Origin of the sequence: Microbaculum mangrovi, assembly GCF_051390635.1 — a bacterium.
Taxonomy (GTDB): domain Bacteria; phylum Pseudomonadota; class Alphaproteobacteria; order Rhizobiales; family Tepidamorphaceae; genus Microbaculum.
In genome coordinates this window covers 1-56057 of sequence record NZ_JBPODT010000003.1, presented here as the reverse complement: position 1 = coordinate 56057, position 56057 = coordinate 1, and the positions used below count along the sequence as shown (strand labels likewise).

53 protein-coding genes, 1 tRNA gene, 1 other RNA gene and 2 pseudogenes (1 of these 57 running past the window's edge) are annotated in these 56057 nt (G+C 64.5%); 17 read left to right on the top strand and 40 right to left on the bottom strand.

What is annotated here, in order from left to right:
- The 9 genes from ACSF9G_RS12985 to ACSF9G_RS12945 form a co-directional block, all read right to left on the bottom strand.
- On the bottom strand, positions 1–606 hold the 5' portion of the coding sequence (locus ACSF9G_RS12985; protein WP_436642258.1) for a 2-hydroxyacid dehydrogenase. 336 nt of this gene lie to the left of the window's left edge; 606 of the gene's 942 nt are visible here — the first part of the coding sequence; it begins with the start codon at positions 604–606; its stop codon lies off the left edge, out of view.
- 153 nt (positions 607–759) lie between these two features.
- Positions 760–2391: an ABC transporter ATP-binding protein gene (locus ACSF9G_RS12980; protein ID WP_436642256.1), complete on the bottom strand. Its 1632-nt coding sequence runs from the start codon at positions 2389–2391 to the stop codon at positions 760–762.
- Complete coding sequence (locus ACSF9G_RS12975; RefSeq protein ID WP_436642254.1) at positions 2388–2816, bottom strand: type II toxin-antitoxin system VapC family toxin; 429 nt, start codon at positions 2814–2816, stop codon at positions 2388–2390. Before ACSF9G_RS12975 ends, ACSF9G_RS12980 begins: the two co-directional genes overlap by 4 nt.
- 12 nt (positions 2817–2828) lie before the next feature.
- Entirely contained in the window at positions 2829–3053 is a 225-nt protein-coding gene (locus tag ACSF9G_RS12970; protein ID WP_436642252.1) for a hypothetical protein, read from the bottom strand.
- A 37-nt stretch (positions 3054–3090) separates the two neighbouring features.
- Positions 3091–4275 carry an ABC transporter permease gene (locus tag ACSF9G_RS12965; protein ID WP_436643247.1) on the bottom strand — a complete coding sequence of 395 codons (1185 nt, stop codon included), beginning with the start codon at positions 4273–4275 and terminating at the stop codon, positions 3091–3093.
- A 285-nt stretch (positions 4276–4560) separates the two neighbouring features.
- Positions 4561–5673 carry a microcin C ABC transporter permease YejB gene (locus tag ACSF9G_RS12960; RefSeq protein WP_436642250.1) on the bottom strand — a complete coding sequence of 371 codons (1113 nt, stop codon included), beginning with the start codon at positions 5671–5673 and terminating at the stop codon, positions 4561–4563.
- A gap of 3 nt (positions 5674–5676) precedes the next feature.
- Complete coding sequence (locus ACSF9G_RS12955) at positions 5677–7554, bottom strand: extracellular solute-binding protein (protein WP_436642248.1); 1878 nt, start codon at positions 7552–7554, stop codon at positions 5677–5679.
- 7 nt (positions 7555–7561) lie between these two features.
- Positions 7562–9415, bottom strand: coding sequence for an extracellular solute-binding protein (locus ACSF9G_RS12950; protein WP_436642246.1), 1854 nt, complete (start codon positions 9413–9415; stop codon positions 7562–7564).
- A 240-nt stretch (positions 9416–9655) separates the two neighbouring features.
- Entirely contained in the window at positions 9656–10210 is a 555-nt protein-coding gene (locus tag ACSF9G_RS12945) for a c-type cytochrome (protein ID WP_436642244.1), read from the bottom strand.
- Between the two features lie 166 nt (positions 10211–10376).
- Between ACSF9G_RS12945 and ACSF9G_RS12940 the strand changes: the two genes are divergently transcribed.
- Together ACSF9G_RS12940 and ACSF9G_RS12935 are read left to right on the top strand one after the other, a co-directional pair.
- Positions 10377–11105, top strand: a complete 729-nt coding sequence (locus ACSF9G_RS12940; RefSeq protein WP_436642242.1) for a 3-deoxy-manno-octulosonate cytidylyltransferase — start codon at positions 10377–10379, stop codon at positions 11103–11105.
- A 58-nt stretch (positions 11106–11163) separates the two neighbouring features.
- Positions 11164–12036: a prephenate dehydratase gene (locus tag ACSF9G_RS12935; RefSeq protein WP_436643246.1), complete on the top strand. Its 873-nt coding sequence runs from the start codon at positions 11164–11166 to the stop codon at positions 12034–12036.
- 217 nt (positions 12037–12253) lie between these two features.
- Here the strand turns inward: ACSF9G_RS12935 and nudC are convergent, their stop codons facing one another.
- Together nudC and ACSF9G_RS12925 are read right to left on the bottom strand one after the other, a co-directional pair.
- A complete protein-coding gene (gene nudC, locus ACSF9G_RS12930; RefSeq protein WP_436642240.1) occupies positions 12254–13201 on the bottom strand; it encodes an NAD(+) diphosphatase in 948 nt (315 codons plus the stop codon).
- 82 nt (positions 13202–13283) lie between these two features.
- The gene (locus ACSF9G_RS12925; RefSeq protein WP_436642238.1) at positions 13284–13700 is read right to left on the bottom strand and encodes an HIT family protein; all 417 of its coding nucleotides are present in this window, start codon (positions 13698–13700) and stop codon (positions 13284–13286) included.
- 166 nt (positions 13701–13866) lie between these two features.
- On the opposite strand from ACSF9G_RS12925, the gene ffs reads away from it, so the two are divergent.
- The 3 genes from ffs (at position 13867) to ACSF9G_RS12910 (ending at position 16219) form a co-directional block, all read left to right on the top strand.
- An RNA gene (gene ffs, locus ACSF9G_RS12920) (signal recognition particle sRNA small type) lies at positions 13867–13965 on the top strand.
- 70 nt (positions 13966–14035) lie between these two features.
- Positions 14036–15877: a DNA polymerase III subunit gamma/tau gene (locus ACSF9G_RS12915; RefSeq protein WP_436642236.1), complete on the top strand. Its 1842-nt coding sequence runs from the start codon at positions 14036–14038 to the stop codon at positions 15875–15877.
- Positions 15878–15892: 15 nt separating this feature from the next.
- The gene (locus tag ACSF9G_RS12910) at positions 15893–16219 is read left to right on the top strand and encodes a YbaB/EbfC family nucleoid-associated protein (RefSeq protein ID WP_436642234.1); all 327 of its coding nucleotides are present in this window, start codon (positions 15893–15895) and stop codon (positions 16217–16219) included.
- A gap of 19 nt (positions 16220–16238) precedes the next feature.
- Here the strand turns inward: ACSF9G_RS12910 and ACSF9G_RS12905 are convergent, their stop codons facing one another.
- The 3 genes from ACSF9G_RS12905 to ACSF9G_RS12895 are packed head-to-tail and all read right to left on the bottom strand — an operon-like array spanning position 16239 to position 19004.
- Positions 16239–17120 (bottom strand): SDR family oxidoreductase, encoded by an 882-nt coding sequence (locus ACSF9G_RS12905; protein WP_436642232.1) that lies wholly within the window; start codon positions 17118–17120, stop codon positions 16239–16241.
- 50 nt (positions 17121–17170) lie between these two features.
- A complete protein-coding gene (gene queG, locus ACSF9G_RS12900) occupies positions 17171–18331 on the bottom strand; it encodes a tRNA epoxyqueuosine(34) reductase QueG (protein ID WP_436642229.1) in 1161 nt (386 codons plus the stop codon).
- Complete coding sequence (locus ACSF9G_RS12895; RefSeq protein ID WP_436642227.1) at positions 18312–19004, bottom strand: glutathione S-transferase family protein; 693 nt, start codon at positions 19002–19004, stop codon at positions 18312–18314. Before ACSF9G_RS12895 ends, queG begins: the two co-directional genes overlap by 20 nt.
- A gap of 189 nt (positions 19005–19193) precedes the next feature.
- On the opposite strand from ACSF9G_RS12895, the gene ACSF9G_RS12890 reads away from it, so the two are divergent.
- The gene (locus ACSF9G_RS12890; protein WP_436642225.1) at positions 19194–20000 is read left to right on the top strand and encodes an undecaprenyl-diphosphate phosphatase; all 807 of its coding nucleotides are present in this window, start codon (positions 19194–19196) and stop codon (positions 19998–20000) included.
- 23 nt (positions 20001–20023) lie between these two features.
- Here ACSF9G_RS12890 and ACSF9G_RS12885 read toward each other — a convergent pair whose 3' ends face one another.
- Together ACSF9G_RS12885 and ACSF9G_RS12880 are read right to left on the bottom strand one after the other, a co-directional pair.
- Entirely contained in the window at positions 20024–21013 is a 990-nt protein-coding gene (locus ACSF9G_RS12885; protein ID WP_436642223.1) for a complex I NDUFA9 subunit family protein, read from the bottom strand.
- 131 nt (positions 21014–21144) lie between these two features.
- Positions 21145–21942: a tetratricopeptide repeat protein gene (locus ACSF9G_RS12880; protein ID WP_436642221.1), complete on the bottom strand. Its 798-nt coding sequence runs from the start codon at positions 21940–21942 to the stop codon at positions 21145–21147.
- 196 nt (positions 21943–22138) lie between these two features.
- Between ACSF9G_RS12880 and ACSF9G_RS12875 the strand changes: the two genes are divergently transcribed.
- Entirely contained in the window at positions 22139–23542 is a 1404-nt protein-coding gene (locus tag ACSF9G_RS12875) for a leucyl aminopeptidase family protein (protein ID WP_436642219.1), read from the top strand.
- 12 nt (positions 23543–23554) lie between these two features.
- Here ACSF9G_RS12875 and mbfA read toward each other — a convergent pair whose 3' ends face one another.
- Both mbfA and ACSF9G_RS12865 read right to left on the bottom strand, forming a co-directional pair.
- On the bottom strand, positions 23555–24526 hold the full coding sequence (mbfA, locus tag ACSF9G_RS12870; protein ID WP_436642217.1) for an iron exporter MbfA: 972 nt from the start codon (positions 24524–24526) through the stop codon (positions 23555–23557).
- 119 nt (positions 24527–24645) lie between these two features.
- On the bottom strand, positions 24646–25146 hold the full coding sequence (locus tag ACSF9G_RS12865; RefSeq protein ID WP_436642215.1) for a DUF995 domain-containing protein: 501 nt from the start codon (positions 25144–25146) through the stop codon (positions 24646–24648).
- A gap of 394 nt (positions 25147–25540) precedes the next feature.
- Here ACSF9G_RS12865 and ACSF9G_RS12860 point away from each other — a divergent pair, with 394 nt between their 5' ends.
- Entirely contained in the window at positions 25541–26647 is a 1107-nt protein-coding gene (locus ACSF9G_RS12860) for a TRAP transporter substrate-binding protein (protein ID WP_436642213.1), read from the top strand.
- Between the two features lie 75 nt (positions 26648–26722).
- On the opposite strand, the gene ACSF9G_RS12855 is transcribed toward ACSF9G_RS12860, so the two are convergent.
- The 4 genes from ACSF9G_RS12855 to ACSF9G_RS12840 all read right to left on the bottom strand — a co-directional run bounded on the left by ACSF9G_RS12855 (position 26723) and on the right by ACSF9G_RS12840 (position 28717).
- A complete protein-coding gene (locus ACSF9G_RS12855; protein WP_436642211.1) occupies positions 26723–27304 on the bottom strand; it encodes a MarR family winged helix-turn-helix transcriptional regulator in 582 nt (193 codons plus the stop codon).
- Positions 27305–27594: 290 nt separating this feature from the next.
- Positions 27595–27753 (bottom strand): hypothetical protein, encoded by a 159-nt coding sequence (locus ACSF9G_RS12850; protein ID WP_436642209.1) that lies wholly within the window; start codon positions 27751–27753, stop codon positions 27595–27597.
- A gap of 69 nt (positions 27754–27822) precedes the next feature.
- Positions 27823–28185 (bottom strand): SpoIIAA family protein, encoded by a 363-nt coding sequence (locus ACSF9G_RS12845; protein ID WP_436642207.1) that lies wholly within the window; start codon positions 28183–28185, stop codon positions 27823–27825.
- A gap of 106 nt (positions 28186–28291) precedes the next feature.
- Positions 28292–28717: a L,D-transpeptidase gene (locus ACSF9G_RS12840; RefSeq protein ID WP_436642205.1), complete on the bottom strand. Its 426-nt coding sequence runs from the start codon at positions 28715–28717 to the stop codon at positions 28292–28294.
- Positions 28718–28876: 159 nt separating this feature from the next.
- Between ACSF9G_RS12840 and ACSF9G_RS12835 the strand changes: the two genes are divergently transcribed.
- From ACSF9G_RS12835 to ACSF9G_RS12825, 3 genes are all read left to right on the top strand, one after another.
- Positions 28877–29830 carry a cation diffusion facilitator family transporter gene (locus ACSF9G_RS12835; RefSeq protein WP_436642203.1) on the top strand — a complete coding sequence of 318 codons (954 nt, stop codon included), beginning with the start codon at positions 28877–28879 and terminating at the stop codon, positions 29828–29830.
- A 93-nt stretch (positions 29831–29923) separates the two neighbouring features.
- Positions 29924–30880 (top strand): penicillin-insensitive murein endopeptidase, encoded by a 957-nt coding sequence (gene mepA / locus ACSF9G_RS12830; protein WP_436642200.1) that lies wholly within the window; start codon positions 29924–29926, stop codon positions 30878–30880.
- On the top strand, positions 30877–32088 hold the full coding sequence (locus ACSF9G_RS12825; protein WP_436642198.1) for an adenylate/guanylate cyclase domain-containing protein: 1212 nt from the start codon (positions 30877–30879) through the stop codon (positions 32086–32088). Before mepA ends, ACSF9G_RS12825 begins: the two co-directional genes overlap by 4 nt.
- Positions 32089–32134: 46 nt before the next feature.
- On the opposite strand, the gene msrA is transcribed toward ACSF9G_RS12825, so the two are convergent.
- Both msrA and ACSF9G_RS12815 read right to left on the bottom strand, forming a co-directional pair.
- Positions 32135–32791: a peptide-methionine (S)-S-oxide reductase MsrA gene (msrA, locus tag ACSF9G_RS12820; protein ID WP_436642196.1), complete on the bottom strand. Its 657-nt coding sequence runs from the start codon at positions 32789–32791 to the stop codon at positions 32135–32137.
- Between the two features lie 60 nt (positions 32792–32851).
- Positions 32852–33178, bottom strand: coding sequence for a hypothetical protein (locus ACSF9G_RS12815; RefSeq protein WP_436642194.1), 327 nt, complete (start codon positions 33176–33178; stop codon positions 32852–32854).
- A 135-nt stretch (positions 33179–33313) separates the two neighbouring features.
- On the opposite strand from ACSF9G_RS12815, the gene ACSF9G_RS12810 reads away from it, so the two are divergent.
- Positions 33314–33403 (top strand) — tRNA-Ser (locus ACSF9G_RS12810).
- Between the two features lie 592 nt (positions 33404–33995).
- On the top strand, positions 33996–35030 hold the full coding sequence (locus ACSF9G_RS12805) for a hypothetical protein (RefSeq protein ID WP_436642192.1): 1035 nt from the start codon (positions 33996–33998) through the stop codon (positions 35028–35030).
- Between the two features lie 353 nt (positions 35031–35383).
- Here the strand turns inward: ACSF9G_RS12805 and ACSF9G_RS12800 are convergent, their stop codons facing one another.
- The 7 genes from ACSF9G_RS12800 to ACSF9G_RS12770 form a co-directional block, all read right to left on the bottom strand.
- The gene (locus ACSF9G_RS12800; protein WP_436642190.1) at positions 35384–36745 is read right to left on the bottom strand and encodes a hypothetical protein; all 1362 of its coding nucleotides are present in this window, start codon (positions 36743–36745) and stop codon (positions 35384–35386) included.
- A gap of 1 nt (position 36746) precedes the next feature.
- Positions 36747–37289 carry an MPN domain-containing protein gene (locus ACSF9G_RS12795; protein WP_436642188.1) on the bottom strand — a complete coding sequence of 181 codons (543 nt, stop codon included), beginning with the start codon at positions 37287–37289 and terminating at the stop codon, positions 36747–36749.
- Entirely contained in the window at positions 37228–37689 is a 462-nt protein-coding gene (locus tag ACSF9G_RS12790) for a DUF7665 family protein (RefSeq protein ID WP_436642186.1), read from the bottom strand. The genes ACSF9G_RS12795 and ACSF9G_RS12790 overlap by 62 nt, the downstream gene beginning before the upstream one ends.
- Positions 37682–38143 (bottom strand): hypothetical protein, encoded by a 462-nt coding sequence (locus ACSF9G_RS12785; protein WP_436642184.1) that lies wholly within the window; start codon positions 38141–38143, stop codon positions 37682–37684. The genes ACSF9G_RS12790 and ACSF9G_RS12785 overlap by 8 nt, the downstream gene beginning before the upstream one ends.
- 88 nt (positions 38144–38231) lie before the next feature.
- Positions 38232–41570: a UvrD-helicase domain-containing protein gene (locus ACSF9G_RS12780; RefSeq protein WP_436642182.1), complete on the bottom strand. Its 3339-nt coding sequence runs from the start codon at positions 41568–41570 to the stop codon at positions 38232–38234.
- Positions 41567–42154: a hypothetical protein gene (locus tag ACSF9G_RS12775; protein WP_436642180.1), complete on the bottom strand. Its 588-nt coding sequence runs from the start codon at positions 42152–42154 to the stop codon at positions 41567–41569. The genes ACSF9G_RS12780 and ACSF9G_RS12775 overlap by 4 nt, the downstream gene beginning before the upstream one ends.
- Positions 42154–42864, bottom strand: a complete 711-nt coding sequence (locus ACSF9G_RS12770; protein ID WP_436642178.1) for a hypothetical protein — start codon at positions 42862–42864, stop codon at positions 42154–42156. The genes ACSF9G_RS12775 and ACSF9G_RS12770 overlap by 1 nt, the downstream gene beginning before the upstream one ends.
- A gap of 1092 nt (positions 42865–43956) precedes the next feature.
- On the opposite strand from ACSF9G_RS12770, the gene ACSF9G_RS12765 reads away from it, so the two are divergent.
- Together ACSF9G_RS12765 and ACSF9G_RS12760 are read left to right on the top strand one after the other, a co-directional pair.
- A complete protein-coding gene (locus ACSF9G_RS12765; protein ID WP_436642176.1) occupies positions 43957–44310 on the top strand; it encodes a hypothetical protein in 354 nt (117 codons plus the stop codon).
- On the top strand, positions 44307–44963 hold the full coding sequence (locus ACSF9G_RS12760; RefSeq protein WP_436642174.1) for a thermonuclease family protein: 657 nt from the start codon (positions 44307–44309) through the stop codon (positions 44961–44963). The genes ACSF9G_RS12765 and ACSF9G_RS12760 overlap by 4 nt, the downstream gene beginning before the upstream one ends.
- Before the next feature lie 48 nt (positions 44964–45011).
- Here the strand turns inward: ACSF9G_RS12760 and ACSF9G_RS12755 are convergent, their stop codons facing one another.
- The 4 genes from ACSF9G_RS12755 to ACSF9G_RS12740 all read right to left on the bottom strand — a co-directional run bounded on the left by ACSF9G_RS12755 (position 45012) and on the right by ACSF9G_RS12740 (position 48545).
- A complete protein-coding gene (locus tag ACSF9G_RS12755; protein WP_436642172.1) occupies positions 45012–46808 on the bottom strand; it encodes a recombinase family protein in 1797 nt (598 codons plus the stop codon).
- Entirely contained in the window at positions 46801–47373 is a 573-nt protein-coding gene (locus ACSF9G_RS12750; protein ID WP_436642170.1) for a DUF2924 domain-containing protein, read from the bottom strand. Before ACSF9G_RS12750 ends, ACSF9G_RS12755 begins: the two co-directional genes overlap by 8 nt.
- A 14-nt stretch (positions 47374–47387) precedes the next feature.
- Positions 47388–48014 (bottom strand): DUF3489 domain-containing protein, encoded by a 627-nt coding sequence (locus ACSF9G_RS12745; protein ID WP_436642168.1) that lies wholly within the window; start codon positions 48012–48014, stop codon positions 47388–47390.
- Positions 48015–48317: 303 nt separating this feature from the next.
- On the bottom strand, positions 48318–48545 hold the full coding sequence (locus ACSF9G_RS12740; protein WP_436642166.1) for a helix-turn-helix domain-containing protein: 228 nt from the start codon (positions 48543–48545) through the stop codon (positions 48318–48320).
- Between the two features lie 131 nt (positions 48546–48676).
- On the opposite strand from ACSF9G_RS12740, the gene ACSF9G_RS12735 reads away from it, so the two are divergent.
- Positions 48677–49177 carry a hypothetical protein gene (locus tag ACSF9G_RS12735; RefSeq protein WP_436642164.1) on the top strand — a complete coding sequence of 167 codons (501 nt, stop codon included), beginning with the start codon at positions 48677–48679 and terminating at the stop codon, positions 49175–49177.
- Positions 49178–49873: 696 nt separating this feature from the next.
- On the opposite strand, the gene ACSF9G_RS12730 is transcribed toward ACSF9G_RS12735, so the two are convergent.
- The 5 genes and pseudogenes from ACSF9G_RS12730 to ACSF9G_RS12710 all read right to left on the bottom strand — a co-directional run.
- The gene (locus tag ACSF9G_RS12730) at positions 49874–50698 is read right to left on the bottom strand and encodes an Nmad3 family putative nucleotide modification protein (RefSeq protein ID WP_436642162.1); all 825 of its coding nucleotides are present in this window, start codon (positions 50696–50698) and stop codon (positions 49874–49876) included.
- 448 nt (positions 50699–51146) lie between these two features.
- On the bottom strand, positions 51147–52595 hold the full coding sequence (gene terL, locus ACSF9G_RS12725) for a phage terminase large subunit (RefSeq protein ID WP_436642160.1): 1449 nt from the start codon (positions 52593–52595) through the stop codon (positions 51147–51149).
- Positions 52592–53116 (bottom strand): DUF5681 domain-containing protein, encoded by a 525-nt coding sequence (locus ACSF9G_RS12720; protein WP_436642158.1) that lies wholly within the window; start codon positions 53114–53116, stop codon positions 52592–52594. Before ACSF9G_RS12720 ends, terL begins: the two co-directional genes overlap by 4 nt.
- A 4-nt stretch (positions 53117–53120) precedes the next feature.
- A complete protein-coding gene (locus ACSF9G_RS12715) occupies positions 53121–54611 on the bottom strand; it encodes a site-specific DNA-methyltransferase (RefSeq protein WP_436642156.1) in 1491 nt (496 codons plus the stop codon).
- A gap of 863 nt (positions 54612–55474) precedes the next feature.
- Positions 55475–55858: pseudogene (locus ACSF9G_RS12710) on the bottom strand (integrase core domain-containing protein); the annotation flags it as partial.
- Here ACSF9G_RS12710 and ACSF9G_RS12705 point away from each other — a divergent pair.
- Positions 55856–56057 (top strand): annotated as a pseudogene (locus ACSF9G_RS12705) (IS3 family transposase); the annotation flags it as partial. The pseudogenes ACSF9G_RS12710 and ACSF9G_RS12705 sit on opposite strands and share 3 nt — an antisense overlap.

Below are 56057 nucleotides of genomic sequence, written 5' to 3'. Positions count from 1 at the left end.
CGCCTGCGTGTCGGGCGTCAGCGGCAGCAGCACGACGAGGATGTCGGTGCGGGCAAGGAACGGGCGCAGGCCGTCCTCGCCGTGGAAACAGGTCACGCCCGGCAGGTCCTTGGGCGTCCGGCTCCAGCCGGCGACGTCGAAGCCGAGCCCGATCAGCTTCTCCGCCGCATCCTGGCCGAGGACGCCGAGCCCCATGATGCCGACGCCGACCGCGTCGGCCGCCGGTTGAGGAACGCTGCCCCACAGCTTGTCGCGCTGATGGGCGTCGTGGACCCGCTGCCGGCGATGATGCATCAGCACCTGCAGCACCACCCATTCGGTCATGCGGCCGGTGAGGCTCGGGTCGACGATGCGGACCAGCGGCACGTCAGGCAGCTCCGGATCGTGCATCATCGCGTCGACGCCGGCGCCGAGCGAGAACATCACCTGGAGATCGGGCAGCTTCGCCAGCAGCCCCTGCGGCGGCTTCCAGCACACCGCGTAGCGCACGCCCTTGTAGTCTGTCGCATCCGGCCACAGGCGAATGTCGCGGCCGGGCGCGTTCTTGCTGAAGCGCGCGACCCAGCCGGCACTGTCCCAGTCCTGTATGGCGAGAAGGATCGACATCGTCTGCTTAGCCTCGTCTGCGGTCCGGGAGCGCGCCGCCCGACCGGCCTCCCGGTCGAGACCGTAAGGAGCAGAATCGGCGGCGCCGGTTATCCGATGGGACTCCTGACCGATCGATCCGCGTCAATCAACCCGCAGGGCCTATTACGCGGCCTATTGCGCGACCACGCCTTCCGGCGCCGCCTCGATGTCGAAGGCGGCGGCCATCAAAGCCTTGGTGTAGTCGGTCTCGGGGTGCTCGAAGATCTTCTTGGCCGTGCCGTGCTCGACCACCTTGCCGGCGCGCAGGACGATGACGTCGTTGGCGAGCGCGCGGACCACCTTGAGGTCATGGCTGATGAACATGTAGGCGAGGCCATGGCGCTTCTGCAGATCGCGCAGCAGGTCGACGATCTGCGCCTGCACGCTCATGTCGAGGGCGCTCGTGGGCTCGTCCAGCATGACGAATTTCGGCTCCAGCACCATGGCGCGGGCGACCGCGATGCGCTGTCGCTGGCCGCCGGAGAATTCGTGCGGATAGCGGTCCATGGTGGCCGGGTCGATGCCGACCTCGGCGAGCGCGTCGGCGACGCGGCGGCGGCGGTCCTCGTAGGACAGGCCGGGCTCGTGCACCTTCAGCCCCTCGCCGACGATCTCGGCGATCGACATGCGCGGGCTCAGCGAGCCGTAGGGGTCCTGGAACACGATCTGCATGCGATCGCGCAGGCCGCGCATCTCGCCGAAGGAGAAGCGGTCGATCTCGTTGCCGAGGCAGACGATCCGGCCTTCGCTCGAGATCATGCGAAGCAGCGCGAGCCCCAGCGTCGTCTTGCCGGACCCGGATTCGCCGACGACGCCGAGGGTCTGGCCCTCGCGCACCGTCACGTCGACGCCGTCGACCGCCTTGATGTGGCCGACGGTCTTGCGGAACAGGCCGCGCTTGACCGGGAACCACACCTTGATGTCGTCGCCCTTCATCACGACCGGGGCGGAGGGATCGGCGTGCGGCGGCTCGCCCTTCGGCTCGGCGGCGAGCAGGTGCCGGGTATAGTCGTGCTGCGGGTTCTCGTAGACGTCCCTGGTCACGCCCTGCTCGACGATCTGGCCCTGGGTCATGACGCAGACCCGGTCGGCGACCTTGCGCACGATGCCGAGGTCGTGGGTGATCAGCAGGATCGCCATGCCGTGCTTGTCCTGAAGCTCCTTGAGCAGCTTCAGGATCTGCGCCTGCACGGTGACGTCGAGAGCCGTCGTCGGCTCGTCGGCGATCAGCAGGTCGGGATCGTTGGCCAGCGCCATGGCGATCATCACGCGCTGGCGCTGCCCGCCGGAAAGCTGATGGGGATAGCTGCCGAGCCGCGTCTCCGGCTCGCGGATGCCGACCTGGGTCAGGAGCTCGATCACGCGCTTGCGGGCCGCCGTATCCGACATGCCCTGATGGATCTTCAGGATCTCGCCGATCTGGCGCTCGACCGTGTGCAGCGGATTGAGCGAGGACATCGGCTCCTGGAACACCATGGTGATGTCGTTGCCGCGGACGCGGCGCAGGTCGCGATCGTCCTCGTCGAGCAGGTTCTCGCCCTTGAATCGGATCTCGCCGGAGGGATGCTCGGCGGGCGGATAGGGCAGGAGCTTCAGGATCGACAGCGCGGTGACCGACTTGCCGGACCCGGACTCGCCGACGAGCGCGACGGTCTCGCCCCTGGCGATGTCGAAGGAGACGCCCCGCACCGCATGCGTCACCCTGCCGGCCTGGCGGAAGTCGACGGCGAGGTTCCTGACGGAGAGGAGAGGTTCGTCGGTCATGGCCATTCGTCCATATCGCCGGCGTCTTCGACAGCAATTCGCGTCATGCCGTCAGGCAACCTGATACGCCGATCAGAAGAAAGAAACACGCCGCACGCCTCGCTCAGTGCCGTTGCGACGTGTATCGAGTCGGGCAGCTTGTTCGCCAGGGTCGCTCGCAACCAAGCCGACGCGGTGAGGATCTTTCGGTCCACCGCCCGCACTTCCAACAATTCGGTATCGGCGAACAAATCCTTATATTCGCGCGTGAGGCCGGTATCGTTTCCTCGCATCGGTCCGACTAGAACTTCCGCCAGCGTCAGTTCACTGGTGAACAAAATCAGGACTCCCGCCGAAGCGCGTTCCACCACCGACAACACATTGTCATCTTCGCTTTCGACGAGCCGAATGATGAAATTCGCATCGAGATAGACATGCTTCGCCATATTGGTGCGGTTTCAGTCCCACTCGTCGCGGAGTTCGCGAATACGCCGGACAGCCTCTTCTGTCGACGTTTCCCTATCTTTCGCCGCGCCGAAGTAGTCGCGGAGCGTCCGGCGGCGTGCGACGGCGCTTTCATCAACCGTGATTTCGATGTCCACGACTGCACCTTCCGGCAGCCCTTCCCGCAGATCCTCCGGCAGTTTCGACGCCGGATAGTGCTTCTTCACGATCCTGTTCATCGCACGCCCTCCTTCGCCGCCGATCCTACCACGCCCCTCACCGGAACGTCTTTCTGGGGTCGAAGGCGTCGCGCACCGCCTCGCCGACGAAGATCAGCAGGCTCAGCATGATGGCGATGACGAAGAAGCCGGTGAGGCCGAGCCAGGGCGCCTGCAGGTTCGACTTGCCCTGCGCCAGCAGCTCGCCAAGCGACGGCGAGCCCGGCGGCAGGCCGAAACCGAGGAAGTCGAGCGAGGTCAGCGTCGTGATCGAGCCGTTGAGAATGAACGGCATGAAGGTCAGCGTCGCCACCATGGCGTTGGGCAGGAGATGCCGCCACATGATCGTGGCGTTGCCCACGCCGAGCGCCCGGGCGGCGGCGATGTACTCGAAGTTGCGCCCGCGCAGGAATTCCGCGCGCACCACCCCGACCAGCGCCACCCAGGAGAACAGCAGGAGGATGCCGAGCAGGATCCAGAAATTCGGCTCGATCACCGCGGCGATGATGATCAGCAGGTAGAGCGAGGGGATCGACGTCCAGATCTCCAGGAACCGCTGGAAGATCAGGTCGGTCCAGCCACCGAAATAGCCCTGCACCGCGCCGGCGGCGACGCCGACCACCGAGGAAACGATGGTCAACACCAGGCCGAACAGCACCGAGATGCGGAACCCGTAGATCAGGCGGGCGACGACGTCGCGCGCCTGGTCGTCGGTGCCGAGCCAGTGCCAGTTGCCGATGGTGCAGTTGGGATCGTTCACCCCGTCGGGATAGCCCTGGCAGCGCTGCTCCAGGTCCATCAGCCAGAACGGCGGCGCCGGCGCGGGAACCGGGATCTCGTTGTCGACGGTGCGGTAGCTATAACGGACCGGCGGCCACAGGATCCAGCCGCCCGACTCATGGATCAGGTCCTGCACGAAGGGATCGCGATAGTCGGCCTCGGTCTCGAAGTCGCCGCCGAACGCCGTCTCCGGATAGAAGGAGAAGATCGGCATGTAACTGGCGCCGTCGTAGCGGACGAGGATCGGCTTGTCGTTGGCGATGAACTCGGCGAACAGGCTCAGGACGAACAGGACCATGAAGGCCCAGAACGACCAGTAGCCGCGCCGGTGCGACTTGAAGTTCAGCCAGCGCCGCTCGTTGATCGGCGACAGGGCAAAGCGCCCGCGCTTCGGCGGCGCCTTCGCCTCGGGCTCATCCTGAGGCTCGCGCGGCAGCGTCTCGGGATTGACGAAGGCTTCCATGCTAGAGCCCTTCATGACCAAATCGAGCCATTCTGACGTGGCGATTTCGGGTCAAGGCCAAGCTGGCGACCGAAGGCCGTATCCGGATACGGTCGAGGACGACGGCGCCGGCATTGGCCCGAAAGCGCCCGTCCCCCCTGTCCAATACATTGGGGGTTCGCGAGCGGCGCGCGCCCGACGCCGAGCTCTCCTTGGCCGATACCCCGCATCGCCCTTCGTCGATCTCGACGCCGGATCGCCTCGCCGTTCGCAAACAGAATTGTCTCGATTTGGTCATGAAGGGCTCTAAACCTCCCGCGACTCGAAGTCGATGCGCGGATCGACCCAGGTGTAGGTGAGGTCCGAGACGAGGTTCACGATAAGCCCCATCAGCGAGAAGATGTAGAGCGTGGCGAAGACGACCGGGTAGTCGCGGTTGACGATCGATTCAAACGACAGCAGGCCGAGCCCGTCGAGGGAGAAGATCGTCTCGATCAGGAGCGAGCCGGCGAAGAAGGCCGAGATGAAGGCGCCCGGGAACCCGGCGATGATGATCAGCATGGCGTTGCGGAAGACGTGGCCGTAGAGCACCTGGCGCTCGGTCAGGCCCTTCATCCGCGCCGTCATCACATATTGCTTGCGGATTTCGTCGAGGAACGAGTTCTTGGTCAGAAGCGTCGTCGTGGCGAAGGCGCCGAGCGCCATCGAGATGATTGGCAGCGTCAGGTGCCAGAAGTAGTCGGTGATCTTCTGGTACCAGGGCAGGCTGTCCCAATTGTCGGAGACGAGGCCGCGCAGCGGGAACCAGTCGAGGAAGCTGCCGCCGGCGAACAGCACGATCAGCAGCACGGCGAACAGGAAGCCGGGAATCGCGTAGCCGACGATGACGATCGCCGATGTCCAGGTGTCGAACCGGGTGCCGTCGCGCACCGCCTTGGCGATGCCCAGCGGGATCGAGATCATGTAGGAGATGAACATCATCCAGATGCCGAGCGAGATCGACACCGGCATCTTCTCGACGATCAGGTCAATGACGGATATGTCGCGGAAATAGCTCTCGCCGAAATCGAAGCGGATGTAGTTCCACAGCATCTGCAGGAAGCGTTCGTGCGCCGGCTTGTCGAAGCCGTACTGGCGCTCGAGTTCCTGGATGAACTCCGGATCCAGCCCTTGCGCGCCGCGGTATTTCGACTGGATCGGCTCGGACGCGCCGGCCGCGCCCGAACCGGCGCCGCCGACCTCCCCGCCCGCACCGCCGCCGATGCGCGCGGTCGCCGAAACCTCGGTGCCCTGAAGCTGGGCGATCACCCGCTCGATCGGGCCGCCGGGCGCGAACTGCACGATCACGAAGGACACGAACATGATCCCGAGCAGCGTCGGGATCATCAGCAGCACGCGGCGGAGGATATAGGCACCCATCGCTTACGCCCCCTTGCCGAGCTTCGCGGCCCTGTCGGCGTTCAGCCACCAGGTCTCGACGACGCCGCGGGCATAGCGCGGCTTCTCCTCCGGCCGGTCGTAGACATCCCAGTAGGCCAGGTTGTGGACCGCCTTGTACCAGTGCGGCACCCAGTAGCGGCCGGCGCGCAGGAGCCGGTCCAGCGCGCGGGCGGCCGTCACCTGCTCGTCCCGGGTCTCGGCGTTGATGACGATATCGGTCAGGGCGTCGATCGCGGGATCGGCGATGCCCGAGAGATTGTTGGAGCCGGGCACCGTTGCCGACGGGCTCGTCCAGAACTGCTTGATCCCCTCGCCCGGCGTCGGCGACATGGAGTAGCGCCGGGTGATCAGGTCGTAGTCGAAATCGTTCAACCGGCTCTGGTACTGGGAGGCGTCGACGACGCGGAAGCTGGCGTCGATGCCGAGCACCTTCAGGTTCCGGATATAGGGCTGGACGACACGCTCGAACGAGCCGTCGTTGTCGAGGAACTGGATCGTCAGCGTCTCGCCGGCCGCGTTCTTCAGGGCGCCGCCGTCGATCGACCAGCCGGCCTCCTTAAGAAGCTTCGTCGCATGGCGCAGCAGCTTGCGGTCCTGGCCGGAGCCATCGGACACCGGCGGGGCGAACGGCGCGTCGAACACCTCGTCCGGCACCTTGCCGCGCCAGGGCTCCAGCAGCGTCAGCTCGGCCTCGCTCGGCGGCCCCTCGGCCATCATGTCGGAATTCTGGAAGTAGGAATGGCTGCGCCGGTACAGGTCGTAGAACAGCGTGCGGTTGGTCCACTCGAAATCGAAGGCGTAGATCAGCGCTTCGCGCACGCGCGGGTCGGCGAACTTCTCCAGCCGCGTGTTCAGGAACCAGCCCTGCGCGCCCGACGGGGTGTCGTCGGGGATCGTCGCCAGCGCGACGCGGCCGTCGCCGACCGCCGGGAAATCGTAGCCGGTGGCCCAGACCCGCGAGGTGAATTCCTCGCGGAAGAAATAGCGGCCCGCCTTGAACGCCTCGAAGGCGACGTCGCGGTCGCGGTAGAACTCGTAGCGCAGCGTGTCGAAATTGTACTGGCCGCGAACGACGGGCAGGTCCCTGGCCCAATAGTCCTCGACCCGGTCGTAGTCGATGTAGCGGCCGGTATCGAATTTGCCGACCCGGTAGGGACCGGAGGCCAGCGGCGGCTGCATCGTCGTCTGGTCGAACGGCTGCGTCTGGTAGTAGGCCTCGGAGATGATCGGCAGCGTGGCGACGGTCTGGGCGAGATCACGCGCCTGCTTGCCGGTGAAGGTCACCTCGACCTCGTGGTCGCCGACGGCCCTGGCGCCGGCCATCTCGCGGATCGTCTGCGAGATCAGCGGATGGCCCTGCTGCTTCAGGGTGTTGAGCGAGAACGCGACGTCGGCGGCGGTCAGCGGCGTGCCGTCGTGCCAGCGCGCCTCGGGGCGCAGGAAGAAGCGGTAGGTGTTGCGGTCGCCGGAGATCTCGACGCCCTCGGCGACGAGCCCGTAGACCGCGTCCGGCTCGTCGAAGGCGCGCACCATCAGCGTGTCGAAGATGATGTGCAGCCCGACCGGCGCGTCGCCCCTGAGGATCAGGGTGTTGAGCGTGTTGAAGGTCTGCGGGTTCTGGTTGAAGGCCCAGGACGACGGCACCATCGCCAGCACCCCGCCCTTCGGCGCGTCGGGAACGACGTAGTCGAATTGCGCGAACCCGGCAGGATACTTCAGGTCGCCGAAGACCGACAGGCCGTGCAGCCGTTCCCCGGCGCCGGCCTGCGCCATCGCCGGCCAGCCGCCAAATCCCGCCACGCCACCCAGCGCGGCGGCGCCGGCCAGCAAATCGCGTCTGGTGAGACCGCTGGCCGCCATCGCCGGCTCACGAGCCCTGCTTCACGCCGGCCGCCTTCTCGGCGTCCCACCACCACAGCGACGGCGACACGCCGTAGTCGGGCTGGATCTCGGGCAGGCCGAAGCGGTTCCAGCGCGCGGTGCGGATGACGGGGGTGTGGAATTCGGGCACCAGATAGTGGTTCCACAGCAGCACCCGGTCCAGCGCCTTCGAGGCGGCGACCAGGGTCCCGCGATCGCTGGCGAAGATGATCTCGTCGATCAGCGTATCGACCGCCGGGTTCTTGATGCCGATCACGTTGCGGCTGGCCGGCGCGTCGGCGGCGGCGGAGCCCCAGAAGTCGCGCTGCTCGTTGCCCGGCGACAGCGACTGGGCGAACATCGACGTGGTCATGTCGAAGTCGAAATTGTCCATGCGGTTGCGATACTGCGAGGTATCGACGGTGCGGATCGTCGCCTTGATGCCGAGCCGCTCGAGGTTCTGGATGTAGGGCGAGAGCACGCGCTCGGAATCGGGCTGGTCGTTGAGAAACTCGACCGTGAACGGTTCCCCCGTCTCCACGTTGACCAGGACGCCGTTCCTGACCTCCCAGCCGGCGTCCTTGAGCAGCCCGGCGGCCTCGCGCAGGTTCTTGCGCACCTGGCGGGTGTCGCCGCCCACCGGGTTCTCGTAGACCTTGGTGAAGACCTCGGGCGGCACCTGATCACGCACCTTCTCGAGGATCTCCAGCTCCCTGCCCTCGGGCAGGCCGGTCGCGGCCAGTTCGGAGTTCTGGAAGAAGCTCGCGGTGCGCTGATACTGGTCGTAGAAGATGTTGGCGTTCAGCCATTCGAAGTCGAAGGCATAGTTGAACGCCTGGCGCACCCGCGGATCCTGGAACTTTGTACGGCGCAGGTTGAACACGAAGGCCTGCATCGGCTCGGCGTTCTTGGTCTCGAATTCCTCGAGCACGACGTCGCCGCGCCTCACCGCCGGGAAATCGTAGCCGGTGGCCCAGCGCTTGGCGCTGTTCTCGACGCGGAAGTCGAACTGGTCGGCCTTGAACGCCTCCAGCGCGATCGTCATGTCGCGGAAATACTCGTAGCGCATCTCGTCGAAATTGTTCTGGCCGACATTCACGGCCAGGTCGGCGCCCCAGTAGTCGGGCACGCGCGCGTAGCTGATCGAGCGGCCCGGCTTCACCTCCTTGATGCGATAGGGGCCGGAGCCGAGCGGCGGCTCCAGCGTGGAGGCGGCGAAGTCGCGCTTGTTGCCCTTGGCGTCGGTGCCTTCCCAGTAGTGCTTCGGCAGCACGTAGAGCTGGCCGGTGATCTGCGGCAGCTCGCGATTGCCGGTCTGGTCGAAGGTGAAGGTCACCTCGTTGTCGCCGGTCTTCTCGGCGGAGACGATGTTGCGATAGTAGGCGTTGTAGAAGGGATGGGTCTTCTTCAGCACCTCGAGGCTCCAGATCACGTCCTCGACGGTGATCGGCTCGCCGTCGTGCCAGCGCGCCTGCGGCCGAAGCCTGAAGGTGACGGAGGAATAGTCGGGCGGATAGGACATGGCCTCCGCGATCAGGCCGTACTCGCTGCTGGGCTCGTCCATCGAGTTCGTCATCAGCGAGTCGTATATGAGCGCGGCCCCGGCCGCCGGCGTGCCCTTGATGTTGAAGGGGTTGAGCGTGTCGAAGGTGCCGATCGCCGCCTGACGGAAGGTGCCACCCTTGGGCGCATCCGGGTTGACGTAGTCGAAATGGGCGAAATCGGCGGGATACTTGACGTCCCCGAACAGCGACGAGCCATGCTTCCAGTCGCCGTCCTGGGCGTGGACGCTCGCGGCGAAAGGCGTTGCAATCATGGCCAGCGCGGCCGCCATGGCGATCCGTCGGATCGGACTCGGCATCGCTCTCGTTCCCCTCTTGGCTTCGACGCTTGCCCCCTAATCTAAACCGTTTCGGGTGCTTCGCACGTTTATGACGGAAATTTAATTCGGTTCGAAGCCGCGCCCCGGCGAAAACGCCCGTCAAAGAAAACGCCCGCCGGCGAGACCGCGGCGGGCGTCGTATTCGTCGATACTGGCGATCGGCCAGCGATCGAAACGATCATCCGATCGAAACGATCGTTCGGCCCGGCCTGACCCGGCTTACTGCGTGGGCAGCGGCTCCGGACTGTCCGACAGCGACTGCAGGTAGACCAGCAGGTCCGCCCGATCCGTCGGCTTCTTGACGCCGGCGAAGGCCATCTTGGTCCCCGGAACGAAGCCCTTCGGGTCGGCCAGGAAATGGTCGAGGTTGGCGAAGGTCCAGACCGCGCCCTCGGCGTTGCCATGGTCCTTCATCGCGTCCGAATACGCGAAGCCCTCGTGCCCGCCGATCGTGCGGCCGACGACGCCCCAGAGATTCGGGCCGACCTTGTTGGCGCCGCCATTGTCGAAGGTGTGGCAGGCCACGCACTTCTTGGCCACCTTCTCTCCGGCGGTGACGTCGGCAGCGGCAAGCAGGACCGGAAGCTCGACGACTTCCTCGGTCTTGGCCTCGGCCTCGCCCGCCTCGCCACCCTCGGCGACTGCGACCTCGAAGCCCGGTTTCTCGGGCTGATGAGGGGTGAACAGCTCTTCCGCGAGGATGCCGACACCCAGCGTCACCAGAAGGGTGAACAGGATCGCGCCGGCGAATTTGTTGAATTCGAAGCTGTCCATTCGCTCCGCACTCCAGGATCTAAGGTCTTGCGCATAAACCACGCGGCAGCCACAGCGGGACCGCGTGTCCGGAAAGTCGGGCAGAGAAATAGCCGCAATTGCCCCGGGAAGGCAACATGTATAAAGGACGCAGCCCAAGATTCCCGATGTTTTTCCGGAGGTGCCGATGACGGCGCTCGTCCTGATTCCGGCCCGAATGGCCTCGACCCGGTTGCCTGGCAAACCGCTGGCCGATATCGCCGGCAAACCGATGATCGTCCGCGTCTACGAACGCGCTGTCGCCGCCGGCGTCGGTCCCGTCGCGGTTGCGACCGACAGCGAAGCGGTCGCGCAAGCGATTCGCGCCGCCGGCGGCGAGGCCGTGCTGACACGGGACGACCATCCGTCCGGCTCGGACCGGATCAACGAAGCGCTGCAGACCAAAGACCCGGACGGCGCCTTCGATACGGTCATCAACCTGCAGGGCGACCTCCCCGACCTCGATGCGCAGGTTGTCCGCGACGCCGCCGCGCTGATCGGCGACCCGCAGGTCGACATCGCCACGTTCGCCGCGGAGATCGTCGATATCGACGAGCGCGAGGACCCGAACGTGGTCAAGGCGATCGGCACGCAGATCGCGCCGAAACGGCTGAGGGCGCTCTATTTCAGCCGTGCCACCGCGCCCTGGGGCGAGGGGCCGCTGTATCATCACATCGGCATCTATGCCTGGCGGCGCGCGGCGCTGTCCCGGTTCGTCGGCCTGCCGCCCTCGCCGCTGGAAAAGCGCGAGCGTCTCGAGCAGCTTCGTGCGCTGGAAGCCGGCATGCGCATCGATATCGGGCTCGTTGACACGGTTCCGGTCGGCGTCGATACTCCCGCCGATCTTGAGCAGGCCCGTCGCCGTTTCGGCGGTTGACCGCCGCTATTTTTCAATCCGAACCTTTTTCCCAATCCGAACAGGGATTTGAGAGATGATGACGACACGGCCGCGCCGGATCGTGTTCCAGGGTGAACCCGGCGCCAATTCGCACATGGCCTGCCGCGACGTCTATCCCGACTTCGAAGCGGTCGCCTGCGCGACCTTCGAGGACGCGTTCCAGTCGATTTCCGACGGCAATGCCGCCCTCGGCATGATTCCGATCGAGAATTCGGTCGCCGGCCGCGTCGCCGACATCCACCATCTGATGCCGACCTCGGACCTCAGCATCATCGGCGAGTATTTCCTGCCGTTGCACCACTATCTGCTCGCGCCGCCCGGCGCGACGCTCGACACGATCGAGACCGTGCACAGCCACGTCATGGCGCTCGGCCAGTGCCGCAAGGCGATCCGCGAGTTCGGCCTCAAGGCGGAAGTCCATGCCGATACCGCCGGGGCGGCGCGCATGGTGGCGGAAGCCGGCGATCCGACGAAGGCCGCCATCGCCTCGCGTCTCGCCGCCGAGATCTACGGCCTCGAGGTGCTGGCCAACGACGTCGAGGACGAGGATCACAACACCACCCGCTTCGTGGTCCTGTCGAAGGATCCGGACTGGGCGGCCAACGGCATCGGCCCGATCATCACCAGCTTCATCTTCCGGGTGCGCAACGTGCCCGCCGCGCTCTACAAGGCGATGGGCGGGTTCGCCACGAACAGCGTCAACATGACGAAGCTCGAATCCTACCAGCTCGAGGGCGAGTTCTTCGCGACCCAGTTCTTCGCCGACATCGAAGGGCACCCGGACGACCAGAACGTCAAGTTCGCCTTCGAGGAGCTGGACTTCTTCACGCGCGAGTTCCGCATCCTCGGCGTCTACCGGGCCAGCCCCTTCCGCGCGCGGATCAAGGAACCGAAGCCGGACGGGATGTAGCGGCGCGTCGCTGCGTCCCCGGTCCCCTCGGTCCGCCTGCCAACGCGCCGCTCGTCCCCGCGCAAGCGGGGATCGGGGTGCGGGTGCGTGAGGCCGTGCCCCGATACGGGGGATTCCCGCTTGCGCGGGAATGAGCGGACAAGGGGCAGGCTCTCTGATGGGAGAAGAGGCGCCGCCCCTGAAGGGAAATGAGGCGGCCCTTAAGTAAGGCCGATCCCTAGAGGATCGCCTCGCCGTCGATGAAGCTGCGCAGGAGCTGGTGGGCGATCGCCATCCTGGGCGGCGCGGCGACGCCTTCGGGATGCGCGCCGGCAAGGATCAGGCGCGCCTCCTGGCGGGTGAACCAGCGGCCGGCTTCCAGCTCGGTGGGATCGAGCACGAGATCGCGGCCGCCGGCCTCGGCGAAACAGCCGATCATCAGGGAAGAGGGAAACGGCCAGGGCTGGCTGGAATGATAGGCCACGTCCAGCACCGGGATCCCCGCCTCCTCGGCAACTTCCCGCCTCACCGCCTCCTCGATGGTCTCGCCCGGCTCGACGAAGCCGGCGAGCGCAGAGAACATGTCGGGCAGAAAGCGCGGACTGCGTGCCAGCAGGCAATCGTCGCCGGAGACCACCAGCATGATGACGACCGGGTCGGTGCGCGGGAAATGGTGGGCCCCGCAGCCGGCGCAATCGCGCCGATAGCCGCCGTCGCGCATCCGCGTCGGCGCCCCGCAGCGGGCGCAGAAGCCGTTGCGGGCATGCCAGTCGAGCATGCTTTTCGCCTGGGCGATCGGCCCGAGCATGGCCGGCGCCACGACGCCCTGCACCGCGATCGAGCGCACGTCGATCGCCTTCAGGTTGCCGTCGCCGAACGGCGTCTCGCCCGCCTGCTCCTCGGCCGGCACCTCGGCGATGGGAACGGCGAACATCGCCCGGTCGCCTTCGACGCCCAGGAACACCGCGCGGGACCGGTCGGCGTCGAGTGCCGCGGCCGCGTCGGCATCGAAGACCGGGTTCGGTTCGGCGCCTTCGGCAACGGCGAAGAGGGGCTTGTCGCCGGCGAACAGCAGATAGCGCGCGCCCGCCCGCGCGGCATCCAGCCAGGCCTCGTCGCCGCGCCTTTCGGCGGCGCGGTCGAGCAGGCTTCCGCTATAGCCGGTGCGCAGGCTGCGTTCGAGCATGGGAATCCCTTTCAGCCTGGCCCTTTCGAACTGGCGCGGACGGTCGCACGCGCGCCGGAGCCGGGCAAGTCGTGTCGCGCCCTCACCGGCCCCGAAGCGCATCGGAGAGCTTTTCGATCAGTTCGACCCGGGCGTCCTTGTCGTAGGCCTTGCGCACCACCGCGCCCCAGACCGGGCCGGGCCAGGCCTCGTCGTCGCGAAACCGGGCGATGACGTGGACGTGCAACTGGGCGACCTGGTTTCCGAGCGCGGCGACATTGAGCTTCTCGGCACCGGTCACGGACCGCAGCGCCGCGCTGGCAACCGCAATCTCGTCCATCAGCCGGTGGCGGGTTTCCGACTCCAGATCGACGATTTCGATGGCATCCGGCTTCCGCGGCACCAGCACGAGCCAGGGAAAATTGGCGTCGTTCATCAGCCGCACCTCGCACAGGTCCAGCATGGCGACGGGAATCGTGTCGGCGGCGAGGCTCGAATTCAGGCTGAAGGTGACGCTCATCGCAACTCAGTCCCCGGATTGCGGGCGATTCCCCCGGAACCGCGTCCGGGATCATCGGCGGTGAGGCGGGCACCGGCAAGGATTTTCGGTGGAAAGCGGCTCAATCGACGCGGATCGGGCCAACGGGGTTGCGTCGGCGCGCGCCAAGTCTGATATAGTCGTGTCAGGGAGGTTGGCGGCGGACGAGCCGCTCGCCAACCGGGTCAGGTCCGGAAGGAAGCAGCCCTAACGAGTTCTGGTTCGGGTTGTCGTCCAGCCTCCCGCCTTAATCCAAAGCAACACCGGCATGGCATGCCGGCGCCGCAAGCCCTTATCGGCGCGAGCAGGGACGCTTCATGGATCAGCGAACACCGGACGATTCGACGGTCGCGCCCGCCGGATACCGTGTGCTCGCGCGCAAGTACCGGCCCTCCAGCTTCGACGACCTGATCGGCCAGGAGCCGATGGTGCGCACCCTGCGCAACGCCTTCGAGACGGGGCGCATCGCGCAGGCCTACATGCTCACCGGCGTGCGCGGGGTCGGCAAGACCACGACGGCGCGCATCCTGGCGCGCGCGCTCAACTACGAGCCGAAGGACGGCGGGGGCGCCGGGGACGCGAAGTCCGGGCCGACGCTCGACATGCCCGAGGAAGGCCGGCACTGCCGCGCGATCCTCGAATCGCGCCATGTCGACGTGATCGAGATGGACGCCGCCTCCCATACCGGCATCGACGACATCCGCGAGATCATCGAGGCGGTGCGCTACCGCCCGGCGGAAGCGCGCTACAAGATCTACATCATCGACGAGGTGCACATGCTCTCGAAGGCCGCCTTCAACGGCCTTCTGAAGACGCTCGAAGAGCCGCCCGAGCATGTGAAGTTCATCTTCGCGACGACGGAAATCCGGAAGGTTCCGATCACCGTTCTGTCGCGCTGCCAGCGCTTCGACCTGCGCCGCGTCGACGCCGACCAGCTGGTCAAGCACCTGGAGGGCATCGCCCGGGCGGAGGCCGTCGACGTCGACGACGAGGCCCTGCGCATGATCGCGCGGGCCAGCGAGGGCTCGGTGCGCGATTCGCTGTCCCTGCTCGACCAGGCCATCGCCCATGGCGGCGGACAGGTGAAGGCGGAGGAAGTGCGCGGCATGCTCGGTGTCGCCGATCGCGCCCGCGTCGTCGACCTGTTCGACAAGGTGATGTCCGGCGACATCGCCGCGGCGCTGAACGAGCTCGACAGCCAGTACGCGGAGGGCGCGGCGCCGGAGATGGTGCTGACCGACCTCGCCGGTTTCGTGCACCTTGTCACCCGCATGCGCATCGTGCCGGATTCCGCCGACGATGCCTCGCTGTCGGAGGCCGAGCGCGAGCGCGGCAAGGAATTCGCGGCGCAGATCCCGGTCTCCGAACTCAGCCGCGCCTGGCAGATCCTGCTGAAGGGCATCGGCGAGGTGGAGAGCTCGCCGCGTCCGCTGGCGGCCGCCGAGATGGTGCTGGTGCGGCTCGCCTACGCCTCGACCCTGCCGAGCCCGGAGGACGTCATCCGCCGGCTCGACGAGGGCGCGCCGGTGGGCAACACGCCGGCTTCCGGTTCGGGCGGCTCGGGCAATCCGGGCGGCGGCGGCGCGGCGAGCGCGTCGGCGCCGGTGCGGTCGGCCTTCAAGCCGACCCTTCCCGCCTTCGTGCCGACCAAGGCGACGGCGGGGCCGACCGCCATGCGCGTCGTGCCGAGCCCGCAGCCGGAGGCGCCGGCCGTCGAGCTGCCGCTCCCGCGCACCTTCGAGGCGGTGGTGGCGCTGGCCGAGGAGAAGCGCGACGCCAGGCTGCGCTCGGCGCTGGAGCTGTTCGTGCGCATCGTCCGTTTCGAGCCGGGACGCATCGAATTGTCGCTCGCCGACAACGCGCCGGGCGATCTCGTCCACGATCTTCAGCAGAAACTGACGGAATGGACCGGAAAGCGCTGGGTCGTCGCGGTATCGCGCGAACAGGGCGCGCCGACGGTCCGCGAGCAGCGCGAGCAGACCCGCACGGCGCTAATCGATTCGATGCGCCGCGATCCGACCGTGTCGGCGGTGCTGACCGCTTTTCCTGGCGCCGAGATCGTCGATGTCCGTGCCGAACCGGGCGACGACCTTGCCTCCGACGTGCCGGATTCCGGTTCCGTCGAGACACTGGAATCGCCCGAAGACGAAGACGATTGATCCGAAAGGACCGCAATGATGGACTTCATGAAGATGATGAAACAGGCCAAGGAGCTGCAGGCCCGCATGGGCGAGCTTCAGGCCGAGCTCGAGGCGCTGGAGGTCGAGGGCACCGCCGGCGGCGGCCTCGTCACCGTCACGCTGTCGGCCAAGGGCGACATGCGCGGCCTGAAGGTCGATCCGAGCCTGATCAAGCCGGAAGAAGCCGAGATTCTGGAAGACCTTATCATCGCCGCCCACGCCGACGCGCGGCGCAAGGCCGAAGCGGCGATGGCGGAGAAGATGCAGGAAGTCACCGGCGGCCTGCAGCTGCCGCCCGGCATGAACCTGCCCGGCATGTGAGCCGCCGGCGGCGCCGGGGCTACGTCCGTCCGTCGCCGGCCTTGAACAAGGCGTTGAGCCCGTCCCGATAGGTCGGGTATTGCAGTTCGACACCCAGCTCCTGCTTGATCCTGTCGTTGCGCGCGCGGCGGTTCGCCGAATAGAAGCTCCGCGCCATCGGCGTCAGCTCGGCGTCGTCGAAGGCAATTTCCGGCGGCGGCGCGACCCCCATCAAGTCCGCCGCGAAGGCGATGACGTCCTGCGGCGGGCCGGGCTCGTCGTCGGACAGGTTGTAGACGCCGCCGGCGCGCGGCTGCGCCATCGAGGCCTCCAGCACGCCGGCGATATCGGCAACATGGATGCGGTTGAAGACCTGGCCGGGCTTCACCAGCCGCCGCGCCTTTCCGGCCCTCAGATTGACCAGCGCGTTGCGGCCCGGTCCGTAGATGCCGGCGATACGGAACAGCATGACCGGGATGCCGGTCACCTCGCCGAACCCGAGCCAGTCCTGCTCGGCGACGACGCGGCGGGCGTTGCGCGAGCTCACAGGAGCGGTCGCCGCCGTCTCGTCGATCCAGGCGCCGTCGTGATCGCCATAGACGCCGAGCGTCGAGAGATAGCCGAGCCACCGGATCGTTCCCGAGCGGGCGGCGAGATCGGCGCGATGGTGGATCAGCACCGGATCGCCGGCCTCGCCCGGCGGGATCGACTGGAGCACGTGCGTCGCGCCGTCGAGCGCCGCCGCCACCTCCGGCCCCGGCGCGGCGCCGTCGAAGACCACCGCCTCCACGCCATCGGCCCTGAGCGCCTCGGCCTTTTGCGGCGTGCGCACACTGCCCGCGACGCGCCAGCCGTCCGCGGTCAGGCGACGCGCGAGCGTCATCGCGGAAAAGCCGAGGCCGAAAATGAAGATCTTTTTCATGACGTCCGTACCGAGAGATGACCGTGCCGAATGCAAACGATGCGGCGGAATCACATAGCGCCGGTCAGCGCGGCCTGCCACTCCTCACGGACCGATGGGTCTTCCTCCGCCGCCTGTCGATGGTCGGCCAAAGCCGCGAACTCGGGCCCTGACAACAGTCGAGACAACGCCCAGACCGCGGCGCCGCGCACCACCGGCGCATCGTCATCGAGCCGGGCGCGGGCGCAGGCGGCGAGGTCCTTTTCGCCGGAATTGCCGATGGCGATCAGCACGTTGCGCAGGAACCGGTCGCGGCGGATACGCTTGACCGGCGACTTCGTGAACAGGGCGCGGAAGGCCGTGTCGTCGAGCCGGCACAGGTCGGCGAGCGCCGGCAGGGACAGTTCGGGCCGGGCCTGCAGCTTCATCTCGTTACCGGCGACGGCGAACTTGTTCCACGGGCAGACGGCAAGGCAGTCGTCGCAGCCGTAGATGCGGTTGCCTATCGCCGGGCGCAGGTCGCGGGGGATCGGACCGGCATGTTCGATGGTCAGGTAGGAAATGCAGCGCCGCGAATCGAGCCGGTAGGGAGCTGGGAAGGCGCCGGTCGGACAGATGTCGAGGCAGGCGCGGCAGGAGCCGCAATGGTCGGTGTCGGGTTGGTCGGCAGGAAGCTCGGCGGTGGTGAAGATCTCGCCCAGGAACAGCCAGGAGCCGAGCTCGCGGGAGACGAGATTGGTGTGCTTGCCCTGCCAGCCGATACCGGCGGCCTGCCCCAGCGGCTTCTCCATCACAGGCGCGGTATCGACGAAGACCTTCACCTCCGCGCCGGTGCGCGTGGCGAAGTCGCGGGCAACCGCCTTCAGCTTCTTCTTGACGATGTCGTGGTAGTCGTCGCCGCGCGCATAGACCGAGATCATCCCGCGATCGCGGCGTTTCAGATCGTCGAGCGGATCGTGGTCCGGACCGTAGTTGAGGCCGAGCACGAGGATCGAACGGACATCGGGCCACAAGGCGCGGGGCGCGCGGCGGCGCTCGGCCGTCGTCGCCATCCACTCCATGGTGCCGTGATGGCCGGCCTTCAGGAAGGCCTCGAGCCGGCGCCCGCTATCGGGAGCCGCGTCGGGGCGGGTTACGCGGGCAACATCGAAGCCTTCTTCCAGCGCACGCCCGATCGCCCACCGCTTGAGGCGGTCCGGCGAGAAATCGACATCAGAAGTCGAGGTCGACATAAGTGCGCGACGGCGCCACTCCCGCTATCTGATCCACCAGCAGAGGCCGGAACGACGGGCGGGACTTCACCCGCGCGTACCAGGCCTTGGCCGGCTCGAACTCGTCCCACGGCACTTCGCCCAGATAGTCGATCGAGGACAGATGCGCGGCGGCGGCAAGGTCGGCGTAGGACAGTTCGTCGCCGCCGAGCCAGTTCCGCCGCCCGGCAAGCCAGCCGATATAGTGCAGATGATAGCGGATATTGGCGCGGGCGGCGCGGATCGCCGCCGAATCGGGCGCGCCGCCGCCCTGTTCCGGCGTCATGAAGCGCTTGTAGACGCGCTCGGTGAGCAGATAGTTCGACACCTCCTCGTGGAAGCGGCTATCGAACCAATCGATCAGCCGGCGCACCTCGGCGCGACCGCGCGCGGTGTCGGGCAGCAGCCTGCGGGCGCCGGCCTCCGCGCCGCGCGTCTCGTCGAGATATTCGAGCACCGGCCTTGGCCCGCAGATCGCCGGCCCCTCGCCGTCGAGCAGGACCGGCAGGGTCCCGGCCGGGTTGACGATCAGGAACTCGCGGCGACGCTCCCAGGTGCGCTCCTCGACGAATTCGGCGCTGAGGCCGTATTCCCCGAGCGCGATCCGCACGCAACGCGAAAACGGGCAAAACGGGTGATGATAGAGACTGAGCATACTCTGCCGTTGTTACGACGCACTGGACTGCGGCAACCATACGCAATACCCGCGCGACAGCTTCATTGGATGGCGCGGACGGTTCCGGTATAGAGGCCACGACCCCGGGGAACAACACGATTCGCCGATATCCGGGAGGTTAGCCCGACCCTGAACAGCGAGTCGATACGGGGTCAGCGGGGACGAAATATGGCATCCGAGACGATAATTCAGGCGGCGTTCCTGGGATTGATCGAAGGGTTGACCGAGTTCATCCCGGTTTCGTCGACCGCGCATCTCCTGTTGATCGGCCATTTCCTCGGCTTCGAGAATCCGGGTCGCGCCTTCGAGGTCCTGATCCAGCTCGGCGCCATCTTCGCCGTCGTCGGCGTCTATTTCACCCGGCTGCTGCGCATCGCGCTGGCGCTGCCGAGCGATCCAAAGGCGCGGAAATTCGTGATCGGCGTCCTGCTCGCCTTCCTGCCGGCGGCGGTCGTCGGCGTGCTGCTCCACGATTTCATCAAGTCGGTCCTGTTCGAATCGCCGGTCGTCATCTGCGTGACGCTGATCGTCGGCGGCCTCCTGCTGATGTGGCTCGATTCGATGGACCTGCGCCCGCGCTACACCGAAGCGACGGACTATCCGCTGTCGCTCTATTTCAAGATCGGCGTATTCCAGTGCCTCGCCATGATTCCGGGCGTGTCGCGCTCGGGCGCGACCATCGGCGGCGCGCTGCTGATGGGCGCCGACAAGCGCTCGGCGGCGGAATTCTCGTTCTTCCTGGCGATGCCGACCATGGCCGGCGCCTTCGCCTACGACCTCTACAAGAACATCGACATCCTCGGCGCCGAGGACGCCAAGCTGATCGCCGTCGGCTTCGTGATGTCGATGATCTCGGGCGTGATCGTGGTTCGTACCCTGCTCGACTTCGTTTCGCGCCACGGCTTCACACCGTTCGCCTGGTGGCGAATCATAGTCGGCTCGGCGGGGCTTGCCGGTATCTGGGTCTACGGCTGAACGACCGAACCGTCGCCCGGCGGTCAGGACTGCGAGACGGTGCGATCGGGCGAAGAGAACTGACCGGCCTTGCGATAGCGGGCGAGATAGGCAGGCACGACCGTCTCGATCGCATGCGGATCGATGCCGATGCCTTCCAGCGTCCGGCCTTCCCTGATCGCCTCTTCCGAAACGACGTTGTCGCGGGCGAGCTGGCGAACCTGGTCGACGGTCAGCAGCGGCTTGGGAAACATCTGCAGGAACCATGCTTTCAGCTTCGCGATCTCGAAAGGCAGCGGCGCCAGGATGCGGCGGCGGCCGGTCACCTTCAGGATGTATTCGAGAAGCTGCTTGAAGGTCCGGATTTCCGGGCCGCCCAGCTCGTAGGCCGTGCCGGGCTTCAGCTTGCCGTCCACGCCCTGGGCGACGGCCTCGGCGACATCGCCGACATAGACCGGCTGGAACCGGGTGGCGCCGCCGCCGATCAGCGGCAAAACCGGCACGAGGCGCGCCATCGCGCCGAAGCGATTGAAGAAATCATCCTCCGGACCGAACACGATCGACGGCCTCATGATCACGGCATCCGGGAATGCCGTCTTCACGGCCGCCTCGCCGGCGGCCTTGGTCCGGGCGTAATCGGACTCGGAGTTCGCATCCGCCCCTATGGCCGAGATATGGACCATGCGACCGACGCCGGCATCCCGGGCCGCGGCGGCAACGGCACCGGGGCCGAAGGCCTGGACGACGTCGAAACTCTGGCGGCCGGATTCGTAGAGAATACCGACGAGGTTGACGACCGCATCGGAGCCGGCGACGGCGCGATCGATCGACTCGCGATTGCGGATGTTGGCCTGGACGGCGTGGATCTGGCCGACGCCGCCGAGCGGCTGCAGGAACCCGGCCAGATCGGGCCGGCGCACGGCAACGCGCACCCGATAGCCACGACGCGCCAGCGCACGCACCACGTGCCGGCCAACGAACCCCGAGCCGCCGAAGACCGTGACGAGCTCGCTCCTGACGTATCCGGTCGCCATCGCCTGAAAGGCCTCCCTTCCTGCCGCCCGCCGAACAAGCGCGGGCTTTCCGGCCCCTCAAATAGCCGACGGGTCGGCGGCTGTATAGGCCGTCGACCCGCGCGAAGTCCCGATCCTGTCGCCGCGCCGCGTCAGCCGGTCGCGCCGTCGATGTTTTTCAGCTTCTGCCATGGGTCGGGCGTTTTCATCATCTGCTTGAGATACGCCATGTTGACCTTCACGTCCTCCGGCGACAGATCCCGGGCGGCGTAATCCTCGGCCTCGGCGAATTTGCCCTGCATGGCCAGCACGAGTGCGAGATTCTGCCGCACCTTCGCCGCCGCCGCCGGATCGGAGGCAGCCTTGCGCAAGGTCATCTCGGCATCGGCGATCTTGTTGGACAGCGCGTAGGAAAGGCCGAGATTGGCGAGAATCGAGGAATTGTTCGGATCGAGTGCCAGCGCCTGCTTGTAGCGCTCGCGCGCCTCGCCGTTGCGGCCGAGCTGATCGAGCGCGGCCCCTTGCGCGGACAGGGTGGCGGCGCTGCGGTCGCCCGCCGAACTCGCCTGCTCCAGCGCGGCGAGCGCCTCGTTCGGATTGCCGGCGCGCAAGGCGCGGCGACCGTAGGCCGACAGGATGCGCGGATCGCCCGGGTTCTGGTCCTTGGCCATCTTGAGAGCGCCGACCGCCTGATCGGGTCGTCCGAGACTGTCGAGGGCATCGGCGAAGGCGAGCGCGACGTCGGCGTTGCCCGGATCGCGCTTGAACTTGTCCTGAAGCTTGGCAGCCTGCTTGAGCTGCTCCTGCGACCCGGGCGCCTGGGCGGTCTGGGTCGCGGCCTCCTTGGATATGGAGCCTGTGGTTAAGGTCTTCTGGCATCCGCCGAGGGCGAGACCCGCTGCAAGCAGGATGACAGGTGACTTGAGATAGGCGGAAACGGAAATCGGCATTCGAAGTCCCCGTTCCAGGGCGAACACAAAGCCGGCAAACCCGAGCCGGCGACATCTCGTCAATAAACTGGTAACCCTAACAGCCGGTTAACCGCCGCCGGCGGAGCGTGTCGGTGGTTGCCCCCGCCCGGCCGGACTTGCATCGGCCCGCGCCACATTCCAAAGATGCGCCAAACCTGCCGCCAGAGGAGCCATCATGATCGACTGCCTGCTTCCCGTCTCGTCGTCCGACACCGCCGTTCCGATCCGCTTCGTCGAGCCGGACAAGACCGACGCCTATCTGGACGGCCTGAGCGCGGCACAGCGGGCCTTCCTGGAGGCGACCGGCTACAAGCCCAAGGCGGGTCGGACGGCTCTGCTTCCCGACGCCGACGGGCGCCTGGCGCTGGTGCTGTTCGGGCTCGGGGCGAAGGACGACGCGGACCGAACCCCGCTGCTGCCCGGCAGGCTCGCGGACGCTCTTCCGGCGGGCACCTACCGGTTCGACAACGCGCCGGACGATCCGGCGCTGGCGGTCCAGGCATTTGCGCTCGGCCGGTACAGGTTCACCGCCTATCGCGGTGGCGACAGCAAGGAGAACAACGGCAGCGACGTCAGACTGATCCTTCCGGCAGACGTCGACGAGGCCGAGATACGCCGTATCGTGGCGGGCGTGTCGCTCGCCCGCGACCTGATCAACACGCCGGCCAACGACATGGGACCGGAGGAGCTCGAGGAAGCGGCGCGCCAGCTCGCCGAGACGCACGGGGCATCGCTGTCGGTGACAACCGGCGACGCGCTGCTCGAGGCCGGTTTTCCGATGATCCACGCCGTCGGCCGGGCCAGCCCGCGCGCGCCGCGGCTGATCGACCTGAGCTGGGGGGATCCTGAAGCGCCGAAGCTGACCCTCGTCGGCAAGGGCGTCTGCTTCGATACCGGCGGGCTCGACATCAAGCCGGCCGCCGGCATGCTGATGATGAAGAAGGACATGGGCGGCGCGGCCTGCGTTCTCGGCCTGGCCTCGATCGTCATGGACGCCAACCTTCCGGTGCGTCTGCGGGTGCTGGTGCCGGCGGCGGAAAACGCGGTCGCGGGAAACGCCTTCCGACCGGGCGACGTGCTGGAAAGCCGCAAGGGGCTCGCCGTCGAGATCGGCAACACGGACGCGGAAGGCCGGCTGGTGCTGGGCGACGCACTGGCGCTCGCCGACGAGGAGACGCCCGATCTCATCATCGACATGTCGACCCTGACGGGGGCGGCGCGCGTCGCCCTGGGGCCCGACCTGCCCGCCTTCTTCAGCCGCGACGATGCGCTCGCCGCCGCAATCTCGGATCAGGCGCAGGCCGCCCATGACCCGGTCTGGCGCCTGCCGCTGTGGCAGCCCTACATGAAGATGATCGACGGCAAAGTCGGCGACATAAACAACGCCGGCAACTCACCCTTCGCGGGCGCCATCACCGCCGCGCTGTTCCTGTCGCGCTTCGTCGAGCCGTCCACGCCATGGGCGCATTTCGACGCCTATTGCTGGAATCCGTCGAACCGGCCCGGCCGGCCGGAAGGCGGCGAGGCGCAGGCGATCCGCGGGCTCTACGGGGCACTCAAGGCGCGCTATCCGGGTTAGGCCGGCGCGCCGTCAGGCGTTGCCTATCAAGATCCCGGCGGCGAAGACCAGCGCACCACCTATCACGATCTGGAAGGCCGCCGACCAGAACGGCGTGTCCATGTAGCGGTAGCGGATCCACGAGATCGCCCACAACTCGATCACGACGATGATGATCGCGATGGTGGTAGCGATGCCGAAGTGGGGGATCAGATAGGGCAGCGCGTGGCCCAACCCGCCGAGCGTCGTCATCAGGCCGCTGGCAAGGCCGCGAATCCAGGGGCTGCCGCGCCCGGTCAGCGCGCCGTCGTCGGACAGCGCTTCGGCGAAGCCCATCGAGATGCCGGCGCCGATCGAAGCGGCCAGACCGACGAGGAAGGTCTGCCAGGTGTCGTGGGTGGCGAAGGCGGCGGCGAACAGCGGCGCCAGGGTCGACACCGAACCGTCCATCAGGCCGGCGAGGCCAGGCTGGACGATCTGCAGCAGGAACAGCTTGCGCTCGGCCTCCTTCTCCGATTTGACGGCCTCCTCGGTCAGATGCCGCTCGCCGAGCCGTTCGGCGACTTCCTCGTGATGGCGTTCCTCTTCGGCCAGATCGCCCAGCAGCTTGCGGGTGCCGGCGTCGGTCGAGCGTTCGGCGGCGCTCAGATAGAAGCGCCGCGCCTCCGCCTCCATCACCCCGACCTGCTCGCGCACCTTGTCGATGCCGAGCGGCCGCGTCATCCAGTATGGCCGCCGTGTCAGGAAGCCGCGGACGTCCTCGCGACGCACCAGCGGGATCGTCTCGCCGAAACGGGAGCGGAACAGCTCGATTAGCCGGCGGCGGTGCTCGTTCTCTTCCGCCGACATGGCGTCGAACATCTCGGCGGACGCCGGGAAATCGTCGCGCAGCGCATCGGCATAGGTCGCGTAGATGCGCCCGTCCTCCTCTTCAGCGGCGATGGCGAGCGCCAGCACCTCGCGCTCGGAGAGGTCGGAAAAGCGGCGTTTGAGCAGTGTCGGCATAGCGGCCTCAATTTAGAAGTCTTCTAAATTATAGACCTGAAGGCGGCGAAATCAAAGGGCGTTTGGCCGCATGGCGCCGAACCTATGCCCAGCGCCGCTTCGTCAGATCCGGTGAAGCCTCAGCCGCTGAACTTCCGCTTGATCGCGTCGACAGGCTGCGAAACGGTGTCGTCCGCGGTGAGCGTGTTGACCTCGTCGCCGGGCCGCACCGGGTCATGCCGGAAAATGTACCAGGTGCCGTCATTCTCGCGCTTCTGGTAGATGGTTCCGCCGGCCTTGCGATGCAGGAAACAGGTGGTATTGGCCTGCGTGCCGCTGGTATCGGTCCATTTGCCGCGCAGGCAGAGCCGACCGGAATCCGAAAGCGTGAAACGGCCTTCGCCGTAGGACTCGCCCTTTTCGCCGTTAACCCAGGCGAGGAATCGGCGGCCGTCGTCGACAAAGCGCACCGCCCCGTTCTCCCAGGTCCAGGTCTTGTCGCGATAAAGCTTGTGCAGCTCGACCGCGCTCAACGGCTGCGCATTCGACGGCGGCGCTTCCTGGGCGAGCGCACCCGCCCCCAGTCCACCGCCGAGAAGCAGTGCCAATCCGACTGCGATAGCGTTTCTCGTTTTCGACACCAGCACCATTTCGCTCTCCAAGCCAACTTGCGGTCAACGTCATTGCGACACCGAAATCCGGTTCAAGGACAAGGGCGTCCTCACACCGGCCAACCTTTCTCTCGCACTTTCCAGTGGCACTGTGAATCCGGTTCGATCCACAAAAACGCAACAACATTTTGCGGCACTCCGGTCGTGTCGGTCCGCGACACGTGCCGGCACGGAGCACGCGCAGTGCCGTGCGGCGGTCCATGACCGCGCCCGGCCGCTATGCGAATCTCCGTGGTTGGCCTGCCCTTGCGGAACCGGTAGTGAGAAATGGCGCCTCCAGATGGCATCCGTCCCCGGACCGATCCGTGCGGACGAACGGATGGCGGCGCGGGCAAAAATTTGGCAGGTCGAGGGAGAACAATCGATGACGGAAAGAACGTTCGAATTGAACCGGCGCCGGCTTCTCGGCGCCGCTGGCATCGGGGCGGCGGGCGCCCTTGCCGCGCCGGCGGTCGTCAGGGCGCAGGAGAAGATCGAGTGGAAGATGCCGATCGCCTGGCCGAAGAACACGCCCGGCGTCGGCGTCAACGCGCAGCGCGTTGCCGACATGATCGGCGTCATGTCCGACGGCCGGCTGACGGTCAAGCTGTTCGGCGCTGGCGAACTGGTCCCGCCGTTCGAGGTTTTCGACGCGGTGTCGTCGGGCGCCGCGGAAATAGGGCATGGTACCTCCTACTTCTGGCAAGGCAAGAACCCCGTCTTCCACTTCTTCACCGGCGTACCGTTCGGGCTGACCGCCCAGGAACATGCCGGTTGGCTCTACTACGGCGGGGCGCAGGCGCTGTGGGAGAGGGCCTACGAGCCGTTCGGGGTGCTGCCGTTCTATGCCGGTTCGTCGGGCCCGCAGGCTGGCGGCTGGTTCGGCAAGGAGATCAACACGCTTGACGACCTGAAGGGCTTCAAGATGCGCATCGCCGGCCTCGGCGGTGAGGTAATGCGCCGGCTCGGCGTCAGCGTGGTGCTGCTGCCGCCGGGCGAGATCTTCGCCGCGCTGCAGGGCGGCACGATCGATGCCGCCGAATGGATCGGCCCGTGGAACGACCTCGCCTTCGGTCTCTACAAGGTGGTCAAGTACTACTATATGCCCGCCTTCCACGAGACCGGACCGGCGCTCGAGGTGATCGTCAACCGGTCAGCCTACGACGCACTGCCGGACGACCTGAAGGAGATCGTCAAACGCGCCGCGATGGCGTCGGCGATGGAAACCTATGCCGACTTCGCCTACCACAACGCGGAGGCCTTCGGCCCGATCCTGGAGAAGGAGGGGGTCGAGCTGAGAACGTGGCCGGACGAGATCGTCATGGCGCTCGGTGCGGAGTCCGAAAAGGTGCTCGCCGAAATCGGTGACGCCAATCCGCTTGCCAAGGAGACCTACGAGTCCTTCGTCGGCTTCCGCAAGAAGGCGTCCGACTACGCCAAGGCGAGCGAGCAGCGCATGCTGGACATGCGCTCCTTGGTGCTCGGCTCCTGAGGCGCGCCAGGCAGGACACCACGAAACGCGGGGCGGCCCTCCGGGTCGCTTCGCCCGACCAGCGGATCCGGAAAATCAGCGGACGCCGGCCATCTCGCGGGGGGTATGCTCGGCGCAGATCCGATCGACCTCGGTCGCCTCGATCCGTGCGCCCATGAGACTGCAGCGATCGAAGGCCCCTTCGGGAATCTGTTTCTCGAAGTGGCGGCAGGTACGGCACTTGCCGAAGGTGCGAACCCCATAGAGCGCCTGACATTCGGCGAGCAGGTGCTTGAGCTGGCCATCGAGCGCGGCGGCGTTGGAGCCGAGTTCCACCGCGGCCGCCTTGAGGTCGGCAATCGGGTCGCTGTCCAGCATGGCGCGGCCCTTGGCGGTCAGGATAAGCGAGAGCGCACGCCCCTGCCCGGCGCGCGGGGCCTTGGTGAGGAGCCCCTTCCGTTCGAGCGACGAAACCGTCTGAGACACCGTGCCCTTCGTCGCAGACAGGAAACTGGCGAGTGCGGACGGATTGTTCGAGAAGCCATTGCATCGCCCGAGATAGCGCAGTGCTTCCCACTGCGCCGGGTTCAGGCCTTGGACATAGCCGCTGGAGCGAACGAGGCGCCCCAATCGCTCGACCAGATCGGCGATGCTCGATGCAGTGTCTTCCTGCGCCATTGCGATGAGCCGAATATTCCCCCGATCAATACCCCTGCGGAAGGATACGCCTAATTTGCATGTCAAAGAAATAGCGGCGGGGCTTTGAGATTGATATTTTTCATATCAAATATACAAATTCGCTAACGGTATCCGGTCACTTCGCGCAAAAATTGCACCCGAACCCAAGCGATGACGGCAGAACCTCGATGCCGTCCAAGTGATTCGCCACCGCGGCACTGTATCGCGACCACACCGGTCCGCCTCATGGGCAAAAGACGGGGCCGCCGCCCCAAGCGCGCCAGCGCCACCTAGCCGGGCCGTATGCCGACGAGCACGACCATGGCGAACAGGGCGAAGACGGCTATCTTCCAGGCATCAGACCGTTTCCGAAGGCCGGGCAGCCCGAGCGGGCGGATCAGGTGAACGATCATGGCAAGGCCAAGCAAGATCGCGACGGTTTTTCCCATGATGCCCAGGCGAGTCCATTTCTCTCGGTATCCCGGCCCGGCGGTCAGCGGTAGGCCGATGCTGTCGCCTTACTCGGCGACCCAGGCCTTCGCCGCGTCGCGATCGGCAAGCGGAAAGACCTTCACCTCGCACGGCATCATCGGCGCGAACAGCCGGATCGCGCCGGCATAGAGGGAATCGTCGGTGACCACCGCGATCCTCTCGAAATCCTTCATGTGCTTGAGGCCGAAGAAGGTGTCATCCCACATGGCCGTCGGCTCGTAGCCCTCGAAGGCCTCGCCGAGGACGAAGAGAAAGCGGATCTTTCCCTTCTCGGCGATCGCCTTCTCGAGCGCGGGGATCATCCGCTCCTTGTAGTCCGCGTTGGTAACATGCCCGCTCGCCTCGAATCCGATGATCGGCTCGGGCAATCCCCATATCGGCGTCAGCATATCGGCCTCCTCGCGCGCATAGCAGCCGGAAGCAGACAGGATTGCGGCTTTGATGGCAAGGGTGCCCGGTGACGGTGGCGGCAACCGGAGGGACCGACCGTCTCGGTCAGCGGGTGATCACGATCTGCGTGTTGCCGGCGCCGTGCCGCTTGACGAGGCTGAACAGGGCCGCCGCGTTGGAGGGATGCAGGCGCACGCAGCCATGGCTCGCCGGGCGGCCGAGCGATTTCACGTAATTCGTGCCGTGAATCGCGTATCCTCCATGAAAGAAGATCGAGTAGGGCATCGGCGAGCCGTGATACTTCTTGGAGTAATAGGTTTTGTGCATCCTGATCGGCCTGTATTTGCCGGTCGGCGTGCGATAGCCGCCGCGCGCCGTCGAAACCGGCCAGCTGTATCGGCGCAGGCCGTTGACGTAGACCTGCATTGTCTGGTTCGACAGCGAGATCTTGGCGACGACATCGGACGATGCCGACGCCGGCTGCGCGATCAGCACACCGAGAACGAGGACCAGAAACGATAGTCTGCGCATGACTAACCTCCCGCCCTTGGCGGCCACCGGACGCCCCGGTCTCCCTGCGCCCTTTTTCAGCGGACGCTTTCACTGCTAAAAATCTCAATCCACGCGTAAAGACAGCCTACCTGGGAACCATTGCAATCCGACTAACCTAATCTGGAAAACCGGAGTGGAATGAGCAACGGCCACGATCAAAGCGAAGGACACGCCGCGGCGCGCAATATCGGGCACGAACACGGCCACTCGCACACGTCGGGCGCCAATCAGCGCCGGATCGGGATCGCCGCGCTTCTGACCGGCGGGTTCATGTTCGCCGAAGCTGCCGGCGGCATTATGACCGGATCGCTGGCGCTGATCGCGGACGCCGCGCACATGATGATCGACGCCGTGTCGCTCGGCTTCGCCTGGTGGGCCTTCCGCGTCGCGGGCGGCGAGCCGACCGAACGGCGCACCTTCGGCAACAGGCGCCTGCCTGTGCTCGTCGCCTTCGCCAACGCGATCGCGATCCTGATGATCACCGCCTTCATCGTCATCGAGGCCGCCGAGCGCTTTGCCGATCCCGTCACCGTGCTTGCCGGACCGATGATGGTCGTCGCCGTCCTCGGCCTCGCCGTCAACATCATCGCCTTTGTGGTGCTGATGGGGGGCCAGCGCGAAAGCCTCAACGTGCGCGGCGCGCTGATCCACGTGGCCGGTGACATGCTCGGCTCGGTTGCCGCAATCGCCGCAGCCGCGGTGATCCTCTGGACCGGCTGGATGCCGATCGATCCGATCCTCTCTGTGTTTGTCGCGCTTCTGATCCTCAGGGCCGGCCTCAAGCTCGCCCGAGAATCCGGCCATATCTTGCTGGAGGGCGCGCCGGTCGGGCTGGAGCCACAGAGCATCCGCGACGCGCTGATGGGCAACGTCGAGGGTATCTCCGCCGTGCGTCACGTCCATGTCTGGGCCCTCGACGAGAACCGCCCCCTGGTTACGCTCAACGTCGAACTCGCCCGGGGGGCCGACGGCTTCGCCGCGATCGCCGCGGTCAAGGCGCGGCTAAAGACGGCGTTCGGTGTCAATCACGCGACCGTCGAGATCGACCCGCCCGGCGCGATACCCGAGCCGGCGGGTTTGCCTCGGGATTAACAACCCGTTTACATTGCGGGCAGAGCATAGATGCGGGGAATGTCGGGGACTGGCCAACCTTGAACCCGGCCGTCCCGTGCCGATATGCGAGCCATGACACGCCGTTCTGTATCAAGACGCATTCCTGCCGCCGCGCTTGCCCCGGCTTTTGCCTTGGCGCTCGCGCTCGGCTTCATAGGCCTTTCAACCGCGCCCGCGACCGCGCAGGTTGCCGCCAAGGACCTGTTCGGACGCGCCAAGGACCCTGCGCCGCTTGCCGCACGCGCCATCGGCTCCTATGCCCGCGGCTGCCTCGCCGGCGCGATGCCGCTGCCCGTCGACGGCCCGGCCTGGCAGGTGATGCGCCTGTCGCGCAACCGCAACTGGGGCCATCCGGTGCTGATCTCGCTGATCGAGCGGATTGCCGTCGGGGCGAGATCGGAAGGCTGGAACGGCCTTCTGGTCGGTGACCTGGCGCAGCCGCGCGGCGGACCGATGACATCGGGTCACGCAAGCCATCAGATCGGGCTCGATGCCGACATCTGGTTGACGCCCATGCCGCGCCGCACCCTGAGCAACACCGAGCGGGAGGAGATCTCCGCGACCTCGATGCTCAAGGACGGCGTTCGCGAGGTCGATCCGAAGCTGTTCACGCCGGCGCACGCCGCGCTGATCCGTCGCGCCGCCAAGCAGCCGGAGACCGAGCGTATTTTCGTACATCCCGCGATCAAGAAGGCGCTGTGCGATTTCGCCGGCAGCGATCGCGGCTGGCTCAGGACTGTCAGGCCCTGGTGGGGGCACTATTATCATTTCCATGTTCGCATCGCCTGTCCCAGCGGCAGCTCGGGCTGCAAGAACCAGGATCCTCCGCCACCCGGCGACGGCTGCGGCAAGGAGCTCGACTGGTGGCTGAGCGACGCGCCGTGGACGCCGGCGAAGCCCGGGACGAAACCGAAGCCGAAGCCGCCGCTGACCATGGCGGATCTGCCGCGGGATTGCCGGATGGTGGTCGACGCCTCGGCCGCGACCGCACCGCTCGCCAAGCCACCGATTCCGCGTCCGCGTCCGTGATCCCACCTGTCGTTTCCGACCTTTCCGGCGCCGATGCCCGGTGCACCACCCAGCTCGGCGACCTGCCGGAACGGCTGGCGCTGCATTTCGCCGGTATCGGTAAGCCGACCTTCGGGGAGTTGCTCGATGCCCTTTCTCGCGGACTGAGCGAACTCGGGGTGCCGCTATGGCGAACATTCGTCGGCATCGAGACCCTGCACCCCGTTCATAGCGGTCGTACGGTGACCTGGGCGGAGGGCCGCATCGACACGCGCCAGCGCGACCGCGAGGGTGTGACGCGGCAGCCCGACTACCTGAACAGCCCGGTGCGGCTGGTCGACGAGAGCCGCGCGCCGCTGCGCATCCGTCTCAACGAGACCGATTCCGACATGCCGACCCTGGCCGCTCTGAAGCGCGGGGGCGGAACGGACTACGTGATCCACCCCCTGCCCTTCATCGATCGCAACCGCACGGCCGTCATCTCTTTCGCCACACAGGCGCCGGACGGGTTCGGCCAGCGCGATCTCGACCGGATTACCGCCGCCGTCGCGGTGATCGGTCCGCAATTCGAACGCCTGGCCGTGCGCGAGATCGCGGTGAACCTGCTCGACACCTATGTCGGGCCGCGGTCTGGCCGGCGCGTGTTCGAGGGGCTGATCAATCGCGGCGATCTCCTCACTGTGTCGGCGGCGATCCTGTTCGCGGACCTGCGCGACTACACCGCCCTGTCGGAACGAATGCCCGGCCCGGCCACTGTGCGGCTCCTCGACGCATGGTTCGACGTGCTCGGCGAACCGATCGAGAAGCAGGGCGGCGAAATCCTCAAGTTCCTGGGCGACGGCGTGCTGGCGGTGTTCCCCGGCGCCGACGCGCAAGAGGCCTGCCGGGCGGCGCTGGAGGCGGCGGCCGACACCGACCGGAATTTCTATCGCGTGGCCGACGCGGCGAACCTGCCGCGGGACGAGATCGAGTATGGCATCGGTCTTCACTACGGCGATGTGGGCTACGGCAACGTGGGCACCCGCACCCGGCTCGACTTCACCGTGATCGGTCCGGCCGTGAACCTGACGAGCCGACTGCAGGACCTGTCAAAGCGGCTGCCGCACACGGTGCTCGCCTCGGCGGCCTTCGCCGCGCACGTGCCCGACGTGATGATCCCGCACGCGAGCCATGACCTTCGCGGCATCGCCGAGCCGGTCGAAGTCTTTACGCTGAATAGTGCTCGATAGCGCGGGCCCACCGATACCCTGGCTGGCCCCCTAACCCGCAGATACCCTAGCCCGCCGAAACGCCCGTTCCGACCGGGCAGGCCACGCCGGTTCCGCCGAGGCCGCAATAGCCGCCGGGGTTCTTCGCCAGGTACTGCTGGTGATAGTCCTCGGCGAAGTAGAACGGCCCCGCGTCGACGATCTCCGTCGTGATTGGTCCGAAGCCCCGCGCCCTCAGCTCCGCCTCGTAGGTATCCTTCGACGCCTCGGCGGCGGCCCGCTGGGCCTCGGTTTCGACATAGATGCCGGAGCGATACTGGGTGCCGACGTCATTGCCCTGGCGCATGCCCTGCGTCGGATCGTGGCTTTCCCAGAATCGCTTCAGCAGCGCCTCGTAGGAGATCACGGCGGGGTCGAAGACGACGCGGACGACCTCGTTGTGGCCGGTCATGCCGCTGCAGACTTCCTGATAGGTGGGGTTGGGGGTCAGGCCGGCGGCATAGCCGACCGCCGTCACCCAGACGCCAGGCAGGGTCCAGAACGCCTTCTCCGCCCCCCAGAAACAGCCGAGACCGAAGGTCGCGGTCTCCAGGCCCTCCGGATAGGGGCCGCTCAGCGCGCGCTCGTTGACGAAATGGGTCGCGGCGGTGGGAATCGCCTCGGGCCTTCCGGGCAGTGCCTCGGCGGGCGTGGGCATCGCTACCGACTTCCTGAACAGAAACATGGTGCGCCTCCTGGTCACGGACCGGCGGGAGAACCGTTGCACTCCGCGCCGGCGCGGGAATCAGCCGATCTCGAGCTCCGAGAGCTTGAGCTCGCGCTTCTTTCGGCCTGCAAGCAACAATAGCGTACCGAGCACGCCGAACACGACAAATCCCGGTGCGGTCAGAATCGACTGGATAATCGGATCCCACAGGAACGGGCTGACATTGCGCTGGATCCCGGCCTGGGCCGCATTCAGCGTGGCCGGGCTGACCGAATACCACATCTGGCCGACGGCGGTGGTGACGACGGCTCCCGACGCAATGGTCTTGGCGCCGTCGACGACGAGCGCGACGAGCGCCCCGGCCATGAGCCACAGACCAATGAAACGGGACAGGAAACGCAGCATCGCCCGGACCTCGCGGAAATTACCGACGGTTCCTACATAGTCCGTACGTCATTCGAGGCCAAGCGCCGCGCAACGTCGTTCACGGCACCTTGCATCGGAGGTGAACTCCGGTGTATTCCGGCCGTTCGTTTCGCAGGAGGGGTGGCCGAGTGGTTGAAGGCGCACGCCTGGAACGCGTGTATACGGGAAACCGTATCGAGGGTTCGAATCCCTCTCCCTCCGCCAACAAGTCAGCCGCTTTTAAGGCCCTAACTACCCCTCCTAAAAAACATTTATTTTTTCAATACGATATCGGTTTTTCATAGTGCCACTGCTAGCGGACTTCTACAAAGAAACTCGCTTTGAGACGGCAATGTCGCGTGTTTTCTCACCCGGCCGTTGACGCAGTGCGGTTAGCCATTATTCCAAGTGAACTATTCGGCCCGCTGCTCGAGAAGTTCGGTTTGTTAGTCACCGCCACCATAACCTAGGCTGGGAGCGGACGTCAGCATTCGGCCTTATAACGGCATTAGGCAACTTTTCTCCTGATGACTGCTTTACGCCCCATTTCGGTCGTTGAGGCATCCGCGACAGATTCCCAAAAGCAGATGATCACCTAAAGGTAGGCCATGCGGGCCATTTCTTGGCGGCTTGAGGAAAGGTCACTCCTGCAATGACGCATGGCAAGGCGGACCCAGCCAGCTGCGGTTTTGCAGCTACGTTGTAAGGGCGCTGGTATCTCCAGCGCCGCCATGGCTTACTCAAACAACCTGAAGATTCGATCACGCCAAGCTAGGGGCTCGGCTGTGTCTTTTAATGAAAACAGAGGAAAAACTTTATGAGTTGGCGGACTGCATTGTTTGAAGCCGGCAACATGGGGAACAAGAATACCTTGTTTCTCGAACAGTCTCGCGACGCACACGATCGGATCACAAACCTCTTAATCCTAACGTATCCTGCGTTAGCTGGCGCGTGGCAATTCCGACAGACGACGAAGCATTTCGCTCATCTCGCCAATCCTATGCCGGTCAGAGACGCAGTACTCTCCTTTATCGAATTCCCAACGAATGAGACGGCCATACGCCGCATGGACCTGCGTGAGTCCGTTAGCAACGTCACTTGGCAACGCCAGCGCGATGCAGTCGGCGAGATGATGTTTTTGGTGTCCTGTTCGATATTCGAGAACTTTACTGGTGCTGTGCAAGACTTGGTCGGGCCAAGCTCCAGCGCAAGAATTATCGAGAAAGGTTTCCAATTTCCGTCGAAGGCTATCGATTTCAGCACCACGCCGCCAACGTATTCTCCTACCACCTCGCAGAATCACTGGCAGAATGCGATGACGCTGCTGCCTACGTCCCCATACATGGTTTCGAGGATATTGCCGAACTTTCCAGCCGACGCAAAAAATAGAAACATCCTCGATGATTTCGAGGAAAAGATGCAAACTTATCTGCTTTTTAAAAAGTTTCGGAACACAATTGCGCATGGCGACTTCGATCCGAAAATCCCACACTGCTTTCGTATTGTGGACGAGGTAGTGTCAAAGGACGCATTGGGATTGCGGTTTAAGCCATCCTTATCGTTAGTCAATTCAGAGTATTTCCTAACGTTCTTTAACGTAGTGGGCTTTGTGGGTTTGCTGCTTTCGATCATTCGTGACATCGACAGGTTCTATACCCTGAGCTCCGACGGCGAAGCCGAACTTTTGAGGCGGATAGCGACCCTGAAGGACTCAAAGCAATCCTCGTCGGGAAACAGGACAAAAGAATTCGGGCGCTTGAAAAGATGCGTAGCTTCGCAGGGACTACCAAACTTCATCGCTGATCAGGCTGCCATCGACCATCTAGTGTCTAAGCAGGTTTGGCGTCGCTAGCTTCGGATCTAGAGACATCTTCCAGCAAATTCCGGCCGAGCCGACATTTCGGTTCGTCAAGAACGGCGGATTTGGGAAAGTTCTTAGCGATCTAGAAACGACGGAAATGAAGGTCGGCACCAATACGACAGCTGACTAGTCCCAATACCCAAGACCGGGCAGTCTGCAGTCGGTCGGCCTCATTGCAGAAATGCACAGAACTCGTCACACATTAGGCATGGCAATTATCAACCCATCTGTCCTGTCGAAAATCACGCTCAACACCATCAAAGATGGTGACGTTTTACAGGCACGATAAGTTAACTATCGACCTGATCTACTATGAAGTCGAAGCAAATCCCGTCACCGCGCAATCAGACATCGCAAATTTGAAAACCCGGATTGAGCGCGAGCGGATTGGCGTTCGGCACCACGCGACGTGCATCGAGCGCCCGCAAATCGAGGTCGATCACCGCATCGACCTGGTCGCCGTGCAGCAGCCGCAGGATCTGACCGAGCATCAGCACGCCGGCTACGGTACCGACGAAGGGGGCGCCAACCGCGGTGCCCGCAAGCCGAGCTAGGCCGCATTCGTCGACGCCGCGCTCCCGCAGACGCTGATATCCCCGCGTTTCGGCGACCACCGCCGTCGCGTCCGTCATCTCTGTCCTCCAGAGTTCGGCCGCTTTTCGACGGGACGGAAAGGTGTGGAGCCGGATCGCTTGGAAGTCCTGCGTGGACCGACCGATCCCGGCCTCGACGATGAGCGGAAATCCAGGCGCTTCGAGCTGGCTGCGGGCATGGGCATTGTCGACGCCGCAGATCAGCACCAATGGATCCTCCGGCCGGCGCTTGAATTGGTCGTCAAATGGCCGCTCGATGATCACGGTTGAGAAGCCCATTGCCTCCAGCGTGCGGGCGACATCTCGGGTCTTTCGGCCGCGCGCCGCCTTCATAGTTAGAATAGAAGTACTCGCTGTCGATTTGGTGATGTCGTCCATGTCCTGAAGGACTAGGCTCACCTCTGCCCGATCGGCAAAAGGGCACATGGCGAGCGACCAAAGAAAGGCTTGTCCGAGATGGCCAAGTCCAAGGATCCAGAGGCGGTTTGGCAAAAAGAGAAGCGGCGGCCCATCGCTTGCCGGCGACAACCAGTCCTGATCACCGTCCGGCCGCCAGATCGACAGACCACGCGGGCGACGGCCGGAGGCTACCTCTTCGCGCAGTATGGCGAAGATCTCCGCCGCGCCGATCGCCGCAGCGAGTACGGCGGACACTGCCGTCCCCTTTGCCTCATCGAGCCGGGAGGCGCCTGCAGGGACGATGCCCCCACGCCATCCCTCGAAGGTCAGCTGGATGGCGCGGTCGACGACGTCATCTGCGGTGCCGACGACGGCGGTGGGGCAATCACCGGCCGGTTCGCCAGCGGCGCCACCCAGCGTCTCGACCGCCGCCATAAGGGTCCGACTTGGCCAAGGCGCCAACATAGGTGCGTCGAGCATGCCGGACAGGGTCACGCCGCCGAGCGCGAAGCGTGACAGGATGTTGACCAGCGTCAGCACGGCGATTTGATGCGCAGTGCTGCCGGCGACTTCAGCACCGACCCGGATATGAGCGGCATAGCCCTTCAGCCGCGCCATGGCCGCTTCCGGGTCACTTGCCTCGCCAAGGTCGAGATCGAGCTTGGCGAGCCGGTTGAAGCCGTCGAGAAATGCGGCAAAGTCTGCTTCCTTCATTCTACTTGTCCTCTTCCAAAGTGAGGCCGCGCCAGTCGGGCTTCGGTGCCGGCAGCACGATCCATTTCCGGGCGCCTAAATAGCGGTAGACACCGACCGCGCGCAGATTCAGCGCCGACCGGGCGAAGTTGGGGATGATCACCGCAATATGGCCCCTGATCGCCACCATCGGGTGTTCCTGGTCGGACGGGCTCTGGTCGGCTCGGCCCGGATGGGTGTGCACGTCGGCCAGCACCTCAAGGCCGGTTTCGGCACAACGTTCCCACACCATGTTGAGGGCGGGGCCGGCGAGACGGACATAGCCGTGCGACAAGGCGCCGGGGTCGATATCGTCGTAAAAGACGCCCTCGCGAATCGCGCCGCCCTGTTCGCCCCACCGTCCGAGCAGAAAGGCGCCGCTCTCGCGCCGACCGCCGCCGCGGCGGCGGAGCTGGCGCACGAGCCGCCACCATCCGAGCCACGTGATGCGGAGGGGCTTGCCGTCAGATGCCATGATAGCCACGGGAGTTGAGCAGGCGGTGAGTTTCGCCGAGATACTGGACAAAGCCCTTTTCCGGCTGCCAGCGGAGATGCGGGTAACTAGCGGGCCAGTCGTGGTGACCATTGAGCGACACCCGGTCGAGCGGGAAATAGAGCGCCGTCGCCCCCTGCCAGTCACGCCGAAACACGCTGCCGAAGACGGCGTCGCCCTTCGGCCAGCGATCCGTGCCGAGGATGGCGTCCGTCGCCGGATCCCACAGCCCGCCGGTCGGCAGGGCCGCAGGATAGCCATCGAGGTTTATCCGCAGGTGGAAGATTTCGCCGTCGCGGGCGGTGATCGCAAAGAGCGCGTACGGCCAGCTTACGGTGACGAGCGCCCAGCGCTTGCGCGCGACGCCTTCGAGGAAGGGCGCCGCGGCAAGGTCACGCTCGAACATAGCTCGATCGGGCGTCATCTCAGCCATTGATCCTATCGGAGGGAATGAGATCGAAGACGACCGAGCAGGTCGTCGGGTCGGCCACCGAGCCGACATGGGTCGCCTCGTCCGGCCGGTCGTTGGTGCCGGCGATCTGGAGCGAGAGCTCGGCGGCGTCGGCAGCGTCGATGTCGAGCCTCTTCTCGGTCCGGCGCTTGATCGTCTTCAACGTGGTGCCGGGGCCGAACTTGTGCTCGAAGTTCCGGCCGGCATAGCGGACGGTGACCTCAATCCGCTTGCAGTGGCTGTGGTGGACAAAAATAGTCGGGGCATCGATGTGGCGGCCGGGCGAGAGCGGCTCGTTCTCGTCCTCGAGGTAGAGCGAGCCGGCGCCAAAGGCCTTGTCGAGCTCCTTCTGCAGGGCAGCAAGGTCGAGCGTCTCGAGCGTGCGGTGCTGGACCTCGAGGCTGCCGCTGCGCTTGATGAAGATGTCGGTGGGCATTGGATTCGAACTCCGTTTTTGGACCCGGCTGAATTGCCGGGGATACGGAGTCATCGAATTGAGCGCCGGATTTCGTCTGCTCCGAAGGTCAGCAGGGCTCCGGTGCGCCGACCGCCGGGCAGCCGACGAAATAGGGGCAGCGCCCGCAATTGTGGGCAGTCGGTTTTGGGGGCAGCACGCCGCTGTTGATCGCCGCCAGCACCTTCCCGGCGGCTTCGACATCGCCTACAGACTTGGCGGCATCGCGCGTCACTGGGACGACATCGCCGCTAGTGACGTGCCCAATCGACACAGCCGCGTTCGCACCGAAGGCAAGGCGGGCCGCTGACAAGAGCAGGCCGGCGGAGGCATCGTCGCCACTTTTCGATCGGCGCCTGCCTGCGTCAAGAAAGCGGATTTCAGCGGCGGATGCACTTTGCTTCACCAGAGGCGCGCCGATGTGGATCGTCCCGCCTGCAATCGGTAGCTCGATCCGCTTGAAATCGACCGCATCATAACCCGTGGCGAGTCGGGCGAGCGCCGCCGCCTGCCTTTCGGCATAATCGCGATAATCGGCCGCAAGGCCATCGTCCGCTGGCCCGCGTTCCAGCCAAATCTCATCGAGCAGCTGGGCGATCCCGCGCTCGACAGCTGGACCTGCGACCTCCGCGACCCGGTCAACCAGCTGGTAGAGAACGCCCGATGTCTTCAGGAAGGGCGACTCGTGACGCCGCCCGGGGATGCCGAAAATGCGGCGATAGGCGATCTTCAGCGGGCACTTCTCATGGTCGCGTATGTCGAACAGATTGATAGTGTCGGTGGCGATCGCCGCAAGTGGCGGCGACTTCGGACTTCTGGCGATGGTTGGATTGCCGAGACTCTGTCGGTCGAGCGGCGCGAGCCGGGCCAGGAAGGGCGAGGGCCGTCGCATCTGCACATTGGCTTTTTCGCTATGGTAGAGGCGCAAATGATCTTCGGCGCGCGAAATGGCGACGAAGAACAGGCATTCCTCTTCCTCGAGATGGGTTTCGCGCGTTTCCGGTTCGACTAGACCCGGCGGAAGCGGACTTGTGTCGCGCCGGAATATACCGGGCAGGCAATTCTTGTGCAGTCCGACGACGTGCACGGCCGGAAACTCCAAGCCCTTTGCGCCGTGGATCGTCATCAGATGCACCGCGTCGGAGTCGCTGCCCAAGGTGACGCTGCGCAGATCGCGATCGTCGGACAATAGCATTGTGCTGCGCATCCGCTTCAGAGCGCGCGCTGGCGTGAGCGGTTGGCCGCCAAGCTCGCGCTGATCGAGGAAGGTCAGGAGCGCCAGGAGCGCCGCTCGGGCCGAAGTGCCGGCCGGACCGGGAGCGGAGGCCAGGTCGCGCAGATAGTCGGATCGGTCGACTAGCCAGGTCGCTGCAACTTCGAATGCGGGCGTGTAGGGGGTGAGCCCGTCAAGCTGAGCGCCAAGCCGTTCGAGCGCCGCCGCGCCGCTCGCGCTGATCCCGTCGATGCGGGAGGCGCGGCAGAGGAGCGATACCACCGGCTCACGTTCATCAAGCGCTTGTCGGACGATCACGCCGATATCGGCGGCGCCCACGCGGATCTCGCGCATTGCCGCGACCCGCACTAGAGCGCCGCCATTGGCCTCGGCCAGCAAGGCGAGTACCGCGAATAGGTCGCGGACCTCCTCGCGCTCGAAGAAGGAGCCGAGATGGCTGGTGGCGAGGCCGTGGCGCGCCAAGATGTCGGCGGCGATGTCGAGCCGGGCATTGGTTGGCGCCAACACCGCCTGGCCGCCGAGCGGCACACCTGCCTCACGGAAGCGAATGATCTCTTGTGCGACCAATTCGCCTTCGCAGGCGTCGTCGAGCCCGACCAACAGCCGCGTCGCCGTCCCCGGCTCCTCACGATCCGCTTCGGCATTATAAGCAAGACCGTTGCGCCCGGCCCGCATCTCGCGCGCGAACGCCTTACCAAGCGACACAATATGGTCAGTCGAGCGATAATTGCGGTCGAGCGGCAGCCGCTTGCCGCCCGTGAAATCGGCCTCGAAACCGGCCATGTTGGCAGAGGACGCACCGCGCCACCGGTAGAGCGATTGCCGGGCGTCGCCCACCACCCACAGGTGCGACCCCTCCCGGCGAAGCTCGATCAGCAACCGGGCGCTGGCGCGATTGACGTCTTGATATTCGTCGACGAGGACATGGCCATGCCTAAAGGCGACCTGCCGTCTCACACCCTCATTCTCGATCAGCAGTCGGGTCGGCAACATCACTAGGTCGCCGAAATCCACGGCGCCCGCGTCCCGCAGGGCCGCCGTATAGATTTCATAGACCCGCGCCGCCTCACAGGCGCGCTCGGCGGCCTCGATCTCCTCGGTTGTGCTGGCCGCTGCCAGCGCTTCGGCGGCGCGCCGCGCGAATTCCTTAGCATCGACCAGCTCGTCCTTGGCGCGCGAGATCGCACCTAGGATCGTCTTCAGCGCCTGCTCCGGATAGCGCAGGTCGTGATAATGCTTCAGCCCCATCAGGGGTAGCCGATCCTCCAACAATTCGATCGCCTGGGCGCGATCGATCAGCTGCACGCCCGCCGGGAGGTCGAGCCGGTCATAGTAGCGCCGAATGAGGTCGAGACCGAACGCATGGAAGGTTCCGGTCCATATTTCCGCCGCCGCCTCGGCGTTGGCGAGCATGATCCGCTCGGCGATTTCGCCGGCCGCTTTGTTCGAGAAGGTCAGCGCGAGGATCTGATCGGGCGCGACCCCCCGCGTGGTCAGTAGATGGTCGACCCGCATGACCAAAGTGCGCGTCTTGCCTGATCCCGGCCCAGCCTCAAGCAGCAAGGCGGGACCGTCGAACCGCGCGGCATCGATCTGGCTCTGGTCGGGCTTGGCAACGCCGCCCCCGCCGCCATACTTGGGTTCTGCGACGTCTGGCCCCAGAAGACTGTCGAACAATTGCCGTCGAACGAGGGCCGGTGGTAATTTGAGCAAGCTCGCAATCTCCGCGGCGTTCTTCCTTTCGTCGAGAAACATGCGCCTCGCCAATGTGCGCGGCAGCAGGAACTCGCGGCCGAAGACATTGGCCTGCAATTCACGCCGTTCCCTTGGCCCATAGGAATCGACGCGGGAGAGAGCTCGCGAACGGCCGGCGTCGGGATCCGACCCGGCACAGGCATCCTGCGGACGATGCAGCCGTAAATGCCCCAGCTCGTGGGCGACGAAGGCGGCTGCATCTTCGTCCGAGACGTCGTTGCGGACGTAGATCCTGGACCATTCGCGCAGCAGCTTCGCGTCGCTCGTCCCGATCAAGGTATCGCCGGGCGGGACCGACTCAATTTTAAATCCAAGCGCGGCCACCGCAGCCGCCACCGCCGTCTGCGCGTCGGCGTCGGACGCGACATGCTCGCCGCGAAGCTGTCGCGCCGCCAGCCTCGCAAGGTCGAAACCGGTCATGGCTCGTCTTCCAGCCATCGTCGCTTGAAGACATCGGGAACTTCGGAGCGGGAGAGCGCCGAGGCGAATTCCTCGGTGCCATCGTCCTGCAGCTTGGCGCGGTTGCGATTCTCGGCCGTCGCAAGCCCATAGCCCGGCGGACCGGCAAGAAAGTCCCGCACCGCGGCGCGCGACTGACCGAGTAAATCGGCAAGATCGCGAAGGCAGCGTTGTCCGGGGCCCCGCAGCCGACGCTGCTGGAGCCTAATAAGGAAGTCGCGGTCACGCACTGCCGGCTCGATCGCAAGCCAGGTCGACGGGCGCGCCAATTGCTGCTCGGCGGACCCGCCTTCGGGACGGCGCGCGACTTCGCCGAGATAATAGCTCTGCAGGCTGAGCACAGCAGCCTGCTGCTCATCGTCCAGCACCACCGACTCCACGTCGGCGGTCGCCGCCGCCGTATCGACGGCCGAGTGAGCAACGAGGTGCTCGAACAATTCATCGATCGCGGCATCGTCGAGCTGGGCGACCAGTTCGGCGTCCCACAGGCCCTGCTCGATGAACTTCTCGGCCAGGCTGCCGAGGTCAGGATTGGCTTTGGTCATTACCCCTTCTCCTCCAGCGCATCTTGTATGATGCGCGTAAATTGCTGCTTGAGTCCGGCCAGTGTGCTCTTCGCCTTTCCGGTCAGCCGGACCAGATCTTCGGTCCCGTCGGGTGCCTCGATGGGCAGGTCACCGGACATGATCAGCATGAACAAGCGCCGCCGCTCAGGCGTCTTGAGATATTTCTCGGCGATCGCGGCCAGCGAGGCATCGCGCGCCACCCGTGCCGCGTGCTTGCCGCCGTCGCTCCGCTCATGCTCCTCGCCGAACGTGACGCTTCGGTCGCGATGGCGCTTGAACAATCGGCGATATGCATCCTTGATCCGGTTCTTGAGCTCTCGATCAAAGGTGATCTCCCACCAGTCGATCGAGTCCTTCTTCGCCAGATCGTCGAGGAAGGCGGTCATTGCCTCGTGAACCAGCTCCCGCTGCTCGTTGCCGAACTTCCTGCAGACGGCGTGGGCGAAGGCATAGGCGCGCATGATCAGTGCATGGCTCAGTCGATCGCTCAGTTCCTTGGCTCCCTCGACCCGGTGTCGGCGAACCAGCCTCACCAGCGCGGCCTTGGGTATGTAGCCGCTCGCGCTCACCTGATCGATTTTTGCCGCGGCCAAGAGTTCTTCTGGCGTCAGTTGCTCGGCCCATTCGAGGGCGCGCACGACGAACGCCGGGTGGAAAAGTTCTTCCGGGTCTGAACCATCCTCACTCACCGCTTGTCTTCCTTGTCCTCTTACCATCGATGCTTGCGTATCGTTGTTACCGCCGGAAAACGTCTGGGCCTAAATCAAAATTTTTTCCGGGAGTTTTGCGAGGGAGCTGCGAAACTTCATACCCTGTCCCACCACAGTGATCCTAGAACCGCAAGTTCACCCGCGAAAGCCATCACCCAAGAGGTATACTCGTACAGCCCGCCTCCTCGGTCGCGATGAACACCGACGACGTCCTGCTGCTAATTGGAACGACGGAACTCTATCTGGTGAAAACGACCGAGACGGCTCTACGTGTGATCGTCTCACCGTAACCCTACGATCCTCATTCGAAATATTCGCGGCATGTTCACCATTCTCGACCGGTATCCAACCGACAGGCGACATTTGCCGACCCTAGTCCCGTTGTCCTCGATTGTTCGCCTGCGTCAGTCTCAGCCACGTAACGGCAGTTGCGTAAAGCGGCCAACACGACTGATCTGAATGACCGACAGGAAGCACCATTCCGGCGCATCAAAGCTGGTGGCCGGTAACCCACCAAACGCGCCGATTTCCGAAACGTGAATAAACGACCGCTCCCGGGATCAGCGTCAGTCCAGTGGAACGGCGATAATGAGGGCGCAATTCGGTCCGGCCGAAATGTGGCCGCTTGCCGAATGGCAGCTTTCCACGTTCGGATTGCCAAAACCGGACGGGCCGCTCCCGGCCAAATGCGGTCGTTCGAGTTTATTGCGTTGATCGACTGCATTTTGCCGCATGCCGAACATAAAAACGGCGGTCGATGACGCGATTGCGATGCTGGCGGGGCTGCGGTCGACGAACCGGCTGGATCTGTGTTTCAACTCAATGCAACAGCAAAGCGCGACTTTCGCCCACCTCAACATCGGTAATCGCGCAATCGATCTACAACTCCGGCCAGCCCGGGTGTGGAGATCGCCACGTCTATGCCGGCCGCACGCGTTTTGTCCCCGACTCCATCCTCGAACACTTCTCCATGACCTCACGACCGACGGCGTCGGAATCGGAGGAGACGCGTTCTGCGATGACGAACACGATCGATATCCGTGAACGCATGCGGTCGATGTGGAAGTAGCTGTGCCCGCGTTTGCCGGCCACCTGCAGGTGGGCACCCCGGAGTTTCTGGCTGTCTGCGCGGACAGGTACCGGACCTATCGCAAAGTTCGGTTATATCCGGTTGTTGGCTCGCAACTTTGCAATCAATCGGATATGCTGGGATCGGCTGAAACCGGGCGGACGCCCGGCTGCAATGTACCGCTTGAGATACGCAAAGAGGCGTCGATGACTGATCGATCTTCCAGGCTTTCTGCCTTGCGCGAAATACTGGCGTCGTGCGAGGCGGAAGCCGACAGTCTGGGGCTCGAGATGATCGGCTTTCTGCTGGCGATGGCCCTACAGGAAATCGATGTGCAGGAGGCAAGCAATCAATGAGGCTCGCATTCGTCCTCCTGCTGTTGTCGGCGACTATTGCGTCCGCCGCCGACGTCGTGTCGGGCCGTGCTTCGATCATTGACGGCGACACGATCGAAGTCGCGCACGCTACGATACGCCTCTATGGCATCGACGCTCCCGAAGCCGGACAGAAATGCGACAAGGCAAGTGGCGGTTCCTGGCGTTGCGGGGATGAAGCAACCGGAGCGATCGCTGACCTTGCCGAAGGCAAAGACGTCCGTTGCGAGATCCTCGGGAAGGACGACTATGACCGGCTACTCGGCATCTGCACCGTTGGCGGCGTCGAGATCAATCAGCGCATGGTCGCCGACGGTCATGCCTGGGCCTTCGTCAAATACGCAAGCGACTATGTCGATGTAGAGCAGCAGGCCCGTTCGGCTGGCCTCGGTGTCTGGCAGGGCCCGGCCAGGGCGCCATGGGACTACCGCGCCGAGAAGTGGACCGTCGCCGAACAGGAGGCCCCGGAAGGCTGCCCAATCAAGGGCAACATTTCCCGCAATGGGAAGATCTATCATCCGCCCTGGTCGCCCTGGTATTCGCGGACCAGGATCGACGAGTCCAAGGGGGAGCGCTGGTTCTGCTCTGAACGGGAAGCAGTCGATGCCGGCTGGCGCGCTCCACACTGGCGCTAGTCGGCGTCTGATCGTATCGCGACGCGGTTCCGTTTCTTTGGGCTACGCTCACACTGCGGCTTCACTTTTCGCGAAGCTAGGCTGCCGACCGATAACCGCGACCTGCTCTCTCCACCCGAGCGGCAGTGGCGCTGCCGCCATCAGGTTCGTCGCATCCAATGTGACCGGCTGGCGCCCTTCGAGGATCGCCTCGATCAGCGGCGGCGCGAGGAATGCCAGAGGTATGAGCCTCGCGACGTAGCGCTCCGATACCCCCTCGGCACTGGCGATCTCCCGCAGCGTCCGGGCCTTGCCTGATGCAAGCAGATCGAACCAGTGGTGTCCGCGGGCAACAGTCTTGATCAGTACCGGATCGGGGGCACGGCGGCTGGTGTCTGACTGATCCTCGATGACGAGCTTCGTCTCGACGCCACGACGGGCGAATGTGATCGTGCGATGGAGCTCGATCGATCCATCGCCTGGCAGGCAGTCTTTGAGACCTGCTTCGTCGTCGCCGGGCGACAGGGCTTCGACCAGCCTCGACCGATCCAGCCGTATCCGGAGACGCCCGTCGCCGAGACGGATCTCCTGCACGACGTCGAGCAGGATTTCGCGTTGTCCGGATACGGACTCTGTCTCGACGCGCATTGCCAAACGGGACGCCGCGGCCGTCATCTCCGTCTGTCGTGATACGGGCAGTGCCTCGAGGCCAAGCTCCGCAGTCAGTCGTGACGCATCCCGGAGGAAACCGGCGATCTGATCGATCACGACCGGTTCGATCCCGGTGGCTGCGATCCGGTATGCCTTCCAGCAATTTTCGTCCTTGCCCCGCGCATGGGACCGTACCCGGGCATAGTAGCGGTAACGCCGGCCTGACTTCACCGCATGGGTCGGTGTCAGCCGGTTGCCCTGTCCGTCGTGGAGAAGGCCAGCCAGAAGGCTCGGTTCCTTTGCGTTGCGACCGATGCGCCTGGCATGGCCGTTGGATCGCAACTGCGCCTGAACATCATCCCACAGCTTGCGGTCGATGATCGCCGGATGCTGGCCCTTGTGGCGTTTGCCCTTGTGATCGATTTCGCCGATGTAGATCGGGTTCGACAGGATCCTGTAGAGGTGGCCGCGGCTGAAGGGCAGACCGCCGATCCTGCGGCCCGTCTTCGTGACGTAGGCCTTGGTCCGGAAGTCGCGCCGGTCGAGTTCGTCTTTCAGGCGCCGGACGTTGCCAAGCTCCAGATAGAGCCGGCAGATCGTCCGGACGGTTTCGGCCTCGGGCTCGTTTATGGTGAGCGTCCGGTCGCTGGCATCGTAGCCGAGCGGGACAAAGCCACCCATCCACATGCCCTTTGCCTTGGATGCCGCGATCTTGTCGCGGATGCGCTCGGCGGTGACCTCGCGCTCGAACTGGGCGAAGGACAGGAGGACGTTCAGCGTCAGCCGTCCCATCGAGCTGGTCGTGTTGAACTGCTGCGTCACAGAGACGAACGATACCCTGTTCCGATCGAAGATCTCGACCATGCGGGCGAAGTCGGAGAGTGATCGGGTCAGCCGGTCGACCTTGTAGACAACGACGATGTCGACGAGACCAGCCTCGATATCGGCAATGAGGCGTCTGAGGGCCGGGCGCTCCATCGTGCCGCCTGAGATGCCACCGTCGTCATAAGGGCCCGGCAGTGCCGCCCAGCCCTCGTGGCGTTGGCTCAGGCAATAGGCCTCGCAGGCTTCGCGCTGGGCCTGCAGGCTGTTGAAGTCCTGTTCGAGCCCTTCCTCCGAGGACTTGCGGGTGTAGATGGCGCACCGGCTGCTCCGGACAGATCCGTTTGATCTGCGGCCTGCACGGCTGCCCTTCGCATCGCCCCGGTCAGGCATCGCTGGCCTCCTGCCTCTCAGGTTCCGCAGTTTCCGAACCTGAGCACATCGTTCGAGGTGGCCGTGATCGCCTGGCAGGCGTCGACGACGCCTTGAGGCCGAAGAAGACGCGACCGTTCCAGCTGGTGCCGGTAATGGCCCTGGCGACCGCGGACAGCGAGCGATAGCGATTGCAGCGCCACTCGAAGCCTCCGTCGACAACAGCGACGGTATGGGTCTCGCCGCGCCATTCGCGAACCAGTCGCGTTCCGGGTCGTAGCGGGCGATCGACGGCGGATGATACATCGCCCTTGCCGCGCGCCGCTTCTGCGATCGTCCGGATCTTGCGTTTCGTTGCCGCCGACAGGCCCCCATACTTCTCGACCTGCATCTGATACGCTATCGCCTGGATCAGGAGATCGCGGCGCAGATACGGGGGCGCGGTGTGGCCATAGAGGCTCTTCCACCGCGCCCGCAGGTTCCGGAGGCTCAGGGCGCCGAGAGATCTCAGCTCAGCCTCGACCTGGGTGCCGCCAGGCCCAGACACCATCGGACCAGCCGGCGATTCGGACAAGCGTTCGTCCATCGTGCCAGTCCTTCTCATCCGGATTTCCGAGCCGATTCAGGACCATCGTTCGCTGGCGTCTCGATGATCCTGTATCGGGTTCCGGTCTTTCCCGACCTGTCCGTATCGATGACGAAGCCGCGCTTGCGCAGGCCGCTCAGCACCGCGCGTGCCGAGTGCGGCAACCAGCCCGTCGCATCGGTCAGTTCGACAATCGTCGCGCCGGATTTGCGCTGCAGGAGAGCGATGACCGCGTCCTGTTTGGAGGACCGCCGGGGGCTGGCGTTCACGGACGGACCTTGTCGGCCTTTGACTGTCGATCCGGATTTTCGCGACCCGGCCGCTTGCACATTGGCGGGGCGCCTGGTTCCCTTCGTCGACTTGCGACCCCCAGTGCTCGGCTGGCCCGCTTCCGTGATGCCGATGGCTTCCAGGCCGGCGTCGGTCGCGCGCAGAGCCAGAGGCCGATCGTCATCGTCGTGGCGCCAGACCGGCATGTCGCGGCCGGCGGGGAACTCTTCCACGAACTGCAGGTCCAGCAGCTTGCCGACGACCTTGTTCGCAGCGCCGCCTTTCAGCCTGTCCGGCAGGGTGACGACGTGGCCTTCGGCCTGTGCGGCCTTTGACAACAGGATCAGTTGGGTATCGGTGAGTTGGGGCATGGGATGCTCCTTCGGCTCGGACCGCGCCGATCGCGGCCCTCCCACTGCCCTGCCCCCGCATCGGCCATCGACCGTCGGGGATCCCATTTCAGACGTTCAGGCGATTGCCGTCCCGGATGCCTGTGCTGGCGACGTTTCCACTTCCTGCTGCGGAACCGAACCGCGTGCCGTCATGGCTCGTGTACACAGGAACATGCATGCTTGCTTTGGAGCGGAAGTGAAGCCCTGAAACGGAAAGTCCGGACGGGGAAAACAGATGCCCCCGCAAACGGTCCGGACCGGCCGGCGTGTCACCATGCCTGGCTATTTGCGTCGTGTGCTTCCGTCTTCTTCCAGAAGCTTCCATGCGGGTACACCAAGCGCTTCGGCAATGCGTGCCAGAACCACAACTGTCGGATTGCGGACGCCGCGTTCCACGCCACTGATGTATGTGCGGTGCAGTCCGCATTCGAATGAGAGCGCTTCCTGCGAAAGACCGAGGTCCCCGCGAAGCCTGCTGACATTGATGCCGACGCGCCGCCGAATATCCATGCGGCCATCGGGGCGTTTTGCAGATTATTGATCTACAGACTATGAGTCTCATTTCACTGGACTTCCCGCCGGAAGGAAGCAATCACCGATCAGTCAGGGACAACCCGGATACGACATCGAGACAGCCACCGATGACCGATACGGCGCACTATCTCGAATCCCGCCTGCGAGAGAGTATCCTCGAGCACGTGTTCACGGGCGATGTGCTGAGGTGTCTTTGGCGGCATGGTATCCGGGACATCGAGGTCCTGCGCGCGGAAGTCGACCGTGGCGGCTACGACCTCGTCTTCGAGGCGAACCGAGTCATGCGCCATATCCAGCTGAAGGGCAGCTACCGTTCCGCGAAAACCCGGGACGTAAGCATCCACAGCAATCTGGCGACGAAAACCGGCGGGTGCGTCATCTGGATCCTGTTTGATCCCGGGACGATGGAACAGGGACCGTTCCTGTGGTTTGGCGGCCATCCTGGTGATCCGCTTCCCGAGCTGCCCGACAGGGTCGCGCGGCATACACGAGGTGCAAGGAACGAGCGCCCCTCACACAGGATTCTGCCGCGAAGCCGCTTCGACGTGCTTCAGACGATCGACGAGGTTGTAACGCGGCTGTTCGGACTGGCTTCTACCAATTCTTGATTCCGGATTGTCCTCAGTGAGGGGACCTGCGGTACGGTGAGATCTCCTGTGCCGGCAATTGGCTTTCTCGACTTTATCGCAGACTTTCAGGTCCCGATTCCTCTGGCGCACCGTCGCCAGCCGGCGCATGCGAATTCAGTACAAACAGACGACTTACGATAGCGTCGACCAATTACCGGTAGCTATCGTCTGTATCTAGCAGGAGCCGTGACGAGCTGGTTTCACAATGCACCTTCCTCCGAATATTTGGCGTCTCCGTCGCGTAGATACTCCGGAAGATGATGAATCCGTTGCAAGATGGAGAATCGCAGCGACATCGTTGTCGATGGCGGTCGGGCTTTCTGAGTACGGCCGATGTATCACGTACCTGCGGTTTATCCCGTACATATGCTGGGCCAACCTCGGATATTTGTTCTCCAGCAATGGCCCGTCTTTTCCGAAATACCTGAAATGACGGAAGCTCAGTTGTGGTCCACGACCGTTCCAGCCAGACTCCCGCGGTCCGATGCCGATCCATGTGAGCCTGCGAGCAATCCCGTGAAGTTTCGGCAGGTGACTCACACCTCCAATGCCGATAACCGCGTCAAAGTTCCGCGTACGAACAGAGCCCATGCAATCGCCGCAGCCAAATACTCCGGTCTCCGGATCCGGATCGCCCTCGTGTGTTCTCTTATAGATCAAGGTACGCATTCATTGTCACCGCGTATCTGCGAAAAGTCTGCCCAACCAAGAAAACGCATCTTCCCGCTTACCGATTTCCGCGACAAATTCCTGGCCGCGTCTGGCGCAGGCCATAGTGCCATTCGACGTCCATCTGTGGGCTTTATGATACGTCATGCCGACGCCTCCGCGAGCCGCGTTTAGCCAATCTGGAACGGACCACGTTGATGGATTGTCTCCCTCAACAGTCAATTTAAGTCCGCGTCGAAAAATACCCCATCCTGGAAGCTTCGGGATGGATCTGCCCAGATGAAGTCTTGCAGAAGCGATATACAGGACGTTACGGCGACCCCAGCCATTGCGTACGTGGGGATGGTCCCGAAGCCACGGCCATTTCTGTGCAACGAACGACCCGTCCTCGCCTAGTTGCAGGATCTCGCCTACCTGGAGCCAGCCAAACAGCCGATGCTCGGGGGGACCATGGAATGTCCAGGCATCTCTTCGCTCGGCATTTCGAAAAAGACCCCAGAACAGAAATAGATCCCCGACCCCGACCCCCGAATTTGACAGATGGGCCTGAGCGGCACCGACTTGGCCAAGCGCACCACGCCATCCAGAACGCCGTGGAAGAACCGAAGATACCAAATCCGGATCGAGATGGCACCGGCTATACTGGCTTACCCTCCCCTTCGTAAGGTCCTCAACGAGTGAGCCGTAGTTGCCCATCAAGTCTATATATCGAACTGGGCTTGGTGATTTTCGGGCCGGGATCGGTAGGGATAGAGGTTGGCCGTTGATAATCGGGCTTGGACAACCGCCAGCGCTTGAATCAAATCCCTTGCGACTGAAGACGATCCGCATGGAATTCAATTACATTGACGCATCGTGTTTCAGCATACGGCTGAGCGCACGACGGCGGTTCGGTCCGGCAAGATCGCTCGACAACAAATCCACGCGCCCCCTTATTTGCGGCGAATACTCCGTGCCTCGGGCTTCGAGGGATACAGGGTTCCCGATACGATCGGCAAGTTTGTATCCATTAGTTCCGGATCGCCCAAATACCTAGCATATCACAATGGTTACCCCGGGTTGTCTTGTTGCCCGTTTCAAGGGACTGGATCGGCCGGTAGTTCGGGATGGCTACCAATGCTCTGTCAGGCGCGAAGCCATCATGCGCTGCATACCCGCCAAGTGATCGCAACGGGCCGAATGCCGCCATCGCGATTCGGTCGCGGCCGGCGCATGGTAAACTCTTTGCAGGCGACATCGCTGCCACGATCGGAGACCGGGGTGCCCATTTCCCACCAGGTCAGAATCCGGGCCTGGTGTCGCCGTAGATGATCTCGCCGCCCTGGAACGAAACCGTTCCCTGCAATGAACGCCGGCGGGCGACCCAGTTCAGCAGCTGCGAGACGCTGTCGACCTGGTCATCGTGGCGACTGTTGGGAAACGCGAGCAGCTCGTTGAGAAACACATCGAGCCACGATGCATTTTCCGGGAGGAGCACATGACCGGCTTCGATCTTTGCGGTCTGTGCAGCCATGCGATCGGCCTTGCTGCCGTCGGGCCGGACCGCAATCGGCCGCACTACGCCATGTGGCCTGTTTTCGGCGATATCCTGGTAGAGCTGCAGCCCGAGCCCGGCCTTCTCGATCAGCACAGCATTCGCATTGTCCCGCTGCGCAAGCGCAATGACCTTGCGCCGCAGGTCCGGAAACTCCAGGCGATCGCGGAACACGTCGAGCAGATAACAGTCTTCCCTGGCGACCAGCCACGTCGTGCAGACGGACCAGTCGTTGGTCTCGCCGACGGCGCTCGCGATATCCCAGCTCTGCACGATCATCGCGCCGCCCTTGCGGTCGGGGACCTGGTCGTAACGCAGGAACCACTCACGACGGACCAGATTGCCTTCGAGAGGAACCGGCGCCTGCTGGTACTGCGCCGAGAACATGAGGCTGCCCATTTCAGCCTTGAGGCTTTCGAGGATGTCCAGCGGTTCGCGCTCCGGCTGCAATGCCTCGCCGCGCGCGCGGGCGTATGTCAGGCCGGCACCGAGCTCTATTTCCTCGTCTTCGGGCGCGATTGCAGCAAGGCTCAGATGATCCCAATCGTCCGACTGCATAAGCAGGCGGCCGGTCAGGTCGTCCTCGTGAAGACGCTGCATCACGAGCACGACCGCGCCGTGGACCTTGTCGTCGAGACGCGAGAGAAGCGTGTTCGAGAACCAGTCGATGACGCGACGCCGCTGAGGTTCCGACTGCGCATCTTCGGCCTTGTGCGGATCGTCGATGACGATCAGGTCACCGCCGCGTCCGGTCAATGTGCCGCCGACCGAGGTTGCAAAGCGAAATCCGCCTTGCCTCGTAACAAGTTCGTTTCCGGTATCCTTTCGGACACGCATCTGGGGAAACAGCTTGCGGTACCACTCTGATTCGATCACCGCGCGGAACATCCGGTGCAGATCTTCCGCAAGATCGCTGGAATAACTGACGCAGATGATCCGCTTCGAGGGATCGTGGCCGAGAAGCCAGGCGGGCCAGGCCACCGAGACGATGATTGACTTCAGCGACCGCGGCGGCTGGTTGATGATGAGCCGGCGCTCTGCGCCGATCTCGACCGTATCGAGGCGATGGATGATCGCCTCGATATGCCAGTTGTCGATGAAGGCATCGCCGGGCGAAACCGTGACGAAGCACTTGTGGAGGAAGGCGTGAAAATCCGACCTCAGAAGTGCGGCAACCGGACGCGGAAGAGTCACCGGAGGATCTCCTCGATATCGGGGTCATCCGGATCGGATCCGGTCTTCGCGGTGTCGTCGTGACCAGCTGCAGGCTGTTCGTTGGCGGCGCCGATTGCAGAGCGGATGACGCCCTTCGGCCGGCTGCGGCGCGAAAGGAGTGCCTCCAGTATCTCGCGGTCCGTTTCCGACACGTCCTCCACGGCCACCGCTTCGGGATCGTTGTTGTAGGTCGCGGCGAGCTCGAGCAGGCGTTCCAGACTGCGGGCGTCGCCCTTCAGCGCCTTCTCCCGCAGGCGCATCAGGGCTGCTTCCTGGGTCGAGGTCTTGCGGGAGCCTTCACCGTCCCTGACCCGAACCTTTGCCTTGAGCGCCTCGCGCACATCGGTGCTGAAATTCCGCGACCCCTTGCTGCGGCCCTTCGGATTTCCTGACTGGCCCGGCTTGAACTTCGTGCGGTCCGGCGGCTTGCCGAATCCGACCTCGTAAGGTGCATCCTCGTGATTCCTCGGGCTGCCGTTCTTCTTCGGCTTCCTGGTCATGTCGCTACTCCTTCACGTTTGCGTCGTTTGCCAATGCGGTCGATCCGGTCCTCGATTCCGCTGCCGTGGAGAGACAGCCTGCGGCGGCGACTGCACGATCGGCCGGCGTCGGCTCCCTGTCCCCTTCGCCGGTTTCGGGTCCGGCCGTTGCATCTTCGGTGAGGTGCTCTTCCTCGCGTGCCTCGAAGGGCGCGCCGGTTGCGGCATGAACTGCCGCCTTTCCGGTCAGCGTCTGCCAGCGCCGGATGATGACGTCGCAATAGTGCGGATCGATCTCGACGAGCCTTGCGCGGCGACCGGTGCGCTCTGCCGCAATCAGCGTCGAGCCGGACCCTCCGAACGGATCCAGGACGATGTCCCTGCGCTTCGAACAATCCCTGATGGCGTCGGCAACGAGGGCGACCGGCTTGACCGTCGGGTGCATCGCAAGCTCCTCGAGCCGCTCTGCGTGGAAACTGTTCGCACCGGCATATTCCCAGACGTTCGTGCGGTACCGGCCCGTCTGGCCGAGCTCGAAGCTGTTGATGTGCGGCGCGGTGCCCGACTTGAAGGCAAGGACCAGTTCATGACGCGAGCGGTAGAAGGTGCCCATGCCGCCGTTGGGCTTGACCCAGACGATGAGGTTCTTCAGCTCCGGATAGACCGCCTCTCCTGCGGCAAGTGCTTCAGCAAGGTGACGCCAGTCCATGCAGACGAAATGGATCGACCCGTCGAGAGAGTGTCCGGCAAGGCGGTCGAAGACCGTTGCAAGGAAACCCGTGAACTCTGCCTTCGACATCTCGCCGGAAGCCATCGCGAACTCGCCGTGCCTGATCTTGCCGAGACCCGAGACGTTGTTTTCGATGCGAACGTTGTAGGGCGGATCGGTGAAGACCAGCCGCGCCTTTTCGCGACCCTGTCCGTCGACTTCGGCGCTGGTGAGAAGCGCCTCGTAAGCGCTTTCGTCGCGGGCATCGCCGCAGACGAGACGATGGTCGCCGAGCTGCCAGACATCTCCGGTCTGCGTGACGGCGGGACGGTTGAGTTCAGCTTCCGGCGCTTCGTCATCCGGATCGGGTTCGCCGGCCTTCGCCTCGTGCTCCTCGATCAGAACATCCGTTTCGGCGATCGAGAAACCGGTCAGCTCGACATCGAACTCGAATTCGATCAGTTCGCCGAGCTCGATCGCAAGCAGATCGCGATCCCAGCCGGCAAGTTCCGCAAGCCGGTTGTCGGCAATCACATAGGCGCGCTTTTCGGTTTCGTTGAGATGCTCGATCCGAAGGACCGGCACCTCCTCGAGGCAGAGCAGCTTCGCCGCCTCGACGCGACCGTGGCCGGCGATGATGCCGCCGTCACTGTCGACCAGCACCGGGTTCACAAAGCCGAACCGCTCGATCGAGGAAGCGATCTGCTTCAGCTGCTTCCGCGTATGCGTGCGCGCGTTGCGCGCGTTCGGCTTTAAGTCAGAAACCGAAACGCTCTCGATTCCGACTTTAGATAGAGAAGGTGACATAAGTAGGCTCCAGGGCATGTTTTCCCGGAGAAACGATAAGCAGGTATAGGGGGTCAAAATACTCGTCCGGAAATTTCCGGACAGGATTTACTGCGATTTCCGAGGGCGCCCGGCGGGTCGGAAGTCCGACGTCAATTCCGTAGGGATCGTTAGATAAGGGACAACACCGGTCTGAGGCCAATCCGGCTTGCGGTCGAGTGGGCGCCAACCTTCCGAAACCTGCCAGATATCCTTTGGCAAGGGTGGCTCCGCTTTCGAGCGTTGCGGTCGCCAATTCTGTCCCCAATGCCGCAAAATCTCTGCCTCAGCCAGGAATGACTGGAAGTCCGCATACTCGTCATACCCAACTTCAGGCCGGGAGGCGAAACTGCCTCCGCGAATTACCCATGCGGCCCAAAGATGCGCCGCCGGGAGAAACTGTCTCTTGACCTCCGACAACGTCGACCGTGAGCCGGTGACTCTTGATCGTGCAGTGACTCTAATAGCAAGCTCGATTGCATTGTTCCAAGATGCGATCGACGCATCGGTGTTGGCCAGTGCGAATAGAGCTTTGAACATCTCGCCTATGGCGGTGCCATTCCACCATCGCGTTTCGATGTCGCGCAATGGGTATCCACTGTCTTCGGACAGACGCGCCAATTTGGCATATGTCAGTTGTCCGCCTTTAGCGTGAAATTCGCGAAGTGGGCCAGCCAGATACTGCGCCGTAAATGCGTTCGCCTTTCGCCGTTCCATTTCGTCCGCACTTGGATAGAGCATCACGCCGAGCGTTGCGGCGAATGGTTCAGGATGATCAAGTGGAAGGACAGGCATTTGGACTTGCCCCGAACGTTGGACCGCGGCCTTGGGCCTTCTCGCCTGTTCTAGGCCATCGGGTGACAGGTGGCCCCGATGGATTTCATGAACTCGACCGGCAACTTGTTGCCGATCGAACTATGCGGTCGCTCGGTGTTGTACTCGTGGCGGTACGCTTCGCATTTTAGCCTGGCATCGGCCAGCGACAAGAACCAATCCTGGTCGATGCATTCGGCCCGGACCTTGCCGTTGAACGCTTCAGCGAAGCTGTTGTCGGTCGGCTTGCCCGGCCGGGAATAGTCCAGGACAACACCATTCATGTAGGCCCACAAGTCGAGGTCCCTGGAGATGAACTCCGGGCCCTGGTCGACGCGGATCGACCTCGGCAGGCCATATTCGGCCGTTACCCGTTCGAGCGTTCGCACCACGTCGGCACCTGTGTATCGGCCGCGCTAACCAGAGCGGTCATTCGCCTGGCTGAGCAATATGGTCGATATGGCTACCGCGGGATCACGGCACTGCTGAATGCCGAAAGTTGGGTGGTGAACGTCAAGCGCGTCTATCGCATCTGGCGGCGCGAGGGGCTCAAGGTACCCATGAAGCAACCGAAGCGCGGGCGTCTGTGGCTAGCGGACGGATCGTGTGTGCGGC

Coding starts and splice junctions, on each gene's coding strand:
- ACSF9G_RS12940 (WP_436642242.1), top strand. CDS start 10,377: ATGACGGCGCTCGTCCTGATTCCGGCCCGAATGGCCTCGACCCGGTTG.
- mbfA (WP_436642217.1), bottom strand. CDS start 24,526: ATGCCGACACTGCTCAAACGCCGCTTTTCCGACCTCTCCGAGCGCGAG.
- ACSF9G_RS12915 (WP_436642236.1), top strand. CDS start 14,036: ATGGATCAGCGAACACCGGACGATTCGACGGTCGCGCCCGCCGGATAC.
- ACSF9G_RS12925 (WP_436642238.1), bottom strand. CDS start 13,700: ATGAGCGTCACCTTCAGCCTGAATTCGAGCCTCGCCGCCGACACGATT.
- ACSF9G_RS12885 (WP_436642223.1), bottom strand. CDS start 21,013: ATGGCGACCGGATACGTCAGGAGCGAGCTCGTCACGGTCTTCGGCGGC.
- ACSF9G_RS12850 (WP_436642209.1), bottom strand. CDS start 27,753: ATGGGAAAAACCGTCGCGATCTTGCTTGGCCTTGCCATGATCGTTCAC.
- ACSF9G_RS12735 (WP_436642164.1), top strand. CDS start 48,677: ATGACCGATACGGCGCACTATCTCGAATCCCGCCTGCGAGAGAGTATC.
- ACSF9G_RS12805 (WP_436642192.1), top strand. CDS start 33,996: ATGAGTTGGCGGACTGCATTGTTTGAAGCCGGCAACATGGGGAACAAG.
- ACSF9G_RS12880 (WP_436642221.1), bottom strand. CDS start 21,942: ATGCCGATTTCCGTTTCCGCCTATCTCAAGTCACCTGTCATCCTGCTT.
- ACSF9G_RS12715 (WP_436642156.1), bottom strand. CDS start 54,611: ATGTCACCTTCTCTATCTAAAGTCGGAATCGAGAGCGTTTCGGTTTCT.
- nudC (WP_436642240.1), bottom strand. CDS start 13,201: ATGCTCGAACGCAGCCTGCGCACCGGCTATAGCGGAAGCCTGCTCGAC.
- ACSF9G_RS12760 (WP_436642174.1), top strand. CDS start 44,307: ATGAGGCTCGCATTCGTCCTCCTGCTGTTGTCGGCGACTATTGCGTCC.
- ACSF9G_RS12740 (WP_436642166.1), bottom strand. CDS start 48,545: ATGGATATTCGGCGGCGCGTCGGCATCAATGTCAGCAGGCTTCGCGGG.
- ACSF9G_RS12785 (WP_436642184.1), bottom strand. CDS start 38,143: ATGCCCACCGACATCTTCATCAAGCGCAGCGGCAGCCTCGAGGTCCAG.
- ACSF9G_RS12730 (WP_436642162.1), bottom strand. CDS start 50,698: ATGCGGATCGTCTTCAGTCGCAAGGGATTTGATTCAAGCGCTGGCGGT.
- msrA (WP_436642196.1), bottom strand. CDS start 32,791: ATGTTTCTGTTCAGGAAGTCGGTAGCGATGCCCACGCCCGCCGAGGCA.
- ACSF9G_RS12950 (WP_436642246.1), bottom strand. CDS start 9,415: ATGCCGAGTCCGATCCGACGGATCGCCATGGCGGCCGCGCTGGCCATG.
- ACSF9G_RS12975 (WP_436642254.1), bottom strand. CDS start 2,816: ATGGCGAAGCATGTCTATCTCGATGCGAATTTCATCATTCGGCTCGTC.
- queG (WP_436642229.1), bottom strand. CDS start 18,331: ATGTCGACCTCGACTTCTGATGTCGATTTCTCGCCGGACCGCCTCAAG.
- ACSF9G_RS12890 (WP_436642225.1), top strand. CDS start 19,194: ATGGCATCCGAGACGATAATTCAGGCGGCGTTCCTGGGATTGATCGAA.
- ACSF9G_RS12790 (WP_436642186.1), bottom strand. CDS start 37,689: ATGGCTGAGATGACGCCCGATCGAGCTATGTTCGAGCGTGACCTTGCC.
- ACSF9G_RS12860 (WP_436642213.1), top strand. CDS start 25,541: ATGACGGAAAGAACGTTCGAATTGAACCGGCGCCGGCTTCTCGGCGCC.
- ACSF9G_RS12970 (WP_436642252.1), bottom strand. CDS start 3,053: ATGAACAGGATCGTGAAGAAGCACTATCCGGCGTCGAAACTGCCGGAG.
- ACSF9G_RS12750 (WP_436642170.1), bottom strand. CDS start 47,373: ATGGACGAACGCTTGTCCGAATCGCCGGCTGGTCCGATGGTGTCTGGG.
- ACSF9G_RS12815 (WP_436642194.1), bottom strand. CDS start 33,178: ATGCTGCGTTTCCTGTCCCGTTTCATTGGTCTGTGGCTCATGGCCGGG.
- ACSF9G_RS12755 (WP_436642172.1), bottom strand. CDS start 46,808: ATGCCTGACCGGGGCGATGCGAAGGGCAGCCGTGCAGGCCGCAGATCA.
- ACSF9G_RS12840 (WP_436642205.1), bottom strand. CDS start 28,717: ATGCGCAGACTATCGTTTCTGGTCCTCGTTCTCGGTGTGCTGATCGCG.
- ACSF9G_RS12800 (WP_436642190.1), bottom strand. CDS start 36,745: ATGAAGGAAGCAGACTTTGCCGCATTTCTCGACGGCTTCAACCGGCTC.
- ACSF9G_RS12835 (WP_436642203.1), top strand. CDS start 28,877: ATGAGCAACGGCCACGATCAAAGCGAAGGACACGCCGCGGCGCGCAAT.
- ACSF9G_RS12980 (WP_436642256.1), bottom strand. CDS start 2,391: ATGACCGACGAACCTCTCCTCTCCGTCAGGAACCTCGCCGTCGACTTC.
- ACSF9G_RS12855 (WP_436642211.1), bottom strand. CDS start 27,304: ATGGCGCAGGAAGACACTGCATCGAGCATCGCCGATCTGGTCGAGCGA.
- ACSF9G_RS12935 (WP_436643246.1), top strand. CDS start 11,164: ATGACGACACGGCCGCGCCGGATCGTGTTCCAGGGTGAACCCGGCGCC.
- ACSF9G_RS12955 (WP_436642248.1), bottom strand. CDS start 7,554: ATGGCGGCCAGCGGTCTCACCAGACGCGATTTGCTGGCCGGCGCCGCC.
- ACSF9G_RS12875 (WP_436642219.1), top strand. CDS start 22,139: ATGATCGACTGCCTGCTTCCCGTCTCGTCGTCCGACACCGCCGTTCCG.
- ACSF9G_RS12905 (WP_436642232.1), bottom strand. CDS start 17,120: ATGAAAAAGATCTTCATTTTCGGCCTCGGCTTTTCCGCGATGACGCTC.
- ACSF9G_RS12910 (WP_436642234.1), top strand. CDS start 15,893: ATGATGGACTTCATGAAGATGATGAAACAGGCCAAGGAGCTGCAGGCC.
- ACSF9G_RS12720 (WP_436642158.1), bottom strand. CDS start 53,116: ATGACCAGGAAGCCGAAGAAGAACGGCAGCCCGAGGAATCACGAGGAT.
- ACSF9G_RS12960 (WP_436642250.1), bottom strand. CDS start 5,673: ATGGGTGCCTATATCCTCCGCCGCGTGCTGCTGATGATCCCGACGCTG.
- ACSF9G_RS12780 (WP_436642182.1), bottom strand. CDS start 41,570: ATGACCGGTTTCGACCTTGCGAGGCTGGCGGCGCGACAGCTTCGCGGC.
- ACSF9G_RS12745 (WP_436642168.1), bottom strand. CDS start 48,014: ATGCCCCAACTCACCGATACCCAACTGATCCTGTTGTCAAAGGCCGCA.
- ACSF9G_RS12775 (WP_436642180.1), bottom strand. CDS start 42,154: ATGACCAAAGCCAATCCTGACCTCGGCAGCCTGGCCGAGAAGTTCATC.
- ACSF9G_RS12895 (WP_436642227.1), bottom strand. CDS start 19,004: ATGCTCAGTCTCTATCATCACCCGTTTTGCCCGTTTTCGCGTTGCGTG.
- mepA (WP_436642200.1), top strand. CDS start 29,924: ATGACACGCCGTTCTGTATCAAGACGCATTCCTGCCGCCGCGCTTGCC.
- ACSF9G_RS12845 (WP_436642207.1), bottom strand. CDS start 28,185: ATGCTGACGCCGATATGGGGATTGCCCGAGCCGATCATCGGATTCGAG.
- ACSF9G_RS12965 (WP_436643247.1), bottom strand. CDS start 4,275: ATGGAAGCCTTCGTCAATCCCGAGACGCTGCCGCGCGAGCCTCAGGAT.
- ACSF9G_RS12945 (WP_436642244.1), bottom strand. CDS start 10,210: ATGGACAGCTTCGAATTCAACAAATTCGCCGGCGCGATCCTGTTCACC.